The following is a 57,128-nucleotide window of genomic DNA, read 5'->3' as shown; positions in this document are numbered from 1 at the left end:
GCAGCATCTGCCTGTAGAGCTCTTGGAGCAGCTCGTCTTCCGAGTCCATGCCGCAGGAAGAATCAAAATCTCGAAGGAAGAACTTCATTCAGAGAGGTCACTCCTCGGAGAAACATATTAATCTTCCACAATTGTAGCATAGACTCAAGAAAAAGAGAATATTTGACATTAAATAGGAAAATATCGACAGTGCGGTTTACCCCGGAGTCGGATCTTCCGCTTCCGGGGCGATGACCTCGCTTATGCTATCGAGCATCGATTCCGTCACCTTGCCGTTCCCCTTCTTAATGACTCGCACATCCACCGTTTTTTTGCCCCATTCTTGGAACACCTGTCGTTTGGAAGGGAAGTAGAGGTCGATTTTCCTCCCTTTGATTTTAGATCCCGTATCCGCGACGATCCCATAGCCGTATCCGGGGATAAACAAGATCGTGCCGATGGGAAAAAGCTTCGGGTCCGCCGCGATGGTCGACAGCTTGCCGCGCCTTACCTTGACTCCCGAGTAAGTAATTCCGTATTGAGGATGCCCCGGCCGCTTGCCCGTCGATTCCACTCCAGCGGTATAGCCGGTCGCCACGACGCGAATGATCTCCTCTTGTTCTTCCTTGAATCCCGTCCGATCGGCCGAAGCAACCAATCTCTTCTCGTCCGGCGTCATCTTCGTTGCCGGCTTCTTCGGCGCTTGCGCAAGAGCCGCGGATGACCCTCTCTCCTCCAAGGATATCTCTTCGGCATCGGCCCCAAGTTCCGCCGGTCCAATCGCGGCCAGCATCACGGACAAGATCATCATGCCTCGAACGAAACGGTTTGACAAAGGCAAAAAGCTTGCTGGCATCTTAGCACACTCCCCTGTCAGGAAGGGTGCCCAAGGCCAACAAGCTTTATGCAGGGCTCTATTCGATATGCCTCGACGTTAGTCTACGCGCTTCGAAGCGATTTCTCCCGTAATGCGGGCGATGAATTCGTCCGCGGGCTGAGCTCCGAGGTCCCCTTCTCCGCGTCTTCTGACGGAGACCGTGCCGTTCGCCGCTTCGTTCTCGCCGACGACGAGCATGTAAGGAATCTTCTCCAGCTGGGCTTCCCGAATCTTATAGCCCATTTTCTCGTTGCGAAGGTCGGCTTCGGCGCGTACGCCCGCCGCCAGCAGCTTGTCGTTCAGCTCGCGGGCATATTCTTCGTAGGCGAGGCTTACCGGAATGATCTTCGCTTGCAGCGGAGACAGCCACACCGGAAGCGCGCCGGCGAAGTTCTCCAGCAGGAATGCCGTGAACCGTTCCATCGTGCTGATGATGCCGCGGTGAATAACGACCGGACGATGCTTCTTGCCGTCGTCTCCGACATACTCGAGCTCGAACCGCTCCGGAAGGAGCACGTCGATCTGGGCCGTGGAGAGCGTTTCTTCCTTGCCGAGCGCCGTCTTGACCTGTACGTCAAGCTTCGGTCCGTAGAAGGCCGCTTCGCCCTCCGCTTCGAAGAACGGCAAGCCGAGCTCTTCTACTACCTCGCGAAGCATGCGCTGCGAAGTCTCCCACATGTTGTCGTCCGGCCAGTACTTCTCCTTGTCCTGAGGATCGCGGTAGGACAAGCGGAAGCGGTATTCCTTGATTCCGAAGTCTTCGTAAACGCGTTGGATCAGCTGCACGACCCGCTTGAACTCTTCCTTGATCTGGTCGAGACGGCAGAAGATATGCGAATCGTTCAACGTCATCGCGCGAACGCGGTGAAGGCCCGTCAGGGCGCCGGACATCTCGTAGCGGTGCATCATTCCGAGTTCGGCGATTCGGATCGGAAGGTCGCGGTAGCTTCTCATCTCGCTCTTATACACCATCATGTGGTGAGGGCAGTTCATCGGGCGAAGCACGAGCTCTTCGTTGTCCATCTGCATCGGAGGGAACATGTCCTCCTGGTAGTGCTCCCAGTGGCCGGACGTCTTGTACAAGTCGACGTTGGCCAGCACGGGCGTGTAGACGTGCAAGTAGCCGAGTTTCTCTTCGAGATCGACGATATATCGCTCCAGAGTGCGGCGAACCTTGGCGCCGTTAGGAAGCCAAAGCGGAAGGCCTTGGCCGACCTCGCGGGAGAACGTGAACATGTTCAGTTCCTTGCCGAGCTTGCGGTGGTCGCGCTTCTTCGCCTCCTCGAGGAAGTGAAGGTGCTCGTCAAGCTGAGACTTCTTCGCGAATGCCGTTCCGTAGATCCGCTGAAGCATCTTGTTCTTGCTGTCCCCGCGCCAGTACGCGCCGGCAACGCTCAGCAGCTTAAACGCCTTGATGCGTCCCGTGGAAGGAAGGTGCGGACCGCGGCACAGGTCGAAGAATTCGCCTTGGTCGTAGATCGTGATCGTCGAGCCTTCCGGCAAGCCTTCGATAAGCTCGATCTTAAGCGGATCTCCCGCTTCTTCGTAGATGCGAAGGGCTTCTTCGCGGCTCACGACGCGGCGAACGATCGGGAGATCCTCCTTGATGATCTTCTCCATCTCTTTCTCGATGCTCGCGAGGTCTTCCGGAGTAATCGACTGCTCCAGATCGATATCGTAGTAGAAGCCGTCTTCGATGACCGGCCCGATGCCGAGCTTCACCTTGTTGCCGCCGAACAGCCTCTTGATCGCCTGAGCCATCAAGTGAGCGGAGCTATGGCGCATCACTTCAAGCCCTTCCGGGCTATCCAGCGTCAGAATCTCGAGAGAGCTATCCTCCTCGATCGCCGCGTTCAAGTCGACTACTTTGCCGTTCACCTTGCCGGCGACGGCGTTCTTTCTCAGCCCGCTGCTGATGGAACCGGCGATCTCTTCGACCGTCGATCCTTGAGCGAACTCGCGGACGGCTCCGTCCGGGAATTTGATTTGCAGTGCCATGCTGTTTGGCCTCCTTAATAGTGAATACCTTGGTCGTGAAGGTCAATCGGCAAGGGACGAGCGCGCCGCCATCAAACGCAAAAAAGCACTCGTCCCCATAGGGACGAGCGCTAATCGTTCGCATCTCGTGGTTCCACCCTTATTCAATCGGATTCCGCTTCGCTCTCTTCCCCTGTTAGGTTCGCAGAGGAGCCGTCCGATTCTCAGGCATGAGTAACGGTCATGACCCGGCAAGGCTTACAGACGTCGACGATCCGGCAAGACGCAGGTCGCGGACATGTTCGGCCAAGCAGCTCGAAAGGGGTAGACGCAAGCCGGTGTCGGAAGGAACTTGCAGCCAAGGTTCCTCTCTCTGTGCCGTCCATAACAAGCATCGTTGTCTTTCTCATCGCCATTAAAGAATATCTCGGGAGCAGTTGCTCCGCATTCACGCAAGGCTAATTAACGGCATTATAACGCTATCTTAAACATGCCGTCAAGTCGGCATATCCGGACAGATAGCGGCTCGCTCCCCGAAAATTCCCATTAAGGTGCGGATGACCTGAGCTTCCGGGTCATGCGTATGAATGTACAGTTGGCGAGGCGACGCCGCAAGCAGCCGGCTGACGAGCAGGCTTTCCTCCTCCTGCTCGTCATGCCCCCTTTTCTCCTCGTCGGGCGTTTTTTCGAACATCCAGGCTTCTTTATCCAACGGCTGCATTTTCTCATCGAACAGCTTAAAGGCATGTCCCCCGGAGTGAAGAACATGGACCGCCTGCACCCTGACTTCCTGCCATTCCACCATCGACTGCAGCAGAGACATGAATTCCTTATACTGGCGGTCCATCATCCGCTCTTCGACGGCCGTCTCGGCCGCCTCCTTGACCTCGGTTAAATACTCCTTCAGCCGAAATCTCAGGAATCCCTCCAAATGGATAAAACCGTTCTCCTTCAAAAATGCCGCGAAGGGCTGTCCCCATCGTTTGATCCTTCTGGCCCTTCCGTAAAAGGAGCCGTCATCGCCGGCCGTGTCTCCATCGAGCAGGCCGATCGCCTCGGAGATCATCACGTCGATCTCGACCGGGTCGGAACGAGTGCCGTAATTCTTGTTCATCCATTGCCGGAGCAGGATCGGTTCCCTCTCGGACACGATAAATTCCGCCAGGACGATCCCCGTCTTGCCGCAGAAATCCTCTCTCCCCTTCTCTATGGTCAGGCTGCATCGCACGCGGCCATCCTCGGGAGAAAGCTCCCACGGCCCTTCTCCCCTGCTGCCCGATAAGCCGGCAAACGATTGATTGAGCATGGCTGCCAATCGTTCCGACGAATCGCGGCGGGCGCCCGTATCGATCGTCCATTCATCCTTCTTCACCTGATCACCTCCGGTATCTCCTTTTCTAACTATATGGTGACCGAAAAAGGGATATACGATCGGCAATTCGATATGGTATATTTTATAAATCGACAGCTCTCATCGAACCTTTCCAAGGCAACCATAACTCATTCGCGAGAAATCGAGGCCGATCCATGAAGGTATTCCAACATGTCGAGCATAATTTGAAGCGTTGGAACCGATATATTCTATCCATGCTCGGTGCCATCGTCCTTCTGTCGGTTGTCGTCGAGACTTACTTTCTGCTCTTTCTCACCGATGATCAAGTCAGCTATTTCCGCATTCACGTTCTGGAACCGACTATCCTGCTTATCTGCGTATACGCGATATCCCTTGCTGCCGTCAGAGGACTCCCTCAGCATCAAGAATACATACTCCTTGCGTCCGCGACTCTTATGGTCGATATTCTGGTCGTCAACCACAGGCCCGACTCCTACCTGCTAATCGCCCTTCATTTTCCCGTCTTGCTTAGTTTGACTTATTACCAGCTTTCCAAGCTTTTCTATTCGATTTTGAACTCCTTGGTCTCCTTGATCGCGATTCTCGCCCTCGACCCGATTATCTGGCGGGAGATCGGCTCCGAAACCTTCATCGCTATCGCCGTAATTCTCTTGGTGTTCGACGGGGTCGCCGTTGGCATTCTTATAAGAGGATCGGAAATCCGGGATCACTTCAACGACGAATGGCAGAATGAGCAAACGAAGGTCATCGACGCGTACCTGGAAGATCTCAGAAGCAAAACCGACCCTCTGACCGGGGCTTACAACCATAGCGCTTTTCACGACCATTTGGATCAGATGATTCGCCAGAGCGACTCCGGACTAGTCCTCTTCTACTTGGCTTATCTCGATATAGACAACTTTCAGGCATGGAACGAACGACATGGTTACCGCTTCGGCGACGACGTTCTGAGAACGATCTCCACGCTGATTTCCACCCGAATAGGCCCTCACGATCTCCTCGCGAGGTTCCAAGGGGACAGATTTGCGATTCAGTCGCTGCACCACAGCCATCAGGAAGCCTTCGATACGATGGAGAGCATCCGGAGAAAAATCGAGCATTTCTCGTTCGCCTCCATGGAAGGCGAGAGGCTGACCGTCAGCGTCGGCATCGTCCCTTATTCGATGGGCCAGGGCAAGTCGGCGCTGCTGGTCAACGCCGATCGCGCTTTGGCGGAGGCCAAATCCAAAGGCAAGAATCGAACCGCGATCTCGGCCGTCTTGCACTCGGTGGAGTTCTAATCGGATAAAAAAAGAAGGCGGCTGAGATCTCCCTCATGCCGCCTTCAATCTATCGATATCGATTAGTTCTGCATCACGAAGTCCTTCGCGATCTTCTCGTTCTCGTCTTCGAACATGCGAAGGATGTTGTATTGCGTATCGCGCTGGGCCGGGATTCTTCCCGCTTCGCGGATAAGCTTAAGGCACAGCTCGATGTTGACCTTGTGCGTCGTGCCCGCCGCGGAGACGACGTTCTCCTCCATCATCGTGCTGCCGAAGTCGTTGGCTCCGTATTGCAGCGACAGCTTGCCGATCTCGGGGCCCATCGTGACCCAGGAGGATTGGAAATTCGGAATGTTGTCGAGGGCGATCCGGCTGATCGCCAGCGTCTTGAGGTATTCCTCCGGAGTCGCCTTCTCGCGCTTCATGTTCGTGTTGTCCGGCTGGAATGTCCATGGAATGAACGCCAGGAAGCCTCGGGAAGGATAGCCGTTCCGAACGCACTCGTCCTGCGCTTCCCGGATGCGGAGCAGGTGAAGCGCGCGTTCCTCCATCGACTCTCCGAAGCCGATAACCATCGTACCGGTCGTCGTCATTCCGACCTTGTGGGCGGTCGTCATGACATCCATCCAGTCTCGCCAAGAGCCTTTCAGCCGGCTGATCTTCTTGCGCGTACGGTCATCCAGAATCTCGGCTCCGCCGCCCGGAAGCGAATCGAGACCGGCCTCGTGAATCTGCCGAACGACTTCTTCCAGCGACAATCCGTCCGAGACGTCGACCATCTTGCGAATCTCAGCCGGGGAGAACGAGTGCATCGTGATGTTCGGGAATCTCGCCTTGATCTTCTTAAGCAGATCCGTATAATACGAGAACGGGAGATTCGGGTTCGTCCCGCCTTGCATCAGGATCTCCGTGCCGCCGACATCGACCGTCTCTTGAATTTTCTGCAGAATGGCTTCGTCCGGAAGAACGTACCCCTGCTCCGAGCCCGGAGCCCGGTAGAAAGCGCAGAATCGGCAATAAACGTCGCAGATATTCGTATAGTTGACATTGCGTCCGACCACGAACGTCGTGATCGGTTCCGGATGCCACTTATTCATGATCCGATTGGCCGCATGGCCCATCTTCTCCACTTCGTCGCTTTCGAACAGAGCGATGATGTCATCCTGTCCGAGCCTTTCTCCGCGAAGCGCCTGCTCCAATATCCCATCGATGTTACTCATAAGAATTTCTCCTCTCCGTAAAGCCCAATCTGTCTCAAGTTTGTCTCGAATCTCGCATAAACCCGTCACTGCCTATCGTAGCACAAAAAGACCGCCGCAGTCACCTAGGAGGCGACTTGATCGCGGCGGTACTGGATTCGTTCCTTCGTCTCTTGGAATACATGACGCTCATGCTCATGCAGAAGCACGTTCGGTCTGGCGAAGTAATAGCCCTGTCCCATCCCGACGTTAAGCCGGAACAGAACGTCCGCTTCCTCCTCGCGTTCCACGCCTTCCGCGACGACCTCGCAGCTCATCTCGCCGGCTGCCGTTACGATCGCCTTAAGCAGGCTCTCCTTCACGGAGAAGCGGTCGACGAACTGAATGACCGAGCGGTCGATCTTGATCATCTCGGGAGCCATCTCCCCGATCCATTGCAGGCTGGAATAACCCGCGCCCATATCGTCGACGGCGAAGCGGAAGCCGTGCTGGCGGAAGGAATTCAAGATGCGAAGCATCGTCGCGAAATCTTCCACCTCGTGTCTCTCCGTGATCTCGAACACGATCTGCTTGGGAGAAAGCCCGGGAAGTTGCTTCAAGCATTCCAGAACGTGCGAGAGGAACGACGGATGGTTTAACGTCACCGCCGTCACGTTCAGGAATACCGGCTCGCGAATTTGCCGCAGCGACACCTCTTCTAGCGCAAGCTTCACGATCATGAACTCAAGACGGCTTAGCTGCTTGCTCTCGCTGGCGAACTGGAACAGCTCGTCCGGGCGATGGAAGATGCTCGCCGCCGGTCCTCGCGTGAGAATCTCCCAGCCGAACACGTCTCCGTTCTTCAGGTTCATAATCGGTTGGGCGAGCACGGAGATGTCGCGGTTATCCAGGATTAAATCCAGCTGACGCCTTGCGGCGATCACCTGGGGAGAAAGCTGGCGCGTGGCCAGGGCGAGAGCGAAACGGTACGATTCCCGCAGCAGCTCCTCGTTCGTCATTCCCGCTTGGCTGGAAGCGGCGAAGGGAACGTAGCTGCCGGTCATAGAAATCCGGCCGCGATATTCGCGCAAGGAAGCGGCGCGCGATTCGACGGCCAGTCGCAGCGCTTCCAGCCTGTACTCGAGCGCGGCCGGAATGAAATCGGCATGGGTTGGCGCTTCCCCTTTAACGAGCATAACGAATTCCTGGGGACCGAATTGATCGACTCCGATCACTTCCGAATCGTCCCACTGTCCTCTGATCAAAGCCGACATGCTCCTTCTCGTCTCCGCCTGCAGGGCGGACTGAAGCAGCTTCAGCTGGGGAAGAAGCGATTCCGGACAGTCCCAACGGAACAAGGCAAGATAACAATGGTCGCCGCGCTCCAGATGCTTGTCCAGCATCGCCTGAACAGGCTTGCGGAGCGTGAAGTCGGGCGGAAAAATACGCAGCGAACGGTCGGTCATCAGCAGTTTGGCACCGAGAAGAAGTCGATCCAACATATTCTGTATACTCACAACAGATCAGCCACCCTGTCAACTTGTAACCGCACCGTCATTGTATCATGAAAGAAAGACGTATGAATAGAATATCTTGACAATTTATCGTTCGATAAAATCGGAGTCCTTAAAAGTCGAGAGCTTGCTCCAGATCGCGAATAAGGTCGTCGATATCTTCAAGGCCGACCGAATAGCGCACCAATCCGTCCGTAATCCCCCTCGCGTGCCTAACCTCGCGAGGCATGGCGGCGTGGGACATCATCGCCGGATAGGAGAGGATGCTCTCGACCGCGCCGAGGCTGACGGCCACGATCGGCAGCTTCACCTTGCCGAGCATCTGGCGCGCGCGCTCTCCGCTGCCGACGTCGAAGGAGACGACGGCGCCGAAGCCCTTGGATTGCTTCGCGTGAATGTCGCCGCGCGGATGATCCTTAAGCCCCGGGTAGTAAACCTTCTCGACGCCGGGATGGGCCTGCAGCCAAGCGGCCAGCTTGGCTGCGCTCTTCTCGCTGGCTTCCATGCGGACCTGAAGCGTCTTCATGCCCCGCATGAGCAGCCAGCTCTCCTGCGCGCTCAGAACGGTTCCGAGCCCGTTCTGCAGCTGCTTTACGCGGCGCCCTAGCGATTCGTCCGCCGTGACGATCAAGCCCGCGAGAACGTCGCTGTGCCCGCTCAGGAACTTGGTGGCGCTGTGGATGACGATATCGACTCCAAGCTCGATCGGCCTCTGATGGTACGGAGTCATGAACGTGTTGTCGAGCATCGTCAGCAGGCCGAGCTCCTTCGCCCATGCCGCGATCTCCGCGATGTCCGTGATTTTCAGCGTCGGGTTGGACGGCGTCTCCATGAAGACCGCTTTGGTATTCGGTTTAAGGGCCATCTTCACTTGCTCGAAGTCCGTCATATCCACGAACGTCGAATCGATGTTCAGACGATTAAGCACCGTCGTCAGCAGACGATAGGTTCCTCCGTATACGTCCTCCGTCACGATCACATGGTCGCCGGCCGACAGAAGCAGGAAAGCCGTCGAGATCGCCGCCATCCCGGAAGCGAACGCGAAGCCGCGGGCTCCTCCCTCAAGGACGGAGATATATTCCTCCAGCGCCTCTCTCGTCGGATTCCCCGAGCGGCTGTAATCGTGGGCCGGGGGGTTGTCCAGATCGAAGTGATGGAAGGTCGATGCTTGATAGATCGGCACGCTGGAAGCGCCGGTCGTCTTGTCGATCTCCTTGCCGAAGTGAATCAGCTTGGTCGAGAAGTCTTGTTCCGAGTTCGCCATGTCGTTATGCCCCCTCGATTTCTTGCAGCGCCGCGTCGATCGCCGCGCCCAAATCCGCGATCAGATCCTCGATATGCTCGATGCCGACGGAGAAACGGAGAAGCCTGTCGTCCACGCCGACCTTCTTGCGAATCTCTTCCGGGATGTCCGCGTGCGTCTGGATCGCCGGGTAAGTCAGCAGGGATTCCACTCCGCCCAAGCTCTCCGCGAAGGCGATCAGCTTCAGATGGCGAAGAATCGGTTCGACCGTGCGGGCATCCTTCATGCGGAACGAGAAAATGCCGGTGTTCCCCGAGGACTGGCGCTTCTGGATCTCATGCCCCGGATGATGAGGCAGCGCGGGATGGTAAACCTCCTCGACGGCCGGATGCGCCTTCAGCCATTCCGCCATCTTGACGGAGTTGTATTCGTGGCGCTCCATTCGCAGGGCGAGAGTCTTCATCCCTCTCATCAGGAGATACGAATCTTGAGGTCCGAGAACCGCTCCCAAGGAGTTGTGAAGGAAGCCCATCTTCTTGGTCAGCTCTTCGCCCTTGGTCATGATCAGCCCCGCGAGCACGTCGTTATGTCCGCCCAAGTACTTCGTCGCGCTATGGATGACGATGTCGGCGCCCAGGTCAAGCGGCCGCTGCAGGAACGGAGTCAGGAGCGTATTGTCCACGATCGTCAGGAACCCCTTGGACTTGGCCCAAGCAGCGACTTTCTCGATGTCCGTGATCATCATCAGCGGATTGGTCGGCGTCTCGATCAGGACGGCCTTCGTGCCGGCGGTACAGAGCTCCTCCATCGCTTCGATGTCGTTCGTATCCACGTAGGACGCGGTAATTCCGTAACGGGACAGGATCTGCTCCAGAAGGCGGTAAGTGCCGCCGTATAGATCCAAGGAGACGATCAGATGATCGCCTTGGCCGAACAGGGCGAAGATGGTCGTGAGGGCAGCCATGCCCGAGCTGCACGCGAAGCCGCCGTCCGCGTTCTCCAGATCGGCCGCGGCCTGCTCCAGGACGGACCGGGTCGGGCTCTTCGTACGGGAATAATCGAAGCCCGTGCTCTGGCCGAGCCGAGGGTGGCGGAAAGCCGTGGATTGATAAATCGGATAGTTGACTGCTCCGGTGCGCGGGTCCTCTTGGGAACCTATTTGGGCTAAGCGGCTTTCAATGTTCATAAGATTGGAATCCTCCTGCTAACGAATAAGTTGGGAATCGCGACTCTCTGTTTATTAAATGCCAGCTCCCAGATCGTAAGGAGTCTGTTGGTAAACGTAGTAGTTCAGCCAGTTGGAGAACAGCAGATTCGCGTGCGCTCTCCAGCTCGACAGCGGCATCTTCGACGGATCATTTCCCGGAAAATAATTTTTGGGAACGTCGATGCGGAGCCCTTTGGCTTTATCCCGGTCGTATTCCCATTTGAGGGTCAGAGGATCGTATTCCGAATGGCCGGTGACGAAGATCTGGCGCCCGTCCTTCGTGGCGGCGATATAGACGCCGGCATCTTCGGATTCGGAGAGAATCTCGAGCTCCGGTATCTTCTCGATGTCTTCTTTGCGCACCTCGGTATGGCGGGATTGAGGCACGTAGAACAGCTCGTCGAAGCCGCGAAGCAGCGGAACGTTCCTCTTCTCGACCGTATGAGGGAACACTCCGAACAGCTTATTCGGGAGATCGACCTTAGGGACGCCGAAGTGATGGAAGAGGCCGGCCTGCGCTCCCCAACAAATGTGGAAGGTGGAGGTGACGTTCCTCTTGCTCCAATCCATGATGTCCTTCAGCTCTTCCCAGTAGTTTACATCCTCGAAGGCAAATTGCTCGACGGGAGCTCCGGTAATGATCATGCCGTCGAAGCGCTGCTGGGAGATCTCGTCGAACGTCTTGTAGAACGCTTCGAGATGCTCCGCGGACGTATTCTTCGACGTATGCGTCTTCGGATGGATCAGCACCGCTTCCACCTGCAGCGGGGTATTCCCGATCAGGCGAAGCAGCTGCGTCTCCGTCGTCTCCTTCGTCGGCATTAAATTTAAGATCGCAATGCGGAGCGGCCGAATATCCTGATGGTAAGCGACGCTCTCATCCATGACGAAAATGTTCTCTTCCGCCAAAATCTCTCTGGCTGGCAGCGAATCCGGTACTTTAATCGGCATTTTCAACTCCCCTTTCTGTCTGAACCCAACCGAAGCATCCCGGTCCGAATAACCAAAAAAGACCCTTCGATGAGAAGGGTCGTCGCAGTAGAAACATACGCGCCTCTCTCATCTCCCAGTAACACGACCGTAAATCGTGCACCGCAAGAATTAGCACCGTGCGTCTTCGATCGACGCCGGTTGCCGGGCTTCATCGGGCTAGTCCCTCCGCCTGCTCTTGATAAGGATGGCAATTCCTATTCGGTTGTAATCCAACGTGAAACTCCTTCTAATGTAAACCAAAAGAACGATACCGTCAAGGAGCGGATTTCCCCGGAAAATGTCCTTGTAATGGGGGTTCGGAGAAGATTATACTTATCACGAATTGCGCTTAATCAACAAGGACAACGATAAAGGGGGGAGCCGGTCATGGAAGGGGATCAGCCTGGACCAAGTTGCAGGTTAACGGGAAATGAAGCAGGACGACAGGTTGCCGTTTGGCGCTCGGGCAAAGCCGGCTCCGCCGACTTATAGACTGATTATGCTTAACGGATGTACGCCCTGCATGATTCATCATGCGAAGGAGCGGATTCCATATGAAAATTCGGCTGGTTAACAAAGGCGTATTCACGCCTATCGAAGACATTGCGACGACCCTTGTTCCTCCGGAGCAGGGCTTCTACTGGATCGACGCGGACGTAGACGACCTGCTTGCGCTGCAGCCTCTGTTCGGCATTCACGATCTTGCCGTGGAGGACTGCTTGACGGAAGAGGAGCAGCGTCCGAAGCTGGAAGTGTACGAAAGCCATTATTTTATCGTCATCAACAGCATCCGATTCGACGACGAGGAGATCTTCCTGAGGGCTCTGAACATGTTTCTCGGACGCCATTACCTCATTACCGTCACCCGGCAGAAGATCAACGAGCTCCGGACGATCAAGCCGATCCTGTGGGAGCAGGAAGTGAACAGCGCCGACCGGCTGCTGTATCATCTCGTCGACATCGTCGTCGACAACTACTTCCTCGTCGGCGACAGGATCGAGGCAAGAATCGAGAGCCTCGAGGAAGACATTCTCATGCATACGAAGAAATCCCATCTCACCGAGATCATCGGCCTTCGAAGCGAAATCCTGTGGCTCAAGAAAGTGCTGGGACCGCAGCGCGACGTCATCGGGGCGCTCAACAAGAAGGAGCTTAAGCTGTTCGACGTCCAACTGCAGAAATACTTCGGCGACATCTACGAGAACGCGGTCAAGATCACGGAAACGTTCGAGACGTACCGCGACCTGATGGCGAACTTGCGGGAAGCTTACCAGTCCAGCGTCGCGAACCGCGCGAACGAGATCATGCGCGTCTTCACCGCCTTGACGACGATCTTCATGCCCTTGACCTTCATAACGGGCATCTACGGAATGAATTTCGACTTCATTCCCGGCATGCACGACCGGTATGGATCCATCGTGCTTCTGGTCATAATGGCTGCCCTAGGATTCGGGATGTTCTATATCTTCCGCAAGAAGGATTGGATATGAGTTCCTATATCTTCGACGCCCCTCGATCGGCCTTTATCGGCCGGCAGAGGGGCGTTCTTTGTTCTCCGGTCACACGGCGGACGATTGGCGCTGACGGCGGTAGCGAATCCGGATCATTCTCAGCTTCTCGTATTGCTGCTCCGCCTGCCCCGCCCCTCCTCCGGCGGCTTCCGAGGCATAAAGGCGTTGGTACAGCGGCTTAAGGTATCGGTCGCCAAGCTCCTGCATCGCGCTCTCCGCCTGCCTGATCTCGCCTTCGTCGACGGCCGACAGCTCTTGATCGACGAGGGGGAGGACGTCGTAGCCTTCCTCGTCCAGCCGGTCGATCCTCTCCACCAGCATCCTTCTCGTCAGGCCGAGCTCCTTCTCCAGATCGGCCAGCGAGCTGCCTTGGCGAATGCCGGTCAGCAGCCTCTTCTTCTCCTGAACCAGGGAGACGCTCTTGCCGTACTTCTCCTCCTTCTGGAGGAAAATCCATTCCGACAGCTGCTCTTCGGATATGGCGTTCTCCACCCATTGAAGCGGAAAATCATGCTCTCTCGGCAACGCGGAGACCAGCTCGAGCAGCTCGGCCCCGTACTTCTCCACCTTCGTCTTCCCGAAGCCGGGGAGCTGGCCGAGCTCCTCCGGCGTTCTCGGCAAGAAGACCGCGACCAAGTGAAGCTCGCGATTCGTCGCGATCAGATAGGCCGAGCGCTTCTCTTCCGTCGCCTTCGCTCTTCGCCAATGGCGAAGCGGAGCCACCGTATCTTCGTTGGCATGCCGATCCGCGTAGCAATGGAGCAGGGAAGCCAGCTGCTGGCGCCTCTCCCAGAACGGGGAATCCTCCAGCATTCCGTCCAGAAGCGGACGGTAGCCTTCCTTCATCCGGCGGGCCACTCCATGGCGGAACGAAGCGAGCAGCTCCTCCCAGCTCGTCCCCTCGTACCAGGTCTCCTGGCCGTCCGCCCCCTGCTCCGGAACCGAATGCCAGCCGGAGCTCCAAATTCCTTGGTGCTCTCCGATAAACACCTGCCCCCGCTCTACGTCTGCCTTCCCAAACGAGCGTTCGAAACGATTCAGAAAAACGATCTCCATCTTGCTTCCTCCTTGGCGCATCCAGCGCATATTCACGTTCCGGAGCTTCCCAGGCGAGGGATGGAGAATACGGCGGCCTAAAAACGACAAGAAGCACCCCTCCGCACTTGGCGGTGAGGTGCTTCCTCATCACGGCTACCCGAACAATGTAAGATCAGATTAGCAGATTAGGATTCATTTGGCAATAGCCAGGAACGTGCGTTTGTCACACGATCTTCTTTTGCCGAACGAAAAGCCATATGATACTGTTAGATCATTACCAGAGAATGGACGGTCGGATCGGGCCACAAGGAAAGGAAGTCGCGCCAAGATGCAACACGCGGAGAGAAAATGCCCCTTCTCGGAGGCGCTTTATAAAGAGGCGGAGGCTTTCGTTCGGACCAGCCGCGGGGAGCTCGGCATGCCGGCGGCCGACGTCGAGAAGAGGCTCGGACAGCTGGAGGAGTCCCTTCGGCGGGAAGGCAACTACAGCCATACCTTCGAAGAGCTGGAGCACGGGGCCAAGATGGCGTGGAGGAACGCGAACCGCTGCATCGGAAGACTGTTCTGGAATCGGATGCGCGTCTTCGACGAGAGAGGCTGCGAGACCGAACGGCAAGCGTTCGAGGCGCTTCTGAGGCACATCGAGTTCGCCACGAACGGCGGCGAGATCCGGCCCGCCATCACGATCTTCAAGCCCGCGAATCCCGACGGCTCCGAGCCTATTCGCATCTGGAATCATCAGTTGATCCGCTATGCCGGCTACGAGACCGAGAACGGGATTGTCGGTGACCCCGCTTCGGTAACCTTCACCAAGGTTTGCCTGGAGTTGGGCTGGCGAGGAGAAGGCACTCCCTTCGACGTTCTCCCTCTCGTCATTCAAGCGAACGGGCAGAAGCCGCGCTGGTTCCGCATTCCGGACGAGCTCGTGCTCGAGGTTCCGCTCTCCCATCCGACCGAGGATTTGTTCGGTTCGTTCTCCGCCAAATGGTACGCGGTTCCGATCATCTCGGATATGGCGCTTACGATCGGGGGCATCCGCTACCCGGCGGCGCCGTTCAACGGCTGGTACATGGAGACCGAGATCGGGGCGCGCAACCTCGCCGACGAATTCCGGTACGACCTGATTCCGTTAGTCGCCGAGCAGCTCGGCTTGGACACGAGCAGCCATTCGACGCTGTGGAAGGATCGCGCGTTGCTCGAGCTGAACGTCGCCGTCCTCCATTCGTTCCGCCAAGCGGGAGTGAGCATCGTCGATCACCATACCGCCGCCCAGCAGTTCAAAATGTTTCAGCGCAACGAGGAAAAGGAAGGACGCGAGGTCACCGGCCGGTGGTCTTGGCTGATCCCTCCTCTGTCTCCCGCGCTAACGCACATTTTCCATTCCACCTTCGAAGATAAGACGGTCTTGCCGGGTTTTCTCTCCCAAAAGCGGCCTTACGAAGCCGACGAATTACGATAAACAAGACATCCCAAGGAGGCGTTGCCCATGCAGCTCAAAGACTTCGATTTTCTGTCCGACAGCACCGAGCAGACCTCGACCCGCTTCGTGACGTTCATCACTCCGGGACTTGCGCGCTTCGACCTCGCCATCGTCACGACGAACCGTTTCTACGGCAAAAAATTGGTCATCGACATGCAATCGGGACGAAGCGGCGTCCTGGCCGCCGACGACTTGGAGGAAGAAGGCGTCATCGAAGCGACTTTCCGCATCGGAGAGGAAGAGGCGAAGGAGCTGTCCCAGTTCTTGTACATGGTTTTGGGCGAGGTTCATTTTACGGATTGATCGAAGTCCGATTGATAACGGGCTCTTCCGGGCAACCTATCGTGAAATGGATTCGAAGGAGGTTGTCCCATGTCCAAGTATCTCCGCGAGAAACGGCAACCGACTACGGATCTTGCCACGGTCGAATCGCGGCGCAACGAAGTGATTCCCGAGGAATTCCCGGAAGGTCCTTACGGAATGGCCATCGAGTCGCCAAGCCTGGGCAAGAGCACCCCATGGAGGGCGGACCAGCGGTCCAAGAGCAACTTCACCTGGGAAAATCGCGAGCTTCATGCGGGCCTCGACCGAGATTATCCCGGCGACCACAAGCCTCATGACGAGACGGAGCCGGAGATGCACTAGCTTGACGTCCCGCCGAGATCTTATCGATAATTCAGCTTCGTTCCGAACACGAGCGCGTTGCTGAGGTTCCGGCCCGGCGACGTTCTCGCCTTGCCGTCGGCCAACAGCCCCGAGGAAGCTCCGCCGTCCAGGTTCATCGCCTGCACGGCTCCGAGCTTCAGCAGAATCGCTCCAAGCTCCTTCACCGTCGCTCCGCCGACCGTCGCCAGGACAAGGCTCCCGTCCGCCTTGATGCCGATTCCGCTTCTCGCCGCGCTGGAGCTAAGGATCTTAGCTTCCGAGAACCCTTCCTTCGCCGCGTCCACGGCCACTTTTCCATCCTTGACGACCCGCGGACCCGCTCCCACCGCCGTTACGACTTTGCTCCAATCGAGCGTTTTGCCGTTCATGTCCTTGAACTCGGTCTTATAGCTTGCAGGCCGGCCGACTCCGAAGCTGTCCGCTTGGGATTGCAAGCTTCCCGTATAAACGACGACGAAGCCCGTCTTCGGGATTTGCACGTTCTCGTTCTTCGCGATTCTCTGAACGATGCTCTTATCGACGACAACCGCGGTGCCGCGGGCGAAGCCGATCCGCTCGCCTCGCTTCGAGGTGAACAGCACCGCCGAGTCGGCCGTCTCCGCGGGCGTTCGATTGACGAAGTAGGCGTACCAGCCTCGCTCCCTGCCGTCTTCGTTGACCGTTTTCCCCGAGATGGTAATTCGCAAAGAATCCATGACCGCCTTCCCATCCCGGGTAAAACCGATCGTCGTCCCGTAATTGCCCGAATGAGCGACTTCTCCGTCGGCGATGACCGTGCCCCATGGCTCCGGAATGCCGCCGTACGCTTCGAAGAACGTTCCGTTGATCGCGAAAGTCGCGTTCTTCCGCTTGGCGATGGAAGCCAGAGCTTCCGTGCCGCCGATGCGCCCTCCTCCCAGTCCGACGTCGACCGGCATTCCCTTCGGAATGGCGACCGTCTGGACGGTGAACGTCTTGCCGGCCGCGGATACTTTCTTCGATTCCGCCTTCGGTTGAAAAGCAAGCTTAAGCGGAGCGGCCGCCTTCACCGTCACGGGGATGACGCAAGGTTCCGCCTTGCCTTCCGCTGACGCGTATGTCGCTCTCAGATTGGTCGTCCCGGGGGCGATCGCGATCAGCAATCCGGCCGAGGACACGCGAGCCACCTGGGGGTTGCCTATCTCATAGGATGTGAAGGATGCCGAATCCGGCAGTCGAATATTCTCGGTAAGGAACGTACGGGTTCCCGCTTCAACGTTGAATGGGGCCGCGTCGCATACCGTCGGGGAAGCTCCGGCGCCATCCGCTTCCTCTCCGCGCGAATCGGTTGGAAGACTGAAGCTGCCGAGCGTTATGGCAAGAGCGATTGCGAGGACTTTTCTTGCGTGCGAATGGAAAGTAAACAAAGTAAAACGACCCTTTCTTTTCTCCGGTTGTCTTCCTTATGTCGGAAAAAAGAGGGTCGTATGTTAGAGTTCCCGCTTATTTAGCTGGCCGAGTGGATCATTTGGAGAAGCGTGGTGAGCCGATACTGGTCGAACATCGGCTTCGCCCTCTCTATCGAGACGTTCCACAGGCAATCGTCCAGCACGCATTCGATCGGGCTCTCGATGTTGATTCGGGCGAGCGTGCGGGAGAGATGCAGCATGTCCAGATCGTTCTCGATTTTTGCCTTGATGCTCGCGGACAAAGACGAGAGGTTCGCCAGGATGCCGTCTATCGACTCATACTCCAGCAATAGCTTCAGCGCCGTTTTCTCGCCGATGCCTTTGACTCCAGGGTAGTTGTCGCTCGTATCTCCGGTCAGGCCCTTCAGCTCGATGACTTGGAAAGGAAGGATGCCCTTGTCAGTCTTAAGCAGCTCCAGATCGTAGATGGCGTAGTTATTGCGGCCTTTCTTCATGATGACGACATGAACGCGCTCCGAGACGAGCTGAAGCATGTCCTGATCGCCCGTCAGAACGTAAACGTGCCCTTGCTCGCACAGCTTCGTCGCCAGCGTCCCGATGCAGTCGTCCGCCTCGTAGCCCTCGATTCCCAGATTCGGAATGCCCAGCGCGGCCACGACGTCCTTCACGAGAGAGAATTGAGGAATAAGATCCTCCGGAGCCTCGGGGCGGTTGGCCTTATACTCCGTGTACATCTCCGTGCGGAACGTCTTGCTTCCCATATCCCAGCAGCACAGGACATGGGTCGGCTGGAACGCGTTCACGGCGTCGAACAGGTATTGCAGGAACCCGTAAATCGCGTTGGTCGGGGTGCCGTCCGGCGTCCTTCTCGCGCTGTAGGACTGGGCGAAGTAGGCTCGGAACAGCAGCGCCATTCCGTCCACGATCAGAATTTTATTATCGTTCATCCAAATTTACCGTCCATTCTTCAAAAGGTTAGCGTGGAGTCGAGCTCGAATTGTCTCTCTCTATCTTAAAGGAGAGGCAGCGGCGGTGGCAACGTTCCGTTGTTGGCGGATTGTGGCAGTCGGGGTGAGGCTGCGACTTTCGCGCTCAGTTGGGTCGTGGCTGCTCAACTGAGCCTCGTTGGCTGCGACTTTCGCGCTCAGTTGGGTCGTGGCTGCTCAACTGAGCCTCGTTGGCTGCGACTTTCGCGCTCAGTTGGGTCGTGCTCAACTGAGCCTCGTTGGCTGCGACTTTCGCGCTCAGTTGGGTCGTGGCTGCTCAACATGTCTCGGGAGTTTGCAAGAGTGGTCAACCAATGTGAGCAGTCTAACTACTCTCTTCCCACACTTTCCACGTTCTCCTCCCAATGTGAGTAGTCTAACTACTCTCTTCCCACACTTCACGTTCTCCTCCCAATGTGAGTAGTCTAACTACTCTCTTCCCACACTTTCCACGTTCTCCTCCCAATGTGAGTAGTCTAACTACTCTCTTCCCACACTTTCCACGTTCTCCTCCCAATGTGAGTAGTCTAACTACTCTCTTGCCACACTTTCCACGTTCTCCCGCCTATACTGCCTCTCTTTGTCCGACCCGCCTGTCCCAATTTTCCGCGCACAAAGACAGAAAAAGCGGGGGTCCCTCGCCCCCGCTTGCCAATCATCACGCGTCTACCCGCGCGACCCTTCAATTATTGCTTGCCCCAGCCGCTTCCGCTTCCCGCAGGAACCGGCCGATCCTGCCGGCCGCTTCGAGCAGGCGCTCCTCCTGCTCGACGAGAGCGAGCCGGACGTAGCCTTCGCCGCGCGAGCCGAAAGCGTTGCCGGGCACGACGGCAACGCCCGTCCGCTCCAGCAGCCGCTGGGCGAAGTCGACCGACGTCCAGCCCCGCGGAACCGGCGCCCACACGAACATCGTCGCCTTGGAGCGCGGGATGCTCCAGCCTTCCCGCTCCAACGCCGAGAGGAACAAATCCCGCCGGCGCTCGTACAGCTCCGATGCCGGGGCCGGAGCCGACATGTCCCTCTTCAGGGCGACGACCGCCGCTTCCTGCACCGCATGGAACACGCCGAAGTCGATGTTCCCCTTGAGGCTTGCCAGCGTGGCCAGCACGTCGCGATTGCCGACGGCGAAACCGATGCGCGCGCCCGCGAGATGGAACGACTTCGACATCGAATGGAATTCGATCGCCACGTCCATCGCGCCCGGCACCTCCAGTATGCTTGGCGGCCGAAAGCCGTCGAACGCCATCTCGCTGTAGGCGTTGTCGTGCACGAGCAGAACGCCGCGCTCCTTCGCCACGCGAACCGCCTTCTCGAAGAAGGTCAGGTCCGCCACGGCCGACAGCGGATTGCTCGGATAGTTGAGCAGCATGAACTTGACCTTGCTCCACGCCGAATCCGGAATCGCGTCGAAGTCGGGCAGATATCCGTTCTCCTCTAGCAGGGGAAGCGGGATCATCTCCACTCCGGCCACGGCCAGTCCGGCCTGGTAGACCGGATAGCCGGGATCCGGCAGCAGGGCGCTATCGCCCGGATCCGTCACCGCAAGAGCCAGGTGAGCCAATCCGTCCTGCGTCCCCATAAGCGAGAGAATCTCCTTGTCCGGATCGAGCGCCACGCCGAAACGAAACTCGAACCATTCCGCCACCGCTCCGCGGAACCGTTCCGAACCGAGCGTTCCCGGATACCCGTATCGCGACGGGTCCATGCTGGCCTCGGCCAGAGCGGAGCGCACCTCCTCGGAAGGAGGCAGCGCCGGAGTCCCGATGTCCAGCGAGATCACGTCGATCCCCCTCAGCCGCGCTTCCCTCTTCCAGCTTCCGATCTCGGCGAAGATCGAGGACCCCATTTTGTCCAACCGGCTCGATCGCCACTTGCTCGTACTCTTGCTTGCGCTCATACCTTCCACTGTCTTCCTTCCCAGGATGTCTTAACGCTATTCCCGTCTTAGTCCCGTCTTTTATTGAGGAGCCGTTAGCCCCATCTCGTGAATGACCCACATCATATAGCCGAGAAAGAGCGCCAGGCCTCCGTACATCAAGCCGTAACGCCAACGAACTCTCGTAGGCACGACGTAATAGTTGTCCGCTTGATGGGCTTCGCCTTCCAAACGGACCGTGAACCGCACCCGGTTTCGATCCTCGTCCGGAGAACCGACCTGTACGATGCTTACGCTATTGATCGTGCAGGGCTGATTGATCTCAAGCTCGCCCTTGAACGAGAGTGGCTCCCATTGGAATTCCGCGACGTGCTGTCCGTCCATCCGGCAGTAGGCCGTGAACGGCAGCTCGCGCCGATGCGATTGTCCGGAGAGGAACCAACCGGGCAGATTCGGATCGTATTCCGCCTCGTAGACTCCCTCCACGAACACCGGCTGCGCCTTCTTTTTGCCGAAAAACTGCTTATACATCTGCCACAAGAACCAAATCCAGATAATGCCGAACAGGAAGCTCTGCGTATACCACACGACAAACGGCCCGACAACCGCCCCGACGGCCCACAGCCAGCGGCTGACCGCGCCGATGATTCTTCCCCCGTCCAACGGATTCATCGGCAATAAATTCAACAAATTCAGGAAAAATCCGACGTAAGCGAGCGCGTACCATACCTCGTAGCCGGTCCATTGGCCGATCAGGAAGCAGACAAGCGCCCCGAGAGAGCCGAGCATCGGACCTCCGATCGCGACCGCCGCTTCCGTCTCCGCGTCCTTCGGGTGCCTCTTCAACAGGATAAGCGCGCCCAGAAACGGGATAAAGAAGGGGGCCGACACCGGCAAGCCCTTCCGCTTCGCCGCGAACACATGCCCCATCTCATGAACGAAAATAAGAGCGACGAATCCGAGCGCGAACGTCCAAGGATAAACCAGCGCGTATGCGCCGACCGTTACCGCCATGGAAATCAGGGGTTTGCCGAATTTCAGCAGCGCGAGCAGCAAGCCCTTGCCTTTGGACAACAGAAACAACAGCCCTGCTCCCCATGCCCAAGAGCCTCTTCGGCTTTTGCCCTTGGTTTGGGCCTGCGAGTCCTGCTGCGAGTCCTGTTGCGAGTCCTGTTGCGGATAAGGACGCGAATCCTGATCCGAATCATGATGCGAATCCCGATGCGTACCCGGCGACAAAGAGCTCTCCTTCGAGTCCCGCTGCCGGCTCGCCTGCTCGTTCCAAGGCTCTTCCCGAAGCTCCCCGCGAAGCTCCTCCCGATCTTCCTCCCGACGCTCTTCCCGGTCGTTCTCCCGACGCTCCAAGGGCTCTCTAGGGTCGTTTACCATACCTTCGCCAGCTCTTCCTCCTTGAAGCCCACCGTGGCCTTCTCGTCGTTAAATATAACCGGACGTTTGATCAGCATGCCGTTGGACGCCAGCAGCTCGATCTTCTCGTCTTCCGTCAGCTTCGGCAGCTTATCCTTGAGCCCGAGCTCCTTGTACGCGTTGCCGGACACGTTGAACCACTTCTGGATCGGCAGGCCGCTAAGCGGGATCAGCCTCTTCAGCTCTTCCGGGCTCGGCGGCGTCTCGACGATATGGCGCAGCTCCGGGTCATGCCCTCTCGAGCGCAGCCACTTCACGGCATCGCGGCACGTTCCGCAGTTGGGATACTGATAGACGGTTAGTTGCTTGCTCATGCTGAATGAATTCCTCCGATACTTGGGGTAAAAAAGTTAGATTCTATTGCGGCAGCTAAAAGCTACAGAGGCGGAAGCGATCCCAGCGCGCGTTCGAGCTCCTGCAGATCGGCCGGGAGTTCGGCCTTAAGCTCCAGCCTCTCTTCGGTTACCGGATGGTTGAAGGCAAGAAGCGAGGCGTGCAGCGCCTGTCTCCCGATCGCGCCAGCCAGACGCGCGGCGAGCTCGGTCTCCTGCCACTTCGGATCGGCGTAATAGGAATCCCCGATCAGAGGGCAGCCGATCCAGCCCATATGGACGCGGATTTGATGCGTTCTTCCGGTTCCGAGCCGAATATGGAGCGAAGAGGCTCCGCACGGATAAGCACGCTTGACCTCGTAAAAGGTCAGAGACGGAGCGCCGTCTTCCAGCACGGCTCTCCTATGAGGATCGGTCGGGACGCGGCCGATCGGCTCGTTCACTTCGCCCGAGTCCTGCGGAGGCCTTCCGAACACGTAAGCCCGGTAGCGCTTCTCGATCGTCCCCTCCGCCATCTGGACGGAGAGCTGCTGGTGCGCGTACGGATGCTTCGCGACGACGACGAGGCCCGACGTGTCCTGGTCCAGCCGGTGGACCGGGCGGAACCGGCAGCTCTCGCCCTTCTCCCGCCAGTAATACACCACGCCGTTCGCCAGCGTATTCGCGTAATGGCCGGTCGTCGGGTGCACGATGATGCCGGCCGGCTTGTTCAACACCAATAAATGCTCATCTTCAAATACGATATCGAGCGGAATCGGTTGCGGAAGGATGTCGTCCGAGCTCTCCTGCTCCATCCGGAATTCGACGACGTCGCCGACGGCCAGCCGGAAGCTCGGATAAGCCCGCTCGCCGTTGATAGTGAGGCCACCCTCCGATTGCTTCAGCTTGACGAACAGCCTTCTGGACACGCCAAGCCGGTTCCGCAGCACGTCCCGGAGCATCTTGCCCTCGTCTTGCCCGTCCGCGACGTGAACGACCGGGGCGTAATAGCTTTCATTCATTCTGTTCTCGTCCTCCGGGCAAACACGTTCGCGCCTCTTATGTATTCGACGTCGGCCGCGCCAAGCAGCGAGTTCGCATGGCGAGCCGCCGTAAAGAAATAATCGGATAGCCGATTCAAATAGCGGATCACTTCCTCCGGGCAAGCCTGCGAGGCCGCCATCGTCACCGTTCTCCTCTCCGCCCTTCTGCAGACGGTTCGGCAGACATGAAGCTGGGCGGCCAGAGGGCTGCCTCCCGGCAGAATAAACCGCTGCAAAGGAGGCAGTCCCTCCTCCAGCCGATCGATCCATTCTTCCAGCCTGGCCGTCATGGCGGCTTCGACCTTAAGCTGCTCCGGCTTCGGATCGGCATAGGATAAGTCCGAACCGCAGTCGAACAGCTCCTGCTGAATCTCCAGCAGCTGCCCGAGCAGCTCCTCGCCTCCCTCCGCGCCGCGCTCCGCCAGCCAAGCCGCGGCTTGTCCAACCAAGCTGTTCAACTCGTCTATCGTTCCGTAAGCCTCGACCCGCGCGTCGTCCTTGGACACGCGCGCTCCGATGACGGAGGTCGTGCCTTTATCTCCGGTTCGGGTATAAATCTTCATCGTAGCGGTTCCCCCGTTTCGTTCGTGCGCTTCCGATCTCCATGGCCACTCCGGACACGAGCAGCCGCAGCTCCGTGCTGCGCTCCGCGAGACGCCGGTTGGCGGCGGCGAGCTCGCCCGCGAACCATCTCTCCCAAGGATCGGCCTCAAGGCCCAGCGAAGGCTGTTCCGTCACGATAATCCGTCTGCCGTGATACCTCAGCAGGGCATCGACTACCCGCCGGAACTCCTTGCCGACCTTGTCCGTCCGCAGCTTGAATACTTCTTCGGTCTCCGGAAGCTTTCTTCTTCTCCCGCGCTTAGGCGGATCCGCGGGAGCGGCCAGGACCGGCTCCTTCCTCGCTTCGTAAATCGCCTTGCGAAGCCATCCGGACAGGCTGTCCAATACGATAACCCGGCTGTCCGCCCGGAACGGATTGGACTTCAGGTTGATTTGGTCGAGCCGTTCGGAGAGCTTGTCGTCCGCCTTCCAGCTCATCCAGGAGATCTTGTCCCCTTCCGGCTTGGGCGGAACGCTTCCGCGGGCGTCCGGATCGCCGTCTCTCCCGTTCGGCCAAGCAGGGCAGCTCAGCAGGATCGCCTCCCGTCCAAGCGTCGTCGCCCACTTCTCGGCATATGCCGATTTTCCGCAGCCAACACCCCCGGTGACCATCCATAGCATAAGCGATCCCTCCCTCGGACCCTTTCCTACGCCTAACTATAGCACAAAAGAAAAAGCCCGGTCACGGGAATGACCTGGCTTAGCGGACAATAGACACAAGCTTCATGTATTCGATAATTTTCGTATCCAGCAATCTGCTTATTTCGATAACGGACTCGGAGAGAAAGGACTCTTCCTTCAGAAATGCCTCTGTCATTTGCCTCCGGAGATCATCGATTTCATCCGCAAGATTCCCGAGAGTGGAAGTATGGGACAATGCAATGTCTGTCTCTTCTCCTGAGCTCGACGAGATAAGAGGGACTGCGGCATTCTGAGTGATATGGGATGATTGCTGTTCCGCCATCGCCATGCTCTCTCCCCTTTCACATGATGAATAAACACCAAGCGGGATGAAAAACAAGGGTAATTATAGCAGAACACAGAGAAAAAGCCTAACTTTTTTGGAGGTTTTTGCAAGATTATCGCAATTTGTTCAAAAAATCGCCTATTCTGTCCAGCGCTTCTGTTAATTGCGTCACAGAGGTCGCGTACGAGCAGCGGATGAATCCTTCTCCTCCTCGACCGAACACGTAACCCGGCACGGCGGCTACCTTGGCCTCGAGCAGCAGCCTGGAAGCGAATTCCTCCGAGCTTAGCCCGGTCGAGGCGATCGACGGGAACGCGTAGAAGGCGCCCTGCGGCTCGTGGCACTCCAGCCCGATCTGGCGGAACCCTTGAACGACCAGACGGCGGCGCTGGTTATAAGACTCGATCATCCGGGCCATCTCTTCCATGCCGTTCGTCAACGCCTCGAGCGCGGCGACCTGCCCCATGATCGGAGCGCACATGACCGTGTATTGGTGAATCTTGAGCATCGCGCTGATGAGCTCCGGATGCCCGCAAGCGTAGCCCATGCGCCAGCCGGTCATCGCGAACGCCTTGGAGAAGCCGCTCACGACGATCGTGCGATCCTTCATTCCCGGCAAGGTAGCGAAGCTTACGTGCCTCGGCCCGTAAGTCAGCTCCGCGTAAATCTCGTCGGCGATGACGATCAGATCGTTCTCTTCCACGAGCTTCGCGATCGGAAGCAGGTCTTCGTAGCTCATGATCGCGCCGGTCGGGTTGCTCGGGTAGCATAGAACGAGCACTTTGGAGCGAGGCGTGATCGCCGCCTTCAGGCTGTCTGCCGTCAGCTTGAACTGATCCTTGGCGAACGTCTCGATTCCGACGGGCACGCCTCCGCTCAGCGATGAGATCGGGTTGTACGGGAGATACGTCGGCTCAGGAATAAGAATCTCGTCTCCCGGCTCGATCAGGGCGCGGATGGCGAGGTCGATCGCTTCGCTTCCGCCCACCGTGACGAGAATCTCATCGGCGGGATCGTAGCTCAGCTCGAAGCGGTCGTGCAGGTAATGCGCGATCGCTTCGCGAAGCTCGGGCATGCCCGCATTCGAGGTATATTGGGTTTTGCCTTTCTCGAGCGAGTAGACGGCGGCGTCCCGATATCGCCAAGGCGTGACGAAGTCGGGCTCCCCGACGCCTAGCGAGATGATGCTGCTGTCCTTGCTTGCGCTCACCAAATCGAAAAAGCGCCGGATCCCGGACGGAGGGATGGCGCGTGCGCTGGCCGCCAAGTAATCCTGCATGCGGCTGCGCGGCGACCGGGGGGATGTGTCGGGCTGTTCCACATTTCTGATCATCGGAATACGATCCTTCTTTCGGTAGGTTTACGGCGAGATAAGGAGACGATGATCGTCTTCGAATTCCTCGAAAATGATGCCGTCCTGTTTGTATTTTTTGAGAATGAAAAAGGTTTTGGTCGAAATGACGGATTCTATCGTGGACAGCTTGTTGGACACGAAGGATGCGACTTCCTTCAGGTTCTTCCCGTCGATCTCCACGCACAGATCGTACGCGCCGGACATCAGGTAAACCGACTTCACTTCCGGATATAGGTAGATCCGTTCCGCGATGCTCTCGAAGCCTCGTCCGCGCTCGGGCGAACACTCCACTTCGATCAGCGCCGTCACCTTCTCGTCGTCGACTTTGCTCCAATTGACGACCGCCGCATATTTGACAATGACGTGATCCTTCTCCATCTCGTCGATGGCAGCAGAGACCTCCGCCTCGGTGGACCCTAGCATGGTGGCAATGGTGGATGCGGATAACCGCGCGTCTTCCTTGAGAAGATCCAAGATCTTGGACTTTAATTCGTTCATAGAGATCCCTCCTGAATACCTCTCATATTACATCAAATACAGGCTCGATGAAAAGGATCATTTCACGGACGGCCGGCCGATCGGAATCGGGGCGGAACGCGGAAAAGCCCCCGCGCGGCAGCTTCGTTCTGCCGTCGGGGGCCTTAAGGAGCAGGTTACATGTATTGGCCCGGCGTATGCTGCCCGGTACTCGAATGCGGCTGTTGGCCCGCATGCCCCATGTTTTGCGGCGCGTAGCTCGGCCATTGCGGCGCCGGCTGATAACCCCATGCCTGAGGAGACGGCTGGGACTGGGCGCTTTTTTTCTGCTGGAGGAACTGATTCGTTTTTTGCTGCGTTTGCTGATATTCCTTCATTTGCTTATCGATCTCTTGGCGAAGCGCCGGCGAGGCCGCGCTGTACATGTTCTGCTGGCTCATCGCGGTATAAAGCTCTCCTTGCATGGCAAGGGTCGTGTTGAGCAACTGGGTAAACTGCTGGCGAACCGACGGGCAGACCGACTCCGTCGCCGCCGTCCCGTACTCGCGGGTGACTCGCTTCAAGTCGGCGAGCACCGTGTAGGCCAAATCTTCATCCGGCATAAACTGTTGGTTCTGAGCGTACATGGGCTTCGAATGCCTCCTTGGGTGGGATTAGCCTTGCGGCTGAGTCGGCGCGAGGGCTTGATGCTGCTGAAGGCAATTCAGCAGCGCCTGATATTGCGACTGATGAACCTGCGCCTGATGCATCAGAACCTGCGTTATCTGGGGATTCGTGCAGCTAAGCGCCCCCGCCGTGCATTGCTTGATCAGCAGATCCTCGTTGGACAGAGAATCGGCGATGTACTCGAGCTCTTTGGCCGACAACGGCTTCATGTTCATGGGTTTCGATCCTCCCGTTTCTATTTAAGGGCAACGGGAGTATTATGGCTGAATCCGGCCGGCGTTATGCTTGCCGATTCGGAACGTAAAACGCAGGAAGGGCCGCTCTCCAAATAATCGCCCGTAACGGCATAAACCCGGGTCCGCGAGCCTCCGCCAGCGATTTGTATTCGCAGGTCTCGCGCGTTGAGATTGCCGAAGACGAGTTCTATCGGACATTAGAGCGCCTGAAGCGTTCGGAATGCCTCGGTTGACCCGCTCGGCGTGGCCGCCGGAGCTATCGCCGAATGGTGAGACCTGTCACAGTCCGCCGGGGAGAATCGTTGTCAATTTAGAGGCGCCGTTAGAAGAACAGGGGACAAGGAGGCGCTCCCATGATCGTTAAAGCGGATAAGGATCAGATCCAGGAGAAGATGCAGGAGCTAAGAGGCCTATCGGACGATGAAAAAAAAACTCGATCGACCGATTCGCCGCGTTCCGTGGAGAAATACAAACGGTTTATGGAGAAGCATCGCGCGCTGGAACGAAGGGTCCTGACGCCGGCGCCTTATGGCGACCGGAAGTCGGGACCCTTTCGCTTGAGCAGATTCGCTCTCACCCAAGAGGCCAACCCGTCCGCGTCTCCTAAGGGGAATACGGGAAGGTCCCCGTACCTCCTCTCGCCCGGAAGCCAGGAGACGACGGCCTTCACTTGCTTCAACCGGAGAAGCTCTTCGTCGTCCTCCGATCGAATCATGACGATCTTGGCATGGTTCTCCTGTTTGAAGCCTTCGACGATCACCGCGTCCATGTCCGTCATTCGGCGCAGAATGTCCTCCAGAGAAACCGGCCGCTCTTCCATGAAAGCCGTCCGGCAATCGTTCGTGATCGCGGTCATTCGGGCTCCCGCCTCCCGATGGCGGTGCGTATCGGTGCCCTCGCGATCGACATCGAAACGGTGGGCGTCATGCTTCACGGTTCCGACCGCAAGCCCCGCTTCGGTCAGCGTTCGGACCAGATGCCCGACCAAGGTCGTCTTGCCGCTGTTCTTATAGCCCACCACTTGAATGATGTCCGTCATCTTCTCCAGCTCCTCGCTTCTTCCTTCAAGCATACATCGGAAGCAGGAATACCGCCAGCAGCGCAAACGGCGCGGAGCCGACGATCTCGATGATTCCGACCTTCATCGGCTTCATCTGTCTGCCAGCGAGCGCGAAAGCGCGCGGCGGAGATCAGGTAGGCCGCGCTCATCCACGGGAATCCGGTCGCGAACGGCAAGGCGAGGAGGAACGCACGGCAAACGTACGAAAAGTAGGTCCATCGCCTGTTTTTCCGCTCGCGGAACACCGACTTGACGAAAAAGACGCTTCCCGCGAAATACAGAAAGCGGAACGAGACGACCGCGGCCATCGTCCGATCCCAGTCGCCGAACAAGTAAGCGGCAGCGCCCGATCGCTTCCGCAAGAGGAACTTCCTCCGTGCCGGATCGGGTACGTATGCGTTCCAGAACGGCCTCTCTCGCTTCTGCGGGGGTCAGCGTCCTTCGATTGAATTTACCGTCGATCTTGCCGCTCGACTGCGTCTGCGCTGCCAATGGTCATCCCTTCTTGCGTTTGCCGATCTAGCGGCAGCGATCGTAGGACAGGATGCGGTGATCCGGTTCGAAGGTCATCCCTTCCTCCGGCATGCAATAAACGCATCTCAAGTTGCAGCGATCCATCACGGATATTCGCAGATAGTCGTGGACCTTCCCATAGGAATCAATGAGCGGCTTCGGCATCCCCGCTTCGCCCCCTCGCCGTTTGATGTGCCTTCCAGTCTTCGATCGCGGCAACCATCTCCCGCCTCGCTTCCGCGACGATGTCTTCGATATCCTGCCTGGACGGACGATCCAGGTGAATGCCGGCCAAGACGGCAACGGTGCGTCCCAACGACCGGGAGGCCAGAGTCGCCAGCTCGGACGCCAGCTCTTCCTCCCGATGACCGGGCAGCTTGAGCGATAAGACGGCGTCCCTGCCTTCGCCCGAAGCGCCGGCGATGGCCGCGGCTCCCAAGTGCGCGGACCCTCCCGTTACCAGAAACACGAGGTCTTGTCCCATAGAGCCCACTCGTATTTCGACCGACTTCTCCCTTTTCTCGCCTGATCGTCCAAAAGCCCATTTGTCGTTATTCAACGATAGTCCCCCCCGGTTCGAACGCCTGCCCTAGTATAGGAATCCGAAACGAGAGCGGACAGTGACGTCTATCACACTTCGCAAGATCGTCAAATCCTGGCGTTCGCGTTCCATGAGAATTTGACATTTGTGATTCCGCCCACAAAATCGCGAAGCAAAGCGATTTATAAACGGAGAATACGGGCAAAACCGAGGTGGACGTCGACATCGTATGGGAGCCCCGATGGGAGCCCCGGATGATGTCGGAGGATGCGAAGGATAAGCTGGGATTTTTCTAAAGGCGGTTTGGTGCTTACTTACTCTTGCTCCAGGTGCCGCTTCAGGACGGCCGCATGGTTATGCCGCTCGTCCTTGGCCGCGTACAGCAGGGTTAGCCCTTCGGCTGCCGCCCAGCGGCGGAGTCGCTCCAGATGGGGTTGAATCGAAGGAGCGGCCAGCTCTTCCCTGTAGCGGACTTGGAACTCGGCGAATCGGTCCACTCGGTGCCCGAACCACTCGCGCAATTCCGGGCTGGGCGCGACTTCCTTCATCCACAGGGTCAACTGAGCCGCTTCCTTGGCCACGCCTCTCGGCCAGAGCCGATCGACGAGCACGCGCGCTCCGTCGGAGGCATCGGCCGGCTCGTAAATGCGTTTAACCCGAGCATTGAAGGTCATTCGAATCGTTCCCGATGCAAAACCCGTTCCAACGGATACATTTCTTTCGCGGGAGGCTCCTCTAGCGGATACCCGAAGCCCAGGATGGCCACCACGCGGTAATCGGCCGGAATCCCAAGCCGCTCCCGCACATAGTCCTCGCGGCGCTTCGATTCCTCATGCTCTTCGGAATGATAGACGGCTCCCCATGCGGCGCCCAGTCCGAGCGATGTCGCGTTCAACCAAGCGCAAGCTCCCGCGATCGACGCATCCTGAAGCCAGTATTTGCTTGTCTCGGGGCTGGCGACGATCACGACGGCCGCCGCGGCATGCTCCAGCCACTTCATATAGGGAGTGGTAGGCGTCAACTCGCCCAGCATCGTCTTGTCGGTGACGAGAATAAACTCGCGGGAAGGCAAATTGTTGCCGCTGGGAGACAAGTACAAGGAGCGAACCAGCGAATCCAATAATTCCGGCGCAATGGCATCCGGCTTAAACCTCGTGATCTCGCGCCTTTTCTCGATGGCCGTTAGTACATTCATGAGAAATCTTCCCTTCTTGATTAATTTCAAGCTAACACAAGATGTCAGAAGATAGTGTTGTATATAAAGCCCGCGCGAGCAGGCGAATAAGCAAAAAACACGCCACCCGAGAAATGGCGTTTCCACGATCGGGCAACCCGATCCGCAGATCCATCATTTCTCGGAGAGGCGCATGCTTTGCGACCTGTCCTATCTAATTTGTTCACAACTCGCTCGGCTGTCTCTTCCGATCCGGTTCCGACAACCCTTAGAAAATCCCCATGCTCAAATACCGTTCGCCCGTGTCCGGGGCGATGCAGAGCACGCGCTTGCCCGGACCGAGGCGGCGGGCGATCTGCAGCGCGGCCCAGACGGAGGCTCCGGACGACGGTCCGACGAGAAGCCCCTCCAGGCGGGCGAGCCGTCGGGTCGTCTCGAGCGCGTCCTCGTCCGTCACGCGAACGATCTCGTCGTAGACGGACGTGTTGAGAATGGCCGGAACGAAGCCGGGACTTGTCCCGACCAGCTTGTGCGGACCCGGCTGCCCGCCGGACAGCACGGGCGAGCCGTCGGGCTCGACGACCGCCACGTAAAGGCCGGGCAGCTTCTCCTTGAGCGTCTCGCCCGTGCCGGTTACCGTTCCGCCGGTGCCGGACGTCGCCACGAAGGCGTCGAGGCGGCCTTCCGTCTGCTCGAGAATCTCGAGCGCGGTCGTCGTCCGGTGAATATTCGGGTTCGCCGGGTTCTCGAACTGGTTGGGCATGAAGCTGCCCGGGTTCTCGGCGATGATCTCCTTCGCCTTGGCGATCGCGCCCGGCATCCGCTCGGCCGCCGGGGTGAGCACGACCTCCGCGCCGTAGCCGCGAAGAAGCGAGATGCGCTCGCGGGTCATGTTGTCAGGCATGACAAGGATGAGCCTGTAGCCCTTGGCCGCCGCGTTCATCGCAAGGCCGATGCCCGTGTTGCCGCTCGTCGGCTCGACGATCAAGGAGCCCGGGCGAATCAAGCCGCGCTGTTCCGCATCCGCGATCAGTCCCCAAGCCGCACGATCCTTCACGCTTCCGCTAGGGTTCATTTTCTACAGTTTAACGAGCACTTCGGCATCTCTCTCGTCCACCAGCCGATTCAGCCGGACGGCCGGCGTGTCCCCGATCAACTCGGTTACCGATTGGACCATTCTGCTCATCTTGCGTACTTCCTCTCCGTCTATTCGGTCTTCGCGTTAGCCAGCTTCTGAATGAGAGCCGTCCGATGCCCCTCGGATAACGAGTGCTGCATGTTGAAGCAGGAAGGGCATACGTAAATCTTCATCGCAAAAGGCGCATCCAGAATCGGAACTCCCAGCGCCTCTGGCACTCGAGGCTGGAAGCCGCCCGCCGGGACCGTCGTCTCTCCCGCTTCCAGCATGTACTCCCGGCATTGCGGGCATTCGGGAACGACCTCTTGTTCGTCCAGAAGCTTCTCCACCGTCTCCTCGTATTGCATCAGCGCCTCGTTCTTGATCTGAAGCTCGTCGTCCTGCTCGAGCGAAATCTCCTCTTCGTCCGATAGGATGGCCCCGTACGAGCCCGATTCGTCATCGTCCTCTTCATCGTCGGGATATACGTCCTCGTCCCCGAGGCCGAACCTCAGGGTGCGATACCCGTCCAACTCGTTGTCGCAAACCGGGCAGAACTTGTCCGGCTCTTGCCCTTCCTCTTGCGGAATCTCGCTTTGACACCATGGACACACGACTACCGCCATGTTATCCCTCCTTCACCATATAAATGATCCCGCACGCAAAAAACAGCACGGCAAACGCGAACAGCGTGCCCCACAAATATTTCATTCGTATCCTCCCGTACCCCTAGTCTCCATAGGTGATAGACGATCCAATAATAAAGGAGAGCGATATCGACACCAGGAACGATATAAGCCCTACCGCCCGGTTGTCCTTCGCGATCTCGTCGTCGACGCGGATGACCGGAGTCAGAAACTCGAACAGAAAATATCCCGCCAGCAGCAGCACGAAGCCGAGAGCAGCCCAACCTATGCTTTCGTAGATCGCGCTTTGGGCTTGAATGGCGTACCGGAAGACGTTGCAAATTCCGAAAATTTTGCCCCCGGTCGCCATCGCCACCGCCACGTTGCCTTTGCGGATCTCGTCCCAGCATTTGTAGCGGGTCACCCACTCGAAGCAGGCCAGGCAAACGATCAGCAGCAGAATGCCTACGGAGAAGTAGGCCAAAGCCGCGGCAATCGGATAATTCATGAGCGTATCCACCGCATGGTTATCCTCGTTATTGGGCATGCCCGGTCGACTCCCTTCGCATCCGGTAATTTTGCTTGTTACCTAACGATTATTTCAATTCGGCTACCGTCACCCCGGCGCCGCCTTCCCCGTAATTGCCGAGGCGGTAGCTCTTCACGTGCTTGTGCCTGCGAAGAAACTCCTGGATGCCGGCGCGGAGCGCGCCCGTCCCCTTGCCATGGATGATATAGACGCTTCCGATGTTCGCGAGGAACGCCTCGTCCAGGAAGCGGTCCGTCTCGATCAGCGCTTCGTCCAGCGTCGAGCCCCTTAAGTCGAGCTCGCCGCTCGTGTTCTCTTCGCGCGATCTCTTGACCGTCGTAACGGGAACCTGCTTCTTGGGGGCGGAAGCCGCCGCCTTCTGCGTCGGTTCCAGATCCGCGAGCGCCACCTTCATCTTCAAGATTCCTAGCTGCACGAGCGCTTCGGAGTCGCCTGCCAGCTCGACCACGTGGCCTTTCTGCCCGCCGAGGCTGTGAACCTTGACTTCGTCCCCCGGCTCGATCTTGACCGGCTTGCCGCCTTGGTTCTTCCTCGGCTGCTGAACCGGATCCGGGACCGAATCGTCCAGCCTGCGCTTCGCCTCGATGAGCTTGTGCTCCTTGACCGAAGCCCCTTCTTCCAGCGCCATGCGGCGAAGATCGGAGATGATCTCCTCGGCTTCGCGCTTCGCCTTCGCGACCGCCTGGCGGGCTTCCTCGCGAGCATCGGCGAGCAGCTTCGCCTTCTGCTCCTGGAACTTGAAGCGCTCGTCTTCGATCTGCTGGCGGAGCGTCTCCACTTCCTTGCGCAGCCGTTCGGCGACCTGCCTCTCCGATTCGGCCCGGCGGCGATCCTGCTCGAGCGACGCGATCATCGCGTCGACCTTGAGCTCTTCCTCGCTCACCTCACCCCGCGCGTGCTCGATAATCTCCTTCGGCAGGCCGAGCCTGGACGCGATGGCGAAAGCGTTGCTTCGGCCCGGAACGCCGACGAGCAGTCGGTAGGTCGGCCGCAGCGTCGCCACGTCGAACTCCATGCTGGCGTTGATGATTCCGTCCCTATTGTAGGCGTAAGCCTTCAGCTCGCTGTAGTGCGTCGTTGCGAGCAGCCGGCAGCCGATCCTGTGCAGATGCTCCAGGATCGCGATGGCCAGCGCCGAGCCTTCCGCCGGGTCCGTGCCCGCTCCCAATTCGTCCAGCAGCACCAGGCTGCGGGACGTCACTTGTCCCAGCATGCCGATCAGGTTCGTCATATGGCTGGAGAACGTGCTCAGATTCTGCTCGATGCTCTGCTCGTCGCCGATGTCGGCGAATACGCCGTCGAAGACGCACATCCTGCTCCCGTCGTCGGCCGGGACGAACAGGCCGGACATGGCCATCAGGCTAAGCAAACCGACGGTCTTCAGCGATACGGTCTTGCCCCCGGTATTCGGACCGGTGACGATGATCGCCGAGTACTCTTCTCCCATGTCGATGTCGATCGGGACAACCTGCTTCGAGGGAATCAGCGGATGACGCGCCCGCTTCAGCCTCATCTGCCCTTCGTCGTTGATGGCGGGCAGCGTGCCGAACATCGAATCCGCGAGAGCGGCTTTGGCAAAAATAAAGTCGATGTAGCCGAGAGCCTCCGCATCCGATATCAGGAGCTCCGCCTTCGTTCCGACGAGCTCGCTTAACCGACGCAGAATGCGTTCGATCTCCTTCTGCTCCTTCAGCTTCAGCTCGCGCAGCTTGTTGTTGACCTGCAGAGCGGCTTCCGGCTCGATGAACAGGGTCGCGCCGCTGCCCGACTGGTCGTGCACGATTCCGCCGAAGTGGGAGCGGTATTCCGCTTTGACCGGAATGACGTAACGGTCGTTGCGGATCGTAATCAGCACGTCTTGCAGCATCTTCTGAACGGAGGTCGAACGAATGAGGCTGTCCAGCTTCTCTCTCGCTCTTCCTTCATTAATACGGATATCGCGGCGAACGGATGCCAGCTCCGGGCTGGCCGAGTCCATCACGTCCCCTTGCTCGTCGATACAGCGGCGGATGTCGTCTTCGATCGCTTTGGCGTCGATAAGCGGCTCGACCAGGTCCGACAGGATCGGAACTTCGGCTTCGTCCGCCACGGCCTGGATATATTTGCGGATTCTCCGGGAGCCCATGATGAGCCCGGCTACGTCCATCAGCTCCGAAGGTCCGAGCACGCCTCCCAGCTTCGCCCGGCCGAGCGACGGCCGAACGTCGGTCACTCCTCCGAACGGAGGGGCTCCCTTCAGCGAGGAGGATCTTACGGCTTCGTCGGTCGCCGCAAGCCTGCGCTTAACCTCCGAGCTGTCGGAGGACGGCCTGAGCTTGCCGGCCTCTTCCTTGCCAAGCGAGGTGGCGGCCAGCTCCGTCAGCCGGAGAATGATTTTGTCGTATTCCAATGTATAGAGCGCCTTGTCGTTCACGGCGAGGTCCAACTCCTCTCGTTTCTATTATAGCTCAGCCGCCGCCGCTTGCGAAACCTTCCAGACATAGCCGCCCGCAATACGGTTACACTAAGTTCAATACCAGCGTAGAGCGCTGGCAAATAAACCGAACACAGGAGGTCCGCACATGAGTTTCCTGGGTCATGTCGTCAGGTTCGTTGTCTCGGCCATCGTGCTGATGATCGTCGGGTACCTTGTTCCCAACTTCTCGGTCGGAGGGTTCTGGAGCGCTCTAATGCTCGCTCTGGTCATCGCCGTTCTGGGATGGATCATCGAAGGCATCTTCGGTAAAAGAGTCACCCCGTTCGGGCGAGGAATCGTCGGGTTCATCGCCAGCGCCGTCGTCATCTGGGTGGCGCAGTTCATCGTCGGAGGAGTAGCGGTCACTTGGCTGGGAGCGATTCTGGCCGCGATCGTGATCGGGATCGTCGACCTGTTCATTCCCGTCGCGAACCCGTTCCGCGCGGCAACGGGCGGAGATCGGAACAGGGTCCGCCGCGATTAAACAAAGCCAAGGCCGCCTCGAGGGTCCTTACGGATCTTCGAGGCGGCCTTATGCTATTTCAACGTATTCGCCCGCGTTTCCAATTCTCCTGCCGCTTCGCCGATTCGGTCGAACTCGGCAATCGCATGCTTGATTTGCTCCCGGCATTCGACGATGGCGTCTCGCGAGCTCTTGATTCCCAAGCCTACCCGTTCTACCCGGTCCGTCATCCCCTTGATCGCCGCTTGAATCTCTTTGACCGACTGTTGAACCCGCTGGGCGAGCTTTCTTACCTCGACGGCGACCACTTCGAACCCGCGTCCGTGCTCTCCGGCATGCGCAGCCTCGATCGCCGCGTTCAGGCCAAGCAAATGGGTTTGCGAAGCGAATTCCCGGATCATGCTTGCGATCGTCCTTATTTCCTGGGTTTGCTCCTCGAACTCCCATAGCGAACGCAAATTCTCCTCGCTATCGGCCGCCGCGCGCTCGACTGCGGAGGCCACCTGCCGGTTGCGTCCCGCGCCTTCCTCCGTGCGGCGCAGCAGCTCTTCCGCCATCCGGCGCAGCTCGTTTGTCATTCGAGAGGCGGCGTTCTCCCTTGCGGTAATGTCGGTCGCGACCTTTACGACTGCCGCCGTTCTCCCGTTCTCGTCCAGCACCGGCATATAAGTCGCTTCCAGCCAGACCGAATCTCCGTTTTTGTTCACCCGTACGATTTTCTGCTGAAACTTCGATCCGGACCGCAGAAAGTCCCAGAACTTTTCGTATTCCTCGCTGCCAACGAATTCAGGCATGCAAAAGATCCGATGATGCCGGCCGACAAGCTCCGAGACTTCATAACCCATCGTCTTGGCGAACAGCTCGTTGGCCCATAGCACCGCTCCATGGCGATCGAACTCGATCATCGCAAGCGATTGCTCCAATGCGGCAAGAACGCTTCTACCTTCCAATACTTGCGTGCTCTCATATTTCATATCGGCGACGTTCCATTCCTTCCGACTTCAATCGACATTTTTTTAGTCCATATCTATTATAGAAAACAAGTTTGAAACTTTTTTGAAACTGAAATAGACGCCGCACGGGCGTCTAGAGTATCTGTCGGTGCATCTCATTAGGAATAGGTAGAGCCATCCCTTCTCCAATCGTCGAACCACTTTCGGATCGAAGCATGAGGCTTCATATCCAATTCTTGCAGAAGCATCGATTTAAGAAGCTCGTATTGCTTCTCGAAGGAATCGTTCCGGCCATTTATGACGATTGTTTGAAGCCCGCCATTCGCCGTGCCACCCGCGCAAGGTTATGCTATGATAAGTACCGTATGGGCGAATATGTCCAGAAAAAGGGAACCGGGAACGGAGGGGATTGTCATCCTACATAGAAAACTAGCGGCATTATTCTGTGCTTTGGCGCTTGTTCTGGCGCTGTCGGCATGCGGAAGCAACGGGAATAACGAAGAAGCGGCATCCGGCGAAGCGCCTTTGGTCGCCGAGCAGGAGCTCGTGATCAAGGCGTCCAACTGGCAGTTCGACCAAACGGAGTACAAGATTCCGAAGAACACGCCGGTCGAGATCAAGCTCGTCAACGACCAAGGGGCTCACGGCATCCAGATCAAGGACGCGGGAGTGAAGCTGAACGCGGCCAAGGATTCGAAGGTCGTCAGCCTGGACGCCGGAACGTACGAGATCAAATGCAATATCGTTTGCGGCACCGGCCATTTGAACATGACGGCCAAGCTGATTGTTGAATAAGCGCTAACGGCAACAAAGGGATGAAGCGGCTTCTCGCCGTTTCATCCCTTTGTTATTAATAGAATTTAAACTCGGAAACGCTCCAGCAGCCCGTTCAATCTCTGCGCGAGCTGCTCCAGCCCTTGGGCCAATTCGACCAGCTGATCGCTGATGATCGCCTGCTCGGAAGTCATGGAGGCGACCTCCTGAGCCGATGCGGTCGATTGTTCGGAGACGGAGCCGACGTTCATGATCGTCTGCTGCAAAGCATGCTGGACCTCCGTCATCTCCTGAATGCGCCCGGTTGCCGACTCGAGGCTTCCGATGAACGCTTCCATCCGCTCGTTGACTTCTCCGAAGAGCCCCTCCGTCATCGCGATCGCTTGGAACTGTTCTTGGAACAGCGGTTTCGCGCGGTTCATCTCTTCGGTCGCGCTGCGGATGTCCGCCGTCATCGTATGCATCCAATCCGCTACCTTGACCAGTTCCGCCACCGAATCGTTCGCCAGGCTGCTCATTTCGGTCGCGATGACCTGGAAGCCCTTGCCCGCGGCGCCGGCCCTGCTCGCTTCGATGGACGCGTTAAGCGCGAGGATGTTCGTTTGCCTGGACTGTCTGCCGAGCTGCTCCACGATATCCGCGATGGTCGACGTTTGCGACTCCAGCAGCGTCAGCTTCTCGTTCAGAGCTTGCGTCGCCTGCTCCACGCTCTCGGTCGTTCCCGTTAAACGGTTCAGATGCCGGCGGCCTTCGTTGCCGACCCGTTGAACCTCGTAGGCTCGTTCGCCCATTTCCGAATTGGCGTCGACCACCGCCCGCACGTTGTTCGCGATCCCTTCCGCGAGCTCGACGCCGCGCTCCGCGTCGGCAGCCAGCAGGAGCGCCCCTTCCGCGATCCCCTTCGTGGATAGCATAATATGGTTCGTGGACGAGGAGTTGCCGCGCGAAGCTTTCTCCAGGGAGGTGGCGGTCTCGAACACCGCTCCCGCCGATTCCACCGTCTCGCTGATCAGATGGCCCATCCGTGACACCATTTCATTGTAATGAACATTCAACTGGCCGATCTCGTCCCGGCGATTCGTCTCCTCCGCTCGGCCGGTCAAATCCCCGTTAGCCGCTCCTTGCAGCAATTTCGTGATGGCGAGAATCGGTCGGGCCACTTGCCGGATGATCACCCAGCCGATCAGGGCCGCGAACAGGGCGGCAGCGATAGCGCAAGCAATCGTGACGAACGCAATGCGGTCGGTGTCCTTGGTCAGCTCCTTTAAAGGAATCGCTCCCGCCAACGTCCACCCCGTATCGCTTAGCTCATGGACGGCCAGAAGATTCCGGCCGACAGCCCTCGACTCCAAGACGTCGTAGCCGGTCGCTTGCCCGATTTGCGCCATGTCGCCGCTGTACACGTAACGGTTGCCGGAATCCGCGATGAACAGGTCCGCGCCGGCCACGCCCCGAAGAAGTTCCGACAACGCCTCCAGATTCACTTCGATGACGACCACTCCGATGTCGGCGGCGGACAGCGTGTTGCGAATCAACCGCGCCAACGCAATCGAAGGCTCCTGCTTGTAATTATCGTTCGTCTTGACGAACGATTCTCCTTCGCCGACGGGAGACAGCCAGATCGGCTGCCCGTTGGCCTGCTTGGCCCTCTCGAACCATTCCGCCTGGTAAGCGGTTGCCGAGACGCCCTTGCCGTCGCTATGCACGCCGCCTCCCTCGTAAACGATAGACACTCTCGAGATCGACGGCGATTCCGCCTTGATGCTGCGGAAAATTTCCATCGTTTTCTTGGTCAAGGCCGTTCTTGTCGCGACGTCCGTCTCCGTCGTCAAGGATTGGACGCTCTGGGTGAACTCGCTATTGAGCGCGAGCTTTTTCGAAGCGTTTGCAACGGTATCGAGAGACATCCCCACCATATCTGTCGTTTTTTCTATGGTTTGACCAAAGCTGCTCTGAGCCTGGTCCGTGATGATAGACTTGGAGATTTCGTAGGATAACCCCCCTACGATGGCGACGAAAGCGACGATTCCCGCGAAAAAGGTCAGAAACAGCTTGCTTCCGACGCTCAAGCTCACGCGGGATTGGACCCACTTGCCTAACTTCATGATGGATTCTCCTTGAATGTTATTATTTTCAATAATTATATTATCGTTAAATAAAACTAACAACACTAACAAAACTACTATATTGCCGAAAATACAAAGAACCTCCCCGGGTCTCGGGGAGGTAGAGTGATTCAGGAAGGACTGCCCGAAGAATCACTCGGCAAAACCGGCTCTTCTTGCGGCTCTCTCTTCTTCCTTCAAACGCGGGCAGGTATAGCAGAACGAGCCTCCATCCGTCTTGTAATAAAGGCAGCAGGCCGCCTTGATTGCGGCGGGCTTTCCCGTTCCCTTCAAGGGCTCGACGAGCCTGATGGCGGACTGGAACGGATTGCGAGGGAGCCCGAAGCAACGAACGGGTTCGAGCCCCTCCCTAAGGACGGAATAATCGCTATTCAATCGGAGCAGGTTCTCCGATCCCGCCATCTCTTCTTGGAGGAGGACGACGGCGTTCCGGAATCTCGTCGGCATCTGGCCCCACAGCTCGCGCGGGTGCAACCCGCTCGACGAAGAGAGAGACGCGATCAATGGCATCGCTTCGTTCCGATAGAAGCTCGAAAGCGCCTCCGCGCACCAGTCTTTCCTTGCCTTCGTTCCGTCGTTCCCTTGCTCCTGCCACCGAACGACGCGGAAGCGGACATACGCTTTGTCGGCATCGCCTAGGATGGCCGCCTCCAGGTTGCCTAGCGAAAGATCGGGAACCACGTCCCGGAGCGACAGCGCGAGCTGCAAAGCTAGCGCGACCCCGCCGAAGTAGCCGGCGAAGTAAGTCGCGGCAGTCGTGCGATCCGCGCTCCGGATGCGCGGCGAGAATTCGTCGAGCAATCTGCCCATAACGCCCGGTTCAAGCAACTTGGAGGCCGGAAGATACCAGGCGTCTTCCCGCGCCGGGAATGCCGATACCTGAACTCCAAGTTTATTCTCCATTAACCCGAAGAAGTCTATGTCCATACGCGATGGCATCCTTTCGACTAGAAACGATTCCGGTTCTGATAGAAGAGATACAGGAAGAAGGGAGCCCCGACGCCGGCCGTGAATACCCCGACCGGAATGTCCAGCGGGTAGAAGGCGACGCGGGCGACCAGGTCGGCCAGAAAGACGATCATTCCTCCCGCGAACGCCGAGCCAAGCAGCAAGCCGCGGAAGCTATGCCCGACGAGCAGGCGCGCCAAGTGCGGGGCGACCAAGCCGACGAAGCCGACGGCTCCCGCCGTCGATACCGCCGTGCCCGCCAATAGCACGCTAAGCCCGATCAGATAGAATCGATGGCGCTGAAGCGCGACGCCCAGCCCGATGGCCGATTCGTCGCCGAGCGACTGAATGTTCAGGCTCCGGGCAAGCAGAAGAAGCAACGGAAGACTGACTAGCAAGGCGGAGCCGATCAGCCTGACGTCTTCCCAAGCCGCGCCGTAGACGCTGCCGGTCAGCCAGATATAAGCCTCGCTCGCCGTTACGATCGGGCTCATCACGATCATGAACGTCGTCGCCGCGCCGGTCGCCGCCGAGAATCCGATGCCGATAAAGACGAGCCTTAGCGGCGTCACCCCCCGGCTCCAAGCCAAGGCGTAAACGAGCATCGACACGAGGAATGCGCCCAGAATGGCGGCAATGGGCATCAACCCGATGCCGACCGTTCCGCTCGCGAACGTGAGAAAGGCAACGGCAGCCGCCGATGCGCCTCCCGTGATTCCGATAATATCGGGAGACGCGAGCGGATTGCGGACGACGCCTTGCAGGACGGCTCCCGATAAGCCTAGCGCCGCTCCTGCGAGCAAGGCAACGTACACTCGCGGCAGCCGCAGCGTAAGCACCACAAAGTCGTAATCGCCCGTTCCGATTCCCAATATCGAGCCCCACACGTCCCAAGGAGCGATCAGCGTACGGCCCAGCGCGGCGCCGAACGCGCCCGCCAGCAGCACGAGCGTACCGAGAGCGTATAGATTGCGGCGGCTGCGAATCCGATTCATACGCGATCCGCTCCTCTCCGGGCAAGATGAACGAAAAAGGGAACGCCTATGGCTGCCGTCAAGACGCCGATCGGTACCTCTTTGGGCATGATGACGAACCTTGCCGCGATATCCGCGAGAAGCAGAAGAACGGCTCCCATCACCGCCGAGAACGGCAGAATCCAGCGGTAGTCGCGACCGGCAACCGCGCGGGCAAGGTGCGGCACGACGAGCCCGACGAAGCCGATCGCTCCGACGATCGCGACGGAGCCTCCGGCGAGCACGACGATCAGGACCCCTAGCAACGCCTTGATCAAGGTCGTATTTTGACCAAGTCCGCGGGCAGCCTCGTCCCCCGCCGCAAAGACGTTGATCGACCGTCCGAGCAGGAAGGCGGCGAGCCCCGCTGCGGCTAGCAGCGGCAGCGCCATAATGAGATTGTCGAGCGGGCGGCCGCTGACCGAGCCGGCCAGCCAGAACAAGACATCCTGCAGGCCCGATTCGTTCGTGACAAGCATAGCCTGCGTAAAGGAAGCGAACAGCGCCGCGATTGCGGAACCGGCGAAGACGAGCTTCATCGGCGTCATGCCGCCGCGTCCCAAGGAGCCGATGCCGAATACGGCAAGCGCCGCGAGCGTCGCTCCGAGGAAGGCGAAGCCCATCAGCTGGAGCATGGAATCGAAGCCGAGGAACAGCGCGGAGAAGACGACGAAAAAGATCGCCCCGGCGTTGATGCCGAACAGGTCGGTCGAGGCTAGCGGGTTCCGCGAGAGCGCCTGCATGAGAGCCCCCGCCAGGGAGAGACACGCTCCGACGACGACGGAGATTAAGCTGCGCGAGAGCCGCTCCGTTCGGATGACGATATGCTCGACGACGGACGGATCGTAGCGAAGCATGGAATCGACAAGGTCGCCCCAGCCGACGGGAGTTCTGCCAAGCAGAAGACTCGCCGCGAACGCGGCGAGCAGGAAGAGTATGGAGCCTGCCAGGAGCGGCGCGCGATAACGGCTGATCCCCTGTCTCATGAAAGGAAGAATTCGTTAATCTGGTCCAGCATGAGGTGAGCGGACAAATAGCCGCCGGCGAAATTCCAGGCCACGCCGTCCACTTGATAGACCTTATCGTTCTTGACCGCGTCCAGATTCTTCCACAGAGGATGCTCGGTCCATTCCTTGTAGAGCTTGTCGACCGCTCCGGATTCGTCTTCCGAGTTGAAGTTGAAGATGACGTCCGCGTTCATGTCCGGGATGCTCTCCTTCGACGTCAGTTGGACTCCCCATTCTTCCGAATCGTGTCCCGGCGGACGCGAGAAGCCCAAATCCTTCAGGATAATGCCCGCATAACCCATGTAGAATATCCGGGCATGGTCGGCTCTGAAGTTCGTGATCGTCGCTTCGATCGGCAGCTTGTCGCCCATCTTCGTCTTGAACTCGTTCACGCGGTCGTCCCATTTCTTCATGAGCTCGTTCGCTTTGTCCTGCATGTTCATCGTCTCGCCCATGAGGCGGACGGTATCCTTCCAATCGTACACCTGGTCGATCATGACGGTCGGGGCGATCTGGGACAGCTGGTCGTAAATCTTCTCGTGGCGAAGCTTCGTCGCGAAGATAACGTCCGGCTTCAGCTTGTAAAGCTCTTCCAGGTTCGGCTGATCTTCCGTGCCGAGCAGCGGAATCCCCTCCAGATCTTGGCGCAAGTATTCGTAGATCGGCTGCTGAACCCAGGACTCTACGATGCCTGCCGGCTTGATGCCGAATGCGACGGCCGTATCGTTGGCGCCTTGGTACAAGGTGACCACGACCTTCGGAGTCCCCTTGATCTTCGTCTCTCCCATGGCGTGCTTAACGATTCGCTCCTCCGTCTCGGCTCCTTGCGATGAAGAAGCGGCGCCGCTTGCGGCCGGAGATCCGGACGCTTCCGCGTTTCCCTCGTTATTCTCCGAATTGCCGCCGCAGGCGGACAAAACCAACATCATGGCGATCAAAAGCATAACAAACGGCATTCCCATTCTCGTTCTCTGTCTGGCTGGCATGTCCTCTTCCCCTCTGTCCCTTTTCCTCAAGGGATCCGTAAATGATATTGATTCTCATTAACGATTATAGAGATTCGGGTCCGATTGTACATGTCCGCGTCCGACGTCTATTTATACGATTCCGTCATCGCCGAACAAAGCGAGCAGCCTATCCAGCAGAAGATCATGAGAATAAGAGGTATATAACGTATAGAGGTGCTGCTCCTCCAGCAAGGAATAAATCCGTCCGTTGCGCGCGGCTTTCATGCCGGACCAGCGCGGATCCGCCCTAAGCGATCGAAGAACGGATTGAATCCCTTCCCGCGTCGCCTCGGAGCCGTCGTTGCGGAACCCGGTGAATACGATTCGGTCGGCATCGCAAGCGAATAATTCTTCCTTGTCGATCAAACGGAAATGCTCGATGCCCTCGGCGGCCTCCGGAGCGCGGATTCCCAGATCCTCGTATAACACCGCGCCTACGTTGCGGCGGCCGAAGAGGCATAGGCGACGATTGCCGACCCCCACGATAAGCACGGAGTCTTCTCCGATCCGGTCCCGGAGATCCCGGCGGACCATCGACGCTTTAAGCTCGTACCGCTCCAGCCAGCCCGTCGCTTCGCGCTCCAAGCCGGCCGCCTTCGCCACCTCATGCTGTTGAGATCTCCAATCGGCAAAAAAAGGGATCGTAACCGTCGGAGCGATCTTGCCGAACATGCGCGCTTTCGGTTCGGTGGCTTCGTCCAACAGCTCATAGGTCAGAATCAAGCCGGGGCGGGCCGCGACGAGCTTGTCCAAGTCCGGACGGAATTCCCCGATCGCCATCGTTCCGGTTAGCTCGCGGCGGAGCGGATAAAACCCGTTGATCAAGGCGCCGCGAGGCGCAACCCCAAGCGCGAGCAGATGACCCGTGAGGTGATGCTGGAGCGTGACGATCCTTCGTTCCGCCCGCCACTTCTCCGCGTATGCGGACGGGGCCACTCCGTTCTCCTTCTTAAACTTGCGGCTAAAGTAGAATTCGTTGGCAAAGCCGACGTTCTGGGCGATGGACCGGTAGCTGTCGTTGGTCAGAACCAGCGCCCTTTTTGCGTGGCCAAGGCGGATATCCGTCAAAAATTCGGTAGGGGTTTTCCCCATCGCCTTCTTAAACGTTCGCGTATAATGGTCCGCGCTCATCCCCGCCATCGCGGCGAGCTCCTGGCGCGTCAGGTTCATTCGGTAATGACGCTCCATGTATTCGACGGTCGCCTGAACGGCCCGTTCCGGCTGAGGCTCGGCCGAAGCCTCGAGCGGCTCCAGCAAGGCCAGTAGCAGCTCTTGGAACCGAAGATTCGTTCTCAGCTCCAGCCTCCCGCTCTTTCCCGCCTCCTTTTCCAACTCTTTATATAACATCAGGCAAGTCGGCATATGCGAAATCGGCAAGGAAACGGGAAGCTTCGGCTCCATCTCCCTCGTCCCCTCCGGACCGATGGCGCTAAACTCGATTTCGGCCAATTCCGCGGGGCGTTGCAAGCCGAGAGTCATCCGGCAGGAAGCGTTCGGCGGGATGAAGTAAGCATGGGAGGAGACGACCTTGTAGCTAGAGCCTTCCAACTCCAGCGTTCCTTCCCCCGAGAACGCGAGGATAAGCCGATGCCGCGCTCTCCGGCGCCGCGCCTCCGGCTGCCCGCTTGTCCGCCTTGCCATGGCATGCATTCGATAAAGAAAATAACTCCAATGTTCCGCGTCCGGACTATTTCTTGCCATCGCGCTCCTCCGCATGACGTGATTTTATTGAGAATCATTTTCAATTGTAAGCGGGATCGAACAATTCGTCCAGCGGAACCCCGATAGAACCGAAGGACGCCCGCTATCGCTCTCGCGAAAGGGGCGTCCTTCGGAATCCATTCGGAGATTACGTCTCCGTCTCCAGCATGTCGATCCATTCGTTATATTCGTTCTGAAGCTTCGAATATTCCACGAGGAGAGCTTCATGCTCCCTTCGGATGGACTGAAGCTCGGCATTCAGCCTCTCGATCTCTTCGTCGTTGCCTTTATCCTCCGCCGCCTCGGCCAGACGGAGGGCGAGCTCTTCGTCCAACTGAGAACGGAGAGACTCGATCTCCTCTTGATGGCGAGCGCGAAGCTTGGCCAACTCGGTTGCTCTCTCCGTCTGGAGCAGCTCCAGCTCGGCTTGGCGCTGGCCTTCCAGCGATTCGACGGCAGCCGCTTGAGCCCGGGCGATCTCCAGCTCTCTCTCCGCATGAGCCGCCGCTTCCTTCCGGCGGTCAAGCTCCCGAAGGAGTTCTTCGACTCTGCGCTCCAGCTCCGGCTGCTGCGCCGACAACCTCGAAGCGGCTTCCCTTGCCGCCCGTTCCCTATCGCCAAGCTCGGACAGCTGGGCTCTCTGCTCTTCCAGCGACCGCTCGGCCGACTGACGGGCCGCTATCGCGGACTCCAGCTTCGCTTCCAGCTCTTCCTTGCCGCGCTCGAGGTCGCTTAGCTTCTCCTCCAACGCCCGTTGGCGCTGGTGAACCCCTTGCTCCTGATCGGCTAGCTCGTCGAGCAGTCCGTTCGTCTCTTCGAGATGCTTCTCCGCGTTCTCCCGCGCGGCACGCTCTTCCGCCAGGCGCGAAGCCTGCTCCCGGAGACGGCTCTCGAGTTCGGACAGCGTCGCTTCCAACTCGCTTGAGCGCTTCCGCGCTTCTTGCTCGCTCTCGGCGAGACCGCCTAGAAGCTGCTCTTGTTCGGCAAGCCGTTGCTCCAGCAGCTCTCTCGTCTCGAGCTCCGTTTGGAGCAATGAGGAGGCCTCCTGCCTCGCGGATTCGAGCGCCCGTTCGGTCTCTTCCGCCAATTGCCGAAGCTCCAGGCATCGGAGCTCCAGCTTCTCGACGGCCAGCTGCCATTGGTCCCGCTCCGACAATTGCGCGGCCTTCAAGGCGTCCACTTCCGCCTGATGCTCCGTTCGCAGCGCGTTCCGAACGGCCTCGAATTCCTCAAGCTGCTCGTAAAGGACGGAATCCTTCTCGGATTCCAGCGAGACGATTCGCGCGTCCAGCTCCTTCTGCTTCGCTTCGAGCGCCTTGGCATGCTCCGCCTCCAGGGCTTCCAGCTGCCGGCGATGCTCTCGTTCCAGCTGCTCCAGCTTGCCGGATTGCTCCTGCTGCGTCTTCTCGAGCAACGCCGAGTATTCCGTCAGCAGCGCTTCCGCTCTTGCCGTCAGGATCGCGCGTTCTTCGTCGAGCTTGCCTTCGTATTCGGCGGACAGCGCCGCGAGCTTCGACTCGAGCTCGGAACGGGCCGCTTCAAGCGCGGCCTCCTTCGCTTCCCGTTCGGCTCGAACCGCTTCGCGGGCGGCATCTCTTTCCGAGATCGCTTCCTGAAGGACAGCCTCATGCTCGACGATAGCGGACAGGAGGGCTTCTTCGTGCTCGGAGCGAGCAGCCTGCAGGATTTTCTCTTGCTCGGAACGAACGGATTGCAGAGCTTCCTCGTGCCCGGAACGAACGGACTGCAATGCTTCCTCGTGCTCGCTGCGAGCGGCGAGCAGCGCTTCTTCCAGCTTAACGCGCGCCTCTTCGAGCTCCTTCAGCTTCTCTTCATGGCCGGTCCGAACCGCCTCAAGCGCGGCTTCCTTCTCGGCGAGCGCCTGCTGAAGCTTCTCTTCCTGCTCGATTTGAACCGCGAGCAAGGCCTCCTCGTGCTCGGCCCGCACCGTATGAAGAATCCGCTCGTATTCGGAGCGAATCTCTTGAACGGCCGTCTCGCGCTCGGATCGGGCGGCTTGCCGCTCTTCCTCCAGCGATGCCGTCAGCGCTTGCAGCTTCGCCTCGTATTCGGCGCGAACGGACTGAAGCTCTTCCTCGCGAGAAGAGGTCAGCAGATGAACGATGTCGTCATGCTCGGAAGTAAGCGCCGTAATCTCGTTCGTATGCTCGCGCGTCAGCTCGGCCAGCTTCGCTTCGGAAGCGGCGATAATCTCGGTTCTCTCCTTCTCATGCTCCGCTTGCGTTCGCTCCAGCTTGCTCTCGAGCTCGCTAAGCTCTTGCTTATAGGCGGATTCCGCCTCTTTAAGCCTCGCTTCCAGCCGCTCCCGCTCGGACGCGCTCGCGGCAAGATCGCCTTGAACCGCGTTCAGCTTGCCCTCGAGCTCCGAACGGACGCCGGACAGCTCGAGCTCCGCCGCGGCCAACAGCTCGTTCTGATCCTTCTCGGCCTGCTCGCGAAGCTCGCGGAGAGCCGAATCCGCGGACTCCCGCAGCTCCTGCTGCTTCCGAAGGGATTCCTCCAGAAGCGCTTGGCGCTCCAGCTCCGCGGTTTCCGTCAGTTCTCTCTCCCGCAGCGCCGCGGCTTCCATCAACTCTTGCTCCCGCCGTTCCGAGGTCTCCTTCAGCTCCCGCTCCCGCAGCTCCGCGGCTTCCCGAAGCGCGGCGACCTCGGCCTCGCGGGCCAGACGCGCTTGCTCGAGCTTCGACTCCTTCTCGGAACGCTCCGCTTCCAGAAGCTCGTTATATTCGAGGGTCGTCTGTTCCAGAAGCTCTTCGTTCTCGGCTTTAAGCTTGTCCAAGGCGGCAGCATGCTGCTTCCGAACGGATTCCAGCTCGGTGCGATGGCTCTCGATCAGAGAGTCCACCTCTTGCTGGTTGCTCTCGACCAGCGAATCGATCGTCTGCTGATTGCTCTCGATGAGAGAATCGACCGTCTGCTGGTTGGTTTCGCGGAGCGCTTCCAACTCGAGCCGGCTCTGTTGCCTGAGAGCTTCGAGCTCCCGCTCGCCGCGCTCTTTGACGGCCGACAGCTCGCTTCCCAGCTTGAGCAGTTCCTCGGACAGCCGGATTCTCTCGGCTTCCTCGTGCAGCAGCCGCTCGTTCTCCCGGCGAAGGCGAAGAAGCTCGTCCGCCATGTTGACGGAAGCGAGCACGCCGAGCTTGGACAAATCCAAGCGCGGCGAACCGTTGGAGATCTTGAACATCTGCTCGTTCACCATGGAGGCGACACGCCGCATGTGATCGGGGTTCGAATGGCCCGTCAGCGTATATTGCGTCCCATATATGTCAACCGTTACGCGAGTACGATCATCAGCATTCACGGTTTGTACCTCCCAGTATCTATATGAAAAATCGCAGCGAATCCATCTGCGCGCGGCCGACGCTCCGCGCTAGAATCGGAACGCCTATTGCTTTGCGTCATGATGTATTCGCTGCGGTTCAAAAAGTTTCCTGCTTATTTTCGAAGTTCGGCTCCGAAAGTTTGTTCCAATTTTGTCAATACGCGGTTATGAGCTTCCGTCACTTCTTCGTCCGTCAGCGTGCGCTCCGGATGGCGGTAAACGGTCGATAGCGCGACGCTTTTCTTCTCCGTCCCGAGCCGCTCCCCGGTATACACGTCGAATACCCCGGCCGACTCGAGCAGCTCGCCGGCCGCTTCCTCGATCGCCGCGACCAGAGCTCCTCCTTCGACCTCGCGGCCGACGACGACGGCCAAATCCCGTTCGACGGAAGGATAACGCGGCAGCGTGCGGTACTTGATCGAGGCATCTACATGATCGTACAACGCGGCAAGCTCGATCTCGGCGACGAAGGTGTCCCCAAGGTCGAACTCGCGCTGCAGGTCGGGATGCAGCTGGCCGACGTAACCGATCGATACGGATCCCCCGTCCCGCTCAAGCTTCAGCTCGGCCGTGCGTCCCGGATGGAAGTGCTCCGGCTGAGCCGCCGAATACGCGATACGATCCGCCAACCCGAAGCGCTCGAAGACGGAATCCAGGATGCCCTTCGCGTCGTAGAAGTCGACCTTCTCCGATTGGCGGTTCCAAGCGGAGGACACGCGATTGCCGGTAAGCAGCAGCGCGACGCGGGTCTTCTCGGTCGGCAGCTTGGTGAGCGCCGTTTCGTCCGAGTGGAACACGTTCGCGATCTCGAACAGAGCCACGTCGTTCGTCTTGCGCGCTTGGTTATAAGCGGCCGCTTCCAGCAGGCTCGGCAGCAGCACCGTGCGGAGCACGCTGCGCTCCTCGCTCATCGGCATCGCGAGCGGAATCGGCTTGGCGCCCTCCGCGCTTCCGTTCAGTTGAGGGAACAACGCGGCCCGCTGCGGAGAAACGACATTGTAGGAGATCGCCTCGAACAATCCCGCCGCGGCAAGCAGCTTGCGCAATTCCCGGCGAACCGCTTGCGGCTTCGTCAGCGCTCCGGTCGTCGTCGGTCCTTCGATCGGCGTCGTCGGAATCTCGTCGTACCCGTGCAGGCGAGCGACTTCCTCGATCAGATCGACGTCGCGGCTGATGCCGTTGCGGCGGGACGGCACCGTGACTTGCCATTCCGATTCCGCGGTTTCGACCGCCTGGAACTGCAGGCGGGACCAGATCGTCTTCACCTCGAGCGACGGAATCCGCGTTCCGAGGAAGCTGTTGATGCGATCGAGACCGATCTTCACGACGACGGGCTCGACGTTCGCCGCGCCGGCTTGAACCGCTCCGTCCAGCACTTCGCCTCCGGCGTATTTCGCCATGAGGACGGCCGCGCGATCGAGCGCCTCCAGGACGCGACCCGGATCGACTTCCTTCTCGAAGCGCGCCGAAGCTTCGGAGCGCAGACCGAGCTGTCTCGACGTGCGGCGAACCGATCCTCCGTCGAAACGCGCGGACTCCAGAATGATATCCACGGTGTCGTCCGTCACTTCGGAGTTGAGGCCGCCCATGACGCCGGCCAGCGCGATCGGCTTCTCCGCATCCGCGATAAGCAGCATATGCGGCTCTAGGCTGCGTTCCTTGCCGTCCAGCGTCTCGAGAGTTTCGCCTTCGCGGGCCAGGCGCACGTCGATCTGTCCTCCGGCTACCTTAGCCGCGTCGAACGCGTGCAGCGGTTGGCCGTATTCCAGCATGACGTAGTTGGTGATGTCGACGATATTGCTGATCGGACGGACGCCCGCGGCGATCAGCCGGTTCTGCATCCACAGAGGCGAAGGTCCGATCTTGACGCCGCGGATGTAGCGGGCCGAATAATGCGAGCACAGCTCCGGATTGCTGATCTTCACCTTGACGCGTTCCGAAGCCCATTCGCCGGAAGAGATCAGCTCCATCGCCGGATCCGGCAGCGTCAACGGCCGGCCCGTCAGGGCGGAAGCCTCGTAAGCGACGCCCAGCATGCTGAGGCAATCCGAACGGTTCGGCGTCAGGTCCAGCTCCAGAATGGAGTCGTCCAGAGCGAGAACGTCCAGAATGCTGGCTCCGATCTTCGTGTCGGCCGGAAGAATGTACAGGCCTTCCTGCTGTTCCTTCGGCAGTAGCTTCTCGTTGATGCCGAGCTCCTTCGCCGAGCAAAGCATTCCTTGCGATTCTACGCCTCTCAGCTTAGCGCGCTTGATTTTCAAACCGCCCGGCAGCTCCGCTCCGACCACGGCCACCGGGACCTTCAGCCCGGCCGCTACGTTCGGCGCTCCGCAGACGATCTGCAGATCCTCGCCGGTGCCGGCGTCTACTGTGCAAACGCTCAGCTTATCGGCGTCCGGATGCTTCTCCTTCGTCTTGACGAGACCCGCCACGACTTGCGTGACGCCCAGGTTGCGGGAAGGAACCGAGTCGATCTCGATGCCCCCGCGCGTCATCATTTCGGCGAGCTGCGCAGGTTCGATGCCGCTTAGATCGATATAGTCTTTAAGCCATTGATAAGATACGTTCATGATAGGTTGTCGTCTCCTTTCCTTAGCGTTACAATCGGGCGAACTGCCCGAGGAATCTCAGGTCGTTGTTATAGAAGTGGCGAATGTCGTCGATGTCGTACTTCAGCAGCGCGATGCGCTCGACGCCCATGCCGAACGCGAAGCCCGTCACTTCCTTCGGATCGTAGCCGCCGTATTCCAGAACCTTCGGATGCACCATTCCGCAGCCGAGAATCTCGATCCAGCCGGTGTGCTTGCACATCCGGCAGCCGTGTCCTCCGCATTGCGCGCACGTCACGTCGACTTCGGCGCTCGGCTCGGTGAACGGGAAGAAGCTCGGGCGAAGGCGAATCTGCGTATTCTCGCCGTACATCGCCTGAACGAATTGCAGCAGCGTTCCCTTCAGGTCGCTCATCCGGATGTTCGGGCCGACGACGATGCCCTCGATCTGATGGAACATGAACGAATGCGTCGCGTCGTCGTCGTCGCGGCGATACACCTTGCCCGGGCAGATGACCTTCAGAGGAGTCTTGCCGCCGGCGGCGCGCATCGCGCGGATCTGAACCGGGGACGTGTGCGTGCGCAGCAGGATGTCGTCGGTCAGGTAGAACGAATCCTGCATGTCCCGCGCCGGGTGGTTCTTAGGCAGGTTCAGCGCTTCGAAGTTGTAGAAGTCGGTTTCTACCTCCGGACCTTCCGCGATCGAATAACCCATCCCCAGGAAAATATCCTCGATCTCCTGAGTCACCTTCGTCAGAGGGTGGACGAGGCCCGTTTCGCGCTTCTTGCCCGGCAGCGTGACGTCGATCGTCTCCGAACGCAGGCGGCGCGCCGTCTCCTCGCGATCGAACGCTTCCTGCTTCTCGGCGATGACGGCTTCGATGGCCGCGCGAACTTCGTTCGCCACCTGTCCGATCACCGGACGCTCCTCCGCGCTTAACCCTCCCATTCCGCGCAGAATCTCCGTCAGCTGGCCTTTTTTGCCCAAATAATGAACCTTAAGCTCATTCAGCTGATTCGGATCGCTAACTTCCTTAAGCCGCTCCAGCGCTTCGCCGCGCAGCCCTTCCAGACGTTCCTTCATCTTGCTCGCTCCTTATCGTCGAAAATAAAAAAGGCCCTCTCCCGAAAAAGGGACGAAGGACCGTGTTACCACCCTTGTTGGATCGTCCATCCTGCCGCGTGGCGCGGCAAACGAACAATCCCACTCTTACGGCGTAACGGGCCGCTGCCGGTATCCTCTACAGCCGGATCGCCGATCGTGGCGCGACGCGGGTTCAAGGCACTGCTCCGGAGTGAATTTCGGCAGCCTGATTTCTTAGGAACGCTCCCAGTCTCCGGCGTTCCCTCCCTGCAAGAAGGCGCTGCTTACTTGTCTCCATCTCAGCATTTGCGAGAATGTTAGCTATTATTATAGGGGAACGGCAAGGCGATCGCAAGTCGGATAGGCTAGCTCCCCGATCTCGCCCCGGAGAACCGTTCCGGAGAGAACGGCTCCAGCCTGCCGTCGGTTCGGCCGACGCGTCCTTCCAGCCAATCGCAAGCGGCGGCTGCCGTTGCCGGGCTGAGCAAGATGCCGTTCCGATAGTGTCCCGCGGCCAGGAAGACGCCCGGCATGGACGCTAGCGGCCCCAGAAGCGGCCATCCGTCCAACGTCGCCGGGCGAAGTCCCGCCCAGCGGCGCGCGGGTTCCGTTCCCCGCAGGTCCGGAAACATCTTGCCGGTCCAGCGAACGAGCCGGCCGATGCCGGCTTCGGTAACGGACCGATCGAATCCGGCGACATCCTCCGATGCGCCGCAGACCAGGCTACCGTCCGATTTGCGAACCCAATAGGCCTGGGAGGTAAAGATCATATGGCGAACGTCGCACGGCAACGGGCGGTAGGCGCAGATTTGCCCGCGGATCGGGTGCACGGGAACGGGCGCGCCCAGCCATCCGCCGTGCAGTCCGCTCCACGCTCCCGTGCACCAAACGGCGAGATCGGCGGCATGACGTCCCGCCGCCGCCGCGGTCACCCGCACGCCCGAGCTCTCATCCGCCTCCGCGCGCAGCAGCTCGCCCGCCCCCGCGACGAGACGAACGCCGGCGCGAAGGCAAGCCAGCTCCAGCGCTTCGACCAGCTTCGGCGCATGAACGTGCCCCTCTTCCGGGCAATACAGCGCGGAGACCGCTTCCCCGGTCAGCCCCGGCTCCAGCTTCCGCAGTGCCTCGCCGCTCAACCGTTCGGCGAAGCTTCCGAACGGCCTCTGCCACTCCATGCGCCGAGCCAATGGGAGCTCGTCGGCTTCATGCAGCGCCACCTGCAGGCTGCCGGTTCGAAGGAATTCGACGCGCCTTCCGGAAGCCTCTTCTACTCTGCGCGCCCATTCGGGGTAAAGCCGGAGGCTGTCCAGGCACAACCGAAAGAAGGCGTCGGGGCCGTCCGGGTTCTCCGAGAACGGCGCGAGCATGCCCGCCGCCGCTCCGGACGCTTGGCCTCCGAACCCGTCCCGCTCCAGCACCGTTACGGCGAATCCGCGCGACGCCGCCTCGAAGGCGCAGGAGAGGCCGATGATTCCTCCGCCGACGATTAGCACGGACGGCTTCATGTCGGCCGTCTCCGGGAATCGGCCTCGCCGCCCGCGTTCCCGAACAGGACGCCGGCCGGTTCGCTGCTGGCGGTCGCATAGCGCTTCCGCGGAATGCGGCCCGCTTCGGCGGACAGCCGGCCGGCTTCCAGCGCGAGCCTCATCGCCCGGGCCATCGCGACCGGATCCCGGGCCCGCGCGACGGGCGTATTGGCCAGGATGCCGTCCGCGCCGAGCTCCATGGCCTGAGCGACGTCCGCCGCCGATCCGAGGCCCGCGTCGACGATGACCGGCACGCGGGCCTCCTCCGCTATCAGCCCGAGATGGTACGGATTGAGCAGCCCAAGCCCCGTCCCTATCGGGGCTCCGCCCGGCATGACGGCCGCCGCCCCGGCTTCCTCCAGCCGCTTGCACAGCACCGGATCGTCCGAGGCATAAGGCAGAACGACGAAGCCTTCCTTGACCAGCCTCTCCGTCGCCCGCAGCGTCTCGATCGGGTCGGGCAGCAGCGTACGCGAATTCGCGCTGATCTCTACCTTGACCCATCTGCCGAGTCCGGCTTCCCGGGCGAGCCGGGCGATTCGGACCGCTTCGTCCGCGTTGCCCGCTCCCGACGTGTTCGGCAAGTAGATCAGTTTCCGGTCCGCGAGGTGCGACAGAATGGAATCGTCCTCCGCGCAGCCCAGATTGACGCGCCGGACGGCGAACGTAATAACCTCCGCCCCGGAGGCTTCCAGCGCCATCAGCATCACCGCGGGACTCGGGTATCGGCCCGTGCCGATAAAGAACCGGGAACGGAGCCTCGTCTCTCCGATGACGAGCGCATCCCGGTCGTTTGTCTCGTTCCTCATGCCGTTGTTCACCCTCCTCCGACGAAATGGACGAATTCGATCCGGTCGCCGTCCTTGAGCGGAAGGAACGGCCAGTACGCCTTGCGCGCCACTTCCCCGTTATGCTCCGCCACGGCGTTCTTGTCCGCCAGCCCGAACTCCGCCGCCAGCTCCAGCAGCGTTCCAGCCTCGGTCGTCCTCAGGACGCCGTTTACGGTCACTTCCTTGGCCCGTTCCCGAACGGCGGCATCTTCGGGCGAAGCCGCCCGTTCGCTCCGTTCGATAAGACTGCGCATCTCCCGGCAGACGGCGCCGGGATCCGGGTTCCCGACGACGGCCGACACCGCGCACAGCCGCTTCGCTCCGGCGGCCAGCACCTCGGCCGCATTGCCCGGATGGATGCCGCCGATCGCGAAGAACGGGATCCGGATCTCCGCCGCGGCTTCGGCCACGAAGGAGGTCGTGACGGCCGTCCGGCCCGGCTTCGTAGCCGTCGGGAATACCGGCCCGACCCCGATATAGTCGGCTCCGGCGCGCTCGGCGGCGCGCGCCTGCTCGATGGAATGGGTCGAGATGCCGATGAGGCGGTCCGGGCCGAGAAGCTCGCGCGCGGCGGCGATCGGCGCGTCCTCCTGCCCGAGATGGACGCCGTCCGCATCCGCGGCCAGCGCAACCTCGGGGTGGTCGTTGACGATCAAAGGAACGCCGTACCTCCTCGTCAGCTCCCGCAGCGCGCGGGCTTTCTCCAGCAGCTCCCGCGCGGGGGCATCCTTGTCCCTCAGCTGCACCAGGTCCGCGCCGCCGAGGATCGCCGACTCCATCACCTCCAGCAGCCCCCGGTTCGGATGGTACGTCTCCCCGGTTATGACGTACAGCTTGCACCGGTCTATTTTCGACATCCGTTCCCTTCCTCCCGTTGGTTCACGCATAGAGATTGCCCCCCGCCGCTTTGAACGCTTCCGCCTTCTCCTTCATGCCTGCGTCGATCGCTTCCGCGTCGTTAAGGCCGCGTTCCTCCGCATAGGCGCGAATATCCTGCGTGATTCGCATGCTGCAAAATTGAGGCCCGCACATCGAGCAGAAATGCGCCGTCTTCGCTCCCTCCGCCGGGAGCGTCTCGTCATGGTACGCCATCGCCCGTTCGGGATCGAGCGAGAGATGGAATTGGTCCCGCCAGCGAAATTCGAATCGCGCCTTGGACAGCGCGTCGTCGCGAATCCGGGCTCTCGGATGGCCTTTGGCCAGATCGGCCGCGTGGGCGGCGATCTTGTACGCGATGACGCCTTCCTTCACGTCCTCCCGGTTCGGCAAGCCGAGATGCTCCTTCGGGGTAACGTAGCAGAGCATGGCCGTTCCGAACCAACCGATCATCGCCGCGCCGATCGCGGACGTCAGATGATCGTAGCCCGGCGCGATGTCCGTCGTCAGCGGCCCGAGCGTGTAGAAGGGCGCTTCCTTGCACACCTCCATCTGCCGATCCACGTTCTCCTTGATCAGGTGCATCGGCACGTGGCCCGGACCTTCGATCATCACCTGAACGTCATGCTTCCACGCGATATCCGTCAGCTCGCCGAGCGTCGCCAGCTCCGCGAACTGAGCTTCGTCGTTGGCGTCGGCGATCGAACCCGGCCGAAGACCGTCGCCCAGGGAGAACGTCACGTCGTACGCCTTCATGATCTCGCAAATCTCCTCGAAGTGCGCGTAGAGGAAATTCTCCTTGTGGTGGGCGAGACACCAGGCGGCCATAATCGAGCCGCCGCGCGACACGATGCCGGTCACCCGCTTGGCGGTAAGCGGGATGTAGCGCAGAAGGACGCCGGCATGGATCGTGAAGTAGTCCACGCCCTGCTCGGCCTGCTCGATGAGCGTGTCGCGGAACACCTCCCAACTGAGCGCCTCCGCTCGGCCGCCGACCTTCTCGAGCGCCTGATAGATCGGCACCGTTCCGACGGGCACGGGAGAGTTGCGCACGATCCACTCCCTTGTCGTGTGGATGTTTTTGCCGGTGGATAAATCCATGATCGTATCCGCTCCCCAGCGCGCAGCCCAGGTCATCTTCTCCACTTCCTCCTCGATGGAGGAGGCGACGGCCGAGTTGCCGATGTTGGCGTTGATCTTGACGTGAAAACGGCGACCGATAATCATCGGCTCGATCTCCGGATGATTGACGTTGGCGGGAATGACGGCCCGGCCTTCGGCCACCTCCGTCCGCACGAA

The 57,128-nt window shown here is 59.3% G+C and carries 52 protein-coding genes, 2 pseudogenes and 1 riboswitch (2 of these 55 cut by a window edge); of the genes and pseudogenes, 7 read left to right on the top strand and 47 right to left on the bottom strand.

Annotated features, from left to right (window positions below; genetic code table 11):
- The 4 genes from H7B67_RS06435 to H7B67_RS06420 all read right to left on the bottom strand — a co-directional run.
- Positions 1-88, bottom strand: the start of a protein-coding gene (locus H7B67_RS06435; protein WP_185118961.1) for an RNA polymerase sigma factor. 464 nt of this gene lie to the left of the window's left edge; only the first 88 of its 552 coding nucleotides appear in the window; its start codon is at positions 86-88; the stop codon falls past the left edge of the window.
- A 108-nt stretch (positions 89-196) separates the two neighbouring features.
- Positions 197-835, bottom strand: a complete 639-nt coding sequence (locus H7B67_RS06430; protein ID WP_185118960.1) for a 3D domain-containing protein — start codon at positions 833-835, stop codon at positions 197-199.
- Positions 836-913: 78 nt separating this feature from the next.
- A complete protein-coding gene (thrS, locus tag H7B67_RS06425; RefSeq protein ID WP_185118959.1) occupies positions 914-2,854 on the bottom strand; it encodes a threonine--tRNA ligase in 1,941 nt (646 codons plus the stop codon).
- Between the two features lie 475 nt (positions 2,855-3,329).
- Positions 3,330-4,205, bottom strand: a complete 876-nt coding sequence (locus H7B67_RS06420; protein WP_185118958.1) for a sporulation protein YtxC — start codon at positions 4,203-4,205, stop codon at positions 3,330-3,332.
- A 155-nt stretch (positions 4,206-4,360) separates the two neighbouring features.
- Here H7B67_RS06420 and H7B67_RS06415 point away from each other — a divergent pair, with 155 nt between their 5' ends.
- The gene (locus H7B67_RS06415) at positions 4,361-5,467 is read left to right on the top strand and encodes a GGDEF domain-containing protein (protein ID WP_185118957.1); all 1,107 of its coding nucleotides are present in this window, start codon (positions 4,361-4,363) and stop codon (positions 5,465-5,467) included.
- 62 nt (positions 5,468-5,529) lie between these two features.
- Here H7B67_RS06415 and mqnC read toward each other — a convergent pair whose 3' ends face one another.
- The 5 genes from mqnC to metA all read right to left on the bottom strand — a co-directional run bounded on the left by mqnC (position 5,530) and on the right by metA (position 11,542).
- Complete coding sequence (gene mqnC / locus H7B67_RS06410) at positions 5,530-6,669, bottom strand: cyclic dehypoxanthinyl futalosine synthase (protein ID WP_185118956.1); 1,140 nt, start codon at positions 6,667-6,669, stop codon at positions 5,530-5,532.
- 104 nt (positions 6,670-6,773) lie between these two features.
- Positions 6,774-8,144 (bottom strand): EAL domain-containing protein, encoded by a 1,371-nt coding sequence (locus H7B67_RS31250; protein WP_185118955.1) that lies wholly within the window; start codon positions 8,142-8,144, stop codon positions 6,774-6,776.
- A 109-nt stretch (positions 8,145-8,253) separates the two neighbouring features.
- Positions 8,254-9,405 carry an aminotransferase class I/II-fold pyridoxal phosphate-dependent enzyme gene (locus H7B67_RS06400; RefSeq protein WP_185118954.1) on the bottom strand — a complete coding sequence of 384 codons (1,152 nt, stop codon included), beginning with the start codon at positions 9,403-9,405 and terminating at the stop codon, positions 8,254-8,256.
- Positions 9,406-9,409: 4 nt separating this feature from the next.
- On the bottom strand, positions 9,410-10,570 hold the full coding sequence (locus H7B67_RS06395) for an aminotransferase class I/II-fold pyridoxal phosphate-dependent enzyme (protein ID WP_185118953.1): 1,161 nt from the start codon (positions 10,568-10,570) through the stop codon (positions 9,410-9,412).
- A 54-nt stretch (positions 10,571-10,624) separates the two neighbouring features.
- A complete protein-coding gene (gene metA, locus H7B67_RS06390; RefSeq protein ID WP_185118952.1) occupies positions 10,625-11,542 on the bottom strand; it encodes a homoserine O-acetyltransferase MetA in 918 nt (305 codons plus the stop codon).
- 105 nt (positions 11,543-11,647) lie between these two features.
- A riboswitch (SAM riboswitch) is annotated at positions 11,648-11,769 on the bottom strand.
- A gap of 348 nt (positions 11,770-12,117) precedes the next feature.
- Here metA and corA point away from each other — a divergent pair.
- Positions 12,118-13,053: a magnesium/cobalt transporter CorA gene (gene corA, locus H7B67_RS06385; protein WP_185118951.1), complete on the top strand. Its 936-nt coding sequence runs from the start codon at positions 12,118-12,120 to the stop codon at positions 13,051-13,053.
- A 69-nt stretch (positions 13,054-13,122) separates the two neighbouring features.
- Here the strand turns inward: corA and H7B67_RS06380 are convergent, their stop codons facing one another.
- Positions 13,123-14,130, bottom strand: coding sequence for an HRDC domain-containing protein (locus tag H7B67_RS06380; protein WP_185118950.1), 1,008 nt, complete (start codon positions 14,128-14,130; stop codon positions 13,123-13,125).
- 310 nt (positions 14,131-14,440) lie between these two features.
- On the opposite strand from H7B67_RS06380, the gene H7B67_RS06375 reads away from it, so the two are divergent.
- The 3 genes from H7B67_RS06375 (at position 14,441) to H7B67_RS06365 (ending at position 16,237) form a co-directional block, all read left to right on the top strand.
- Positions 14,441-15,571, top strand: a complete 1,131-nt coding sequence (locus H7B67_RS06375) for a nitric oxide synthase oxygenase (protein WP_185118949.1) — start codon at positions 14,441-14,443, stop codon at positions 15,569-15,571.
- 27 nt (positions 15,572-15,598) lie between these two features.
- Positions 15,599-15,895 (top strand): DUF3055 domain-containing protein, encoded by a 297-nt coding sequence (locus H7B67_RS06370; protein ID WP_185118948.1) that lies wholly within the window; start codon positions 15,599-15,601, stop codon positions 15,893-15,895.
- A gap of 69 nt (positions 15,896-15,964) precedes the next feature.
- Complete coding sequence (locus H7B67_RS06365) at positions 15,965-16,237, top strand: hypothetical protein (protein WP_185118947.1); 273 nt, start codon at positions 15,965-15,967, stop codon at positions 16,235-16,237.
- A 20-nt stretch (positions 16,238-16,257) separates the two neighbouring features.
- On the opposite strand, the gene H7B67_RS06360 is transcribed toward H7B67_RS06365, so the two are convergent.
- The 23 genes and pseudogenes from H7B67_RS06360 to H7B67_RS06255 all read right to left on the bottom strand — a co-directional run bounded on the left by H7B67_RS06360 (position 16,258) and on the right by H7B67_RS06255 (position 35,587).
- A complete protein-coding gene (locus H7B67_RS06360) occupies positions 16,258-17,643 on the bottom strand; it encodes a phosphodiester glycosidase family protein (RefSeq protein ID WP_185118946.1) in 1,386 nt (461 codons plus the stop codon).
- An 80-nt stretch (positions 17,644-17,723) separates the two neighbouring features.
- Positions 17,724-18,593 carry a 5'-3' exonuclease gene (locus H7B67_RS06355; RefSeq protein WP_185118945.1) on the bottom strand — a complete coding sequence of 290 codons (870 nt, stop codon included), beginning with the start codon at positions 18,591-18,593 and terminating at the stop codon, positions 17,724-17,726.
- Between the two features lie 721 nt (positions 18,594-19,314).
- Positions 19,315-20,529, bottom strand: a complete 1,215-nt coding sequence (locus H7B67_RS06350; protein ID WP_185118944.1) for an aminotransferase class I/II-fold pyridoxal phosphate-dependent enzyme — start codon at positions 20,527-20,529, stop codon at positions 19,315-19,317.
- A gap of 60 nt (positions 20,530-20,589) precedes the next feature.
- Positions 20,590-21,897 carry a site-2 protease family protein gene (locus H7B67_RS06345; RefSeq protein ID WP_245363974.1) on the bottom strand — a complete coding sequence of 436 codons (1,308 nt, stop codon included), beginning with the start codon at positions 21,895-21,897 and terminating at the stop codon, positions 20,590-20,592.
- Complete coding sequence (locus tag H7B67_RS06340) at positions 21,891-22,250, bottom strand: arsenate reductase family protein (protein WP_185118943.1); 360 nt, start codon at positions 22,248-22,250, stop codon at positions 21,891-21,893. The genes H7B67_RS06345 and H7B67_RS06340 overlap by 7 nt, the downstream gene beginning before the upstream one ends.
- 62 nt (positions 22,251-22,312) lie before the next feature.
- Positions 22,313-23,269 carry an RluA family pseudouridine synthase gene (locus H7B67_RS06335; protein ID WP_185118942.1) on the bottom strand — a complete coding sequence of 319 codons (957 nt, stop codon included), beginning with the start codon at positions 23,267-23,269 and terminating at the stop codon, positions 22,313-22,315.
- Positions 23,266-23,853, bottom strand: a complete 588-nt coding sequence (locus tag H7B67_RS06330; RefSeq protein WP_185118941.1) for a cob(I)yrinic acid a,c-diamide adenosyltransferase — start codon at positions 23,851-23,853, stop codon at positions 23,266-23,268. The genes H7B67_RS06335 and H7B67_RS06330 overlap by 4 nt, the downstream gene beginning before the upstream one ends.
- Positions 23,825-24,514, bottom strand: a complete 690-nt coding sequence (locus H7B67_RS06325) for a bifunctional adenosylcobinamide kinase/adenosylcobinamide-phosphate guanylyltransferase (protein WP_185118940.1) — start codon at positions 24,512-24,514, stop codon at positions 23,825-23,827. The genes H7B67_RS06330 and H7B67_RS06325 overlap by 29 nt, the downstream gene beginning before the upstream one ends.
- Positions 24,515-24,593: 79 nt before the next feature.
- Positions 24,594-24,863: an aspartyl-phosphate phosphatase Spo0E family protein gene (locus H7B67_RS06320; RefSeq protein ID WP_185118939.1), complete on the bottom strand. Its 270-nt coding sequence runs from the start codon at positions 24,861-24,863 to the stop codon at positions 24,594-24,596.
- Between the two features lie 109 nt (positions 24,864-24,972).
- Positions 24,973-26,193, bottom strand: a complete 1,221-nt coding sequence (locus H7B67_RS06315; RefSeq protein WP_185118938.1) for an aminotransferase class I/II-fold pyridoxal phosphate-dependent enzyme — start codon at positions 26,191-26,193, stop codon at positions 24,973-24,975.
- A 27-nt stretch (positions 26,194-26,220) separates the two neighbouring features.
- A complete protein-coding gene (locus tag H7B67_RS06310) occupies positions 26,221-26,712 on the bottom strand; it encodes an Lrp/AsnC family transcriptional regulator (RefSeq protein WP_185118937.1) in 492 nt (163 codons plus the stop codon).
- Positions 26,713-26,867: 155 nt separating this feature from the next.
- The gene (locus H7B67_RS06305) at positions 26,868-27,317 is read right to left on the bottom strand and encodes a spore coat protein (protein WP_185118936.1); all 450 of its coding nucleotides are present in this window, start codon (positions 27,315-27,317) and stop codon (positions 26,868-26,870) included.
- A 27-nt stretch (positions 27,318-27,344) separates the two neighbouring features.
- Positions 27,345-27,572, bottom strand: a complete 228-nt coding sequence (locus H7B67_RS06300; protein WP_185118935.1) for a hypothetical protein — start codon at positions 27,570-27,572, stop codon at positions 27,345-27,347.
- Between the two features lie 547 nt (positions 27,573-28,119).
- Positions 28,120-28,632: a molybdopterin-guanine dinucleotide biosynthesis protein B gene (gene mobB, locus H7B67_RS06295; protein ID WP_185118934.1), complete on the bottom strand. Its 513-nt coding sequence runs from the start codon at positions 28,630-28,632 to the stop codon at positions 28,120-28,122.
- Entirely contained in the window at positions 28,629-29,015 is a 387-nt protein-coding gene (locus H7B67_RS06290; RefSeq protein WP_185118933.1) for a hypothetical protein, read from the bottom strand. Before H7B67_RS06290 ends, mobB begins: the two co-directional genes overlap by 4 nt.
- Positions 29,016-29,184: 169 nt before the next feature.
- Positions 29,185-29,331 (bottom strand): annotated as a pseudogene (locus H7B67_RS30765) (GTP 3',8-cyclase MoaA); the annotation flags it as partial.
- Complete coding sequence (gene lpdD, locus H7B67_RS06285; protein WP_342592611.1) at positions 29,312-29,725, bottom strand: prenylated flavin chaperone LpdD; 414 nt, start codon at positions 29,723-29,725, stop codon at positions 29,312-29,314. The gene lpdD and the pseudogene H7B67_RS30765, both read right to left, overlap by 20 nt.
- A gap of 296 nt (positions 29,726-30,021) precedes the next feature.
- Positions 30,022-30,381, bottom strand: a complete 360-nt coding sequence (locus H7B67_RS06280; RefSeq protein WP_185118931.1) for a DUF488 domain-containing protein — start codon at positions 30,379-30,381, stop codon at positions 30,022-30,024.
- Entirely contained in the window at positions 30,378-30,902 is a 525-nt protein-coding gene (locus H7B67_RS06275) for a nitroreductase family protein (RefSeq protein WP_185118930.1), read from the bottom strand. Before H7B67_RS06275 ends, H7B67_RS06280 begins: the two co-directional genes overlap by 4 nt.
- A 247-nt stretch (positions 30,903-31,149) precedes the next feature.
- Positions 31,150-32,067 (bottom strand): annotated as a pseudogene (cysK, locus tag H7B67_RS06270) (cysteine synthase A).
- 20 nt (positions 32,068-32,087) lie between these two features.
- Positions 32,088-32,624, bottom strand: coding sequence for a hypothetical protein (locus H7B67_RS06265; RefSeq protein ID WP_185118929.1), 537 nt, complete (start codon positions 32,622-32,624; stop codon positions 32,088-32,090).
- A gap of 103 nt (positions 32,625-32,727) precedes the next feature.
- Complete coding sequence (locus tag H7B67_RS06260) at positions 32,728-33,171, bottom strand: DUF350 domain-containing protein (protein WP_185118928.1); 444 nt, start codon at positions 33,169-33,171, stop codon at positions 32,728-32,730.
- Positions 33,172-33,220: 49 nt separating this feature from the next.
- Positions 33,221-35,587 carry an endonuclease MutS2 gene (locus H7B67_RS06255; protein ID WP_185118927.1) on the bottom strand — a complete coding sequence of 789 codons (2,367 nt, stop codon included), beginning with the start codon at positions 35,585-35,587 and terminating at the stop codon, positions 33,221-33,223.
- A 148-nt stretch (positions 35,588-35,735) separates the two neighbouring features.
- Here H7B67_RS06255 and H7B67_RS06250 point away from each other — a divergent pair, with 148 nt between their 5' ends.
- On the top strand, positions 35,736-36,113 hold the full coding sequence (locus H7B67_RS06250) for a phage holin family protein (protein ID WP_185118926.1): 378 nt from the start codon (positions 35,736-35,738) through the stop codon (positions 36,111-36,113).
- A gap of 53 nt (positions 36,114-36,166) precedes the next feature.
- Here the strand turns inward: H7B67_RS06250 and H7B67_RS31070 are convergent, their stop codons facing one another.
- Complete coding sequence (locus tag H7B67_RS31070) at positions 36,167-37,066, bottom strand: methyl-accepting chemotaxis protein (RefSeq protein WP_185118925.1); 900 nt, start codon at positions 37,064-37,066, stop codon at positions 36,167-36,169.
- Positions 37,067-37,495: 429 nt separating this feature from the next.
- On the opposite strand from H7B67_RS31070, the gene H7B67_RS06240 reads away from it, so the two are divergent.
- Positions 37,496-37,840, top strand: coding sequence for a cupredoxin domain-containing protein (locus tag H7B67_RS06240; RefSeq protein ID WP_245363972.1), 345 nt, complete (start codon positions 37,496-37,498; stop codon positions 37,838-37,840).
- Positions 37,841-37,905: 65 nt separating this feature from the next.
- Here H7B67_RS06240 and H7B67_RS06235 read toward each other — a convergent pair whose 3' ends face one another.
- The 13 genes from H7B67_RS06235 to thiC form a co-directional block, all read right to left on the bottom strand.
- A complete protein-coding gene (locus tag H7B67_RS06235) occupies positions 37,906-39,924 on the bottom strand; it encodes a methyl-accepting chemotaxis protein (protein WP_185118924.1) in 2,019 nt (672 codons plus the stop codon).
- A gap of 153 nt (positions 39,925-40,077) precedes the next feature.
- Positions 40,078-40,872, bottom strand: coding sequence for a (2Fe-2S)-binding protein (locus tag H7B67_RS06230; RefSeq protein WP_185118923.1), 795 nt, complete (start codon positions 40,870-40,872; stop codon positions 40,078-40,080).
- Between the two features lie 20 nt (positions 40,873-40,892).
- Positions 40,893-41,888, bottom strand: a complete 996-nt coding sequence (locus H7B67_RS06225; RefSeq protein ID WP_185118922.1) for a FecCD family ABC transporter permease — start codon at positions 41,886-41,888, stop codon at positions 40,893-40,895.
- On the bottom strand, positions 41,885-42,892 hold the full coding sequence (locus tag H7B67_RS06220; RefSeq protein WP_185118921.1) for a FecCD family ABC transporter permease: 1,008 nt from the start codon (positions 42,890-42,892) through the stop codon (positions 41,885-41,887). Before H7B67_RS06220 ends, H7B67_RS06225 begins: the two co-directional genes overlap by 4 nt.
- Positions 42,889-43,899, bottom strand: coding sequence for an ABC transporter substrate-binding protein (locus H7B67_RS06215; protein WP_245363970.1), 1,011 nt, complete (start codon positions 43,897-43,899; stop codon positions 42,889-42,891). Before H7B67_RS06215 ends, H7B67_RS06220 begins: the two co-directional genes overlap by 4 nt.
- A 111-nt stretch (positions 43,900-44,010) precedes the next feature.
- On the bottom strand, positions 44,011-45,621 hold the full coding sequence (locus H7B67_RS06210) for a helix-turn-helix domain-containing protein (RefSeq protein WP_185118920.1): 1,611 nt from the start codon (positions 45,619-45,621) through the stop codon (positions 44,011-44,013).
- A 148-nt stretch (positions 45,622-45,769) separates the two neighbouring features.
- On the bottom strand, positions 45,770-48,943 hold the full coding sequence (zapA, locus tag H7B67_RS06205; RefSeq protein WP_185118919.1) for a cell division protein ZapA: 3,174 nt from the start codon (positions 48,941-48,943) through the stop codon (positions 45,770-45,772).
- A gap of 134 nt (positions 48,944-49,077) precedes the next feature.
- On the bottom strand, positions 49,078-51,534 hold the full coding sequence (gene pheT / locus H7B67_RS06200) for a phenylalanine--tRNA ligase subunit beta (protein WP_185118918.1): 2,457 nt from the start codon (positions 51,532-51,534) through the stop codon (positions 49,078-49,080).
- Positions 51,535-51,562: 28 nt separating this feature from the next.
- Complete coding sequence (gene pheS, locus H7B67_RS06195) at positions 51,563-52,597, bottom strand: phenylalanine--tRNA ligase subunit alpha (RefSeq protein WP_185118917.1); 1,035 nt, start codon at positions 52,595-52,597, stop codon at positions 51,563-51,565.
- A 365-nt stretch (positions 52,598-52,962) separates the two neighbouring features.
- Positions 52,963-54,102: a glycine oxidase ThiO gene (gene thiO, locus H7B67_RS06190; protein ID WP_185118916.1), complete on the bottom strand. Its 1,140-nt coding sequence runs from the start codon at positions 54,100-54,102 to the stop codon at positions 52,963-52,965.
- The gene (locus H7B67_RS06185) at positions 54,099-54,932 is read right to left on the bottom strand and encodes a thiazole synthase (RefSeq protein ID WP_185118915.1); all 834 of its coding nucleotides are present in this window, start codon (positions 54,930-54,932) and stop codon (positions 54,099-54,101) included. The genes thiO and H7B67_RS06185 overlap by 4 nt, the downstream gene beginning before the upstream one ends.
- An 8-nt stretch (positions 54,933-54,940) precedes the next feature.
- Complete coding sequence (thiE, locus tag H7B67_RS06180; protein ID WP_221468679.1) at positions 54,941-55,810, bottom strand: thiamine phosphate synthase; 870 nt, start codon at positions 55,808-55,810, stop codon at positions 54,941-54,943.
- A 22-nt stretch (positions 55,811-55,832) separates the two neighbouring features.
- On the bottom strand, positions 55,833-57,128 hold the 3' portion of the coding sequence (gene thiC / locus H7B67_RS06175; protein ID WP_185118914.1) for a phosphomethylpyrimidine synthase ThiC. The gene runs 468 nt beyond the window's last position; only the last 1,296 of its 1,764 coding nucleotides appear in the window; its start codon lies off the right edge, out of view — the gene reads right to left on this strand; it ends in the stop codon at positions 55,833-55,835.

The sequence above is a fragment of the Cohnella thailandensis genome, assembly GCF_014212135.1.
In the GTDB taxonomy this organism is placed as follows: Bacteria; Bacillota; Bacilli; order Paenibacillales; family Paenibacillaceae; genus Cohnella; species Cohnella thailandensis.
Note: the sequence above shows the minus strand (reverse complement) of the source record. Positions and strands in the feature narration are given on the sequence as shown.

Bases quoted from the DNA above. Each gene is read 5' to 3' on its own strand.
- H7B67_RS06335 (WP_185118942.1), bottom strand. From the start codon at position 23,269: ATGAATGAAAGCTATTACGCCCCGGTCGTTCACGTCGCGGACGGGCAA.
- mqnC (WP_185118956.1), bottom strand. From the start codon at position 6,669: ATGAGTAACATCGATGGGATATTGGAGCAGGCGCTTCGCGGAGAAAGG.
- H7B67_RS06345 (WP_245363974.1), bottom strand. From the start codon at position 21,897: ATGGTAAACGACCCTAGAGAGCCCTTGGAGCGTCGGGAGAACGACCGG.
- H7B67_RS06370 (WP_185118948.1), top strand. From the start codon at position 15,599: ATGCAGCTCAAAGACTTCGATTTTCTGTCCGACAGCACCGAGCAGACC.
- H7B67_RS06225 (WP_185118922.1), bottom strand. From the start codon at position 41,888: ATGAATCGGATTCGCAGCCGCCGCAATCTATACGCTCTCGGTACGCTC.
- H7B67_RS06305 (WP_185118936.1), bottom strand. From the start codon at position 27,317: ATGTACGCTCAGAACCAACAGTTTATGCCGGATGAAGATTTGGCCTAC.
- H7B67_RS06415 (WP_185118957.1), top strand. From the start codon at position 4,361: ATGAAGGTATTCCAACATGTCGAGCATAATTTGAAGCGTTGGAACCGA.
- H7B67_RS06220 (WP_185118921.1), bottom strand. From the start codon at position 42,892: ATGAGACAGGGGATCAGCCGTTATCGCGCGCCGCTCCTGGCAGGCTCC.
- H7B67_RS06300 (WP_185118935.1), bottom strand. From the start codon at position 27,572: ATGAACATGAAGCCGTTGTCGGCCAAAGAGCTCGAGTACATCGCCGAT.
- H7B67_RS06400 (WP_185118954.1), bottom strand. From the start codon at position 9,405: ATGGCGAACTCGGAACAAGACTTCTCGACCAAGCTGATTCACTTCGGC.
- H7B67_RS06235 (WP_185118924.1), bottom strand. From the start codon at position 39,924: ATGAAGTTAGGCAAGTGGGTCCAATCCCGCGTGAGCTTGAGCGTCGGA.
- H7B67_RS06265 (WP_185118929.1), bottom strand. From the start codon at position 32,624: ATGGCGGTAGTCGTGTGTCCATGGTGTCAAAGCGAGATTCCGCAAGAG.
- H7B67_RS06260 (WP_185118928.1), bottom strand. From the start codon at position 33,171: ATGCCCAATAACGAGGATAACCATGCGGTGGATACGCTCATGAATTAT.
- metA (WP_185118952.1), bottom strand. From the start codon at position 11,542: ATGCCGATTAAAGTACCGGATTCGCTGCCAGCCAGAGAGATTTTGGCG.
- H7B67_RS06430 (WP_185118960.1), bottom strand. From the start codon at position 835: ATGCCAGCAAGCTTTTTGCCTTTGTCAAACCGTTTCGTTCGAGGCATG.
- H7B67_RS06230 (WP_185118923.1), bottom strand. From the start codon at position 40,872: ATGGACATAGACTTCTTCGGGTTAATGGAGAATAAACTTGGAGTTCAG.
- H7B67_RS06325 (WP_185118940.1), bottom strand. From the start codon at position 24,514: ATGCTATGGATGGTCACCGGGGGTGTTGGCTGCGGAAAATCGGCATAT.
- H7B67_RS06355 (WP_185118945.1), bottom strand. From the start codon at position 18,593: ATGAACGATAATAAAATTCTGATCGTGGACGGAATGGCGCTGCTGTTC.
- H7B67_RS06250 (WP_185118926.1), top strand. From the start codon at position 35,736: ATGAGTTTCCTGGGTCATGTCGTCAGGTTCGTTGTCTCGGCCATCGTG.
- H7B67_RS06375 (WP_185118949.1), top strand. From the start codon at position 14,441: ATGCAACACGCGGAGAGAAAATGCCCCTTCTCGGAGGCGCTTTATAAA.
- H7B67_RS06315 (WP_185118938.1), bottom strand. From the start codon at position 26,193: ATGATCAGAAATGTGGAACAGCCCGACACATCCCCCCGGTCGCCGCGC.
- H7B67_RS06380 (WP_185118950.1), bottom strand. From the start codon at position 14,130: ATGGAGATCGTTTTTCTGAATCGTTTCGAACGCTCGTTTGGGAAGGCA.
- H7B67_RS06280 (WP_185118931.1), bottom strand. From the start codon at position 30,381: ATGACCTTCAATGCTCGGGTTAAACGCATTTACGAGCCGGCCGATGCC.
- corA (WP_185118951.1), top strand. From the start codon at position 12,118: ATGAAAATTCGGCTGGTTAACAAAGGCGTATTCACGCCTATCGAAGAC.
- mobB (WP_185118934.1), bottom strand. From the start codon at position 28,632: ATGACGGACATCATTCAAGTGGTGGGCTATAAGAACAGCGGCAAGACG.
- H7B67_RS06215 (WP_245363970.1), bottom strand. From the start codon at position 43,899: ATGCCAGCCAGACAGAGAACGAGAATGGGAATGCCGTTTGTTATGCTT.
- H7B67_RS31070 (WP_185118925.1), bottom strand. From the start codon at position 37,066: ATGAAATATGAGAGCACGCAAGTATTGGAAGGTAGAAGCGTTCTTGCC.
- thiE (WP_221468679.1), bottom strand. From the start codon at position 55,810: ATGTCGAAAATAGACCGGTGCAAGCTGTACGTCATAACCGGGGAGACG.
- H7B67_RS06340 (WP_185118943.1), bottom strand. From the start codon at position 22,250: ATGAGCAAGCAACTAACCGTCTATCAGTATCCCAACTGCGGAACGTGC.
- H7B67_RS06275 (WP_185118930.1), bottom strand. From the start codon at position 30,902: ATGAATGTACTAACGGCCATCGAGAAAAGGCGCGAGATCACGAGGTTT.
- thiO (WP_185118916.1), bottom strand. From the start codon at position 54,102: ATGAAGCCGTCCGTGCTAATCGTCGGCGGAGGAATCATCGGCCTCTCC.
- thrS (WP_185118959.1), bottom strand. From the start codon at position 2,854: ATGGCACTGCAAATCAAATTCCCGGACGGAGCCGTCCGCGAGTTCGCT.
- pheS (WP_185118917.1), bottom strand. From the start codon at position 52,597: ATGAAGGAACGTCTGGAAGGGCTGCGCGGCGAAGCGCTGGAGCGGCTT.
- H7B67_RS06210 (WP_185118920.1), bottom strand. From the start codon at position 45,621: ATGGCAAGAAATAGTCCGGACGCGGAACATTGGAGTTATTTTCTTTAT.
- H7B67_RS06330 (WP_185118941.1), bottom strand. From the start codon at position 23,853: ATGAAGATTTATACCCGAACCGGAGATAAAGGCACGACCTCCGTCATC.
- pheT (WP_185118918.1), bottom strand. From the start codon at position 51,534: ATGAACGTATCTTATCAATGGCTTAAAGACTATATCGATCTAAGCGGC.
- H7B67_RS06395 (WP_185118953.1), bottom strand. From the start codon at position 10,570: ATGAACATTGAAAGCCGCTTAGCCCAAATAGGTTCCCAAGAGGACCCG.
- H7B67_RS06310 (WP_185118937.1), bottom strand. From the start codon at position 26,712: ATGAACGAATTAAAGTCCAAGATCTTGGATCTTCTCAAGGAAGACGCG.
- H7B67_RS06365 (WP_185118947.1), top strand. From the start codon at position 15,965: ATGTCCAAGTATCTCCGCGAGAAACGGCAACCGACTACGGATCTTGCC.
- H7B67_RS06320 (WP_185118939.1), bottom strand. From the start codon at position 24,863: ATGGCGATGGCGGAACAGCAATCATCCCATATCACTCAGAATGCCGCA.
- H7B67_RS06350 (WP_185118944.1), bottom strand. From the start codon at position 20,529: ATGAGCGCAAGCAAGAGTACGAGCAAGTGGCGATCGAGCCGGTTGGAC.
- H7B67_RS06185 (WP_185118915.1), bottom strand. From the start codon at position 54,932: ATGAGGAACGAGACAAACGACCGGGATGCGCTCGTCATCGGAGAGACG.